48 protein-coding genes and 19 pseudogenes (2 of these 67 only partly in view) are annotated in these 54,804 nt (G+C 68.7%); 29 read left to right on the top strand and 38 right to left on the bottom strand.

Annotated elements, in window-relative coordinates; all coding sequences use genetic code 11:
* From lgt to AV541_RS08720, 9 genes and pseudogenes are all read left to right on the top strand, one after another.
* A protein-coding gene (lgt, locus tag AV541_RS08760) for a prolipoprotein diacylglyceryl transferase (protein ID WP_082709700.1) crosses the window boundary here: on the top strand, nt 1–251 show its end. 589 nt of this gene lie to the left of the window's left edge; the window shows 251 of its 840 coding nt (coding positions 590–840); its start codon lies off the left edge, out of view; the stop codon is at nt 249–251.
* 9 nt (nt 252–260) lie between these two features.
* Nucleotides 261–1,622 carry a bifunctional UDP-N-acetylglucosamine diphosphorylase/glucosamine-1-phosphate N-acetyltransferase GlmU gene (gene glmU / locus AV541_RS08755; RefSeq protein ID WP_060384718.1) on the top strand — a complete coding sequence of 454 codons (1,362 nt, stop codon included), beginning with the start codon at nt 261–263 and terminating at the stop codon, nt 1,620–1,622.
* A 44-nt stretch (nt 1,623–1,666) separates the two neighbouring features.
* A pseudogene (locus AV541_RS08750) lies at nt 1,667–1,887 on the top strand (Sec-independent protein translocase subunit TatA/TatB).
* Nucleotides 1,884–2,624 carry a twin-arginine translocase subunit TatC gene (gene tatC, locus AV541_RS08745; protein ID WP_060384717.1) on the top strand — a complete coding sequence of 247 codons (741 nt, stop codon included), beginning with the start codon at nt 1,884–1,886 and terminating at the stop codon, nt 2,622–2,624. Before AV541_RS08750 ends, tatC begins: the two are co-directional and overlap by 4 nt.
* A 33-nt stretch (nt 2,625–2,657) precedes the next feature.
* Nucleotides 2,658–3,725, top strand: a complete 1,068-nt coding sequence (locus tag AV541_RS08740; protein WP_060384716.1) for a bifunctional 3-deoxy-7-phosphoheptulonate synthase/chorismate mutase — start codon at nt 2,658–2,660, stop codon at nt 3,723–3,725.
* A 2-nt stretch (nt 3,726–3,727) separates the two neighbouring features.
* On the top strand, nt 3,728–4,675 hold the full coding sequence (locus tag AV541_RS08735; RefSeq protein ID WP_060384715.1) for a 4Fe-4S dicluster domain-containing protein: 948 nt from the start codon (nt 3,728–3,730) through the stop codon (nt 4,673–4,675).
* Between the two features lie 24 nt (nt 4,676–4,699).
* On the top strand, nt 4,700–6,337 hold the full coding sequence (locus AV541_RS08730; RefSeq protein WP_060384714.1) for an FAD-binding dehydrogenase: 1,638 nt from the start codon (nt 4,700–4,702) through the stop codon (nt 6,335–6,337).
* 4 nt (nt 6,338–6,341) lie between these two features.
* A complete protein-coding gene (gene mce, locus AV541_RS08725) occupies nt 6,342–6,734 on the top strand; it encodes a methylmalonyl-CoA epimerase (protein ID WP_060384713.1) in 393 nt (130 codons plus the stop codon).
* Nucleotides 6,734–7,072 carry a VanZ family protein gene (locus AV541_RS08720; protein WP_008631621.1) on the top strand — a complete coding sequence of 113 codons (339 nt, stop codon included), beginning with the start codon at nt 6,734–6,736 and terminating at the stop codon, nt 7,070–7,072. The genes mce and AV541_RS08720 overlap by 1 nt, the downstream gene beginning before the upstream one ends.
* Here AV541_RS08720 and AV541_RS08715 read toward each other — a convergent pair.
* The 8 genes and pseudogenes from AV541_RS08715 to AV541_RS13175 form a co-directional block, all read right to left on the bottom strand.
* Complete coding sequence (locus AV541_RS08715) at nt 7,026–7,709, bottom strand: SDR family NAD(P)-dependent oxidoreductase (RefSeq protein ID WP_060384712.1); 684 nt, start codon at nt 7,707–7,709, stop codon at nt 7,026–7,028. The two genes, AV541_RS08720 and AV541_RS08715, sit on opposite strands and share 47 nt — an antisense overlap.
* Before the next feature lie 4 nt (nt 7,710–7,713).
* Nucleotides 7,714–8,702 (bottom strand): annotated as a pseudogene (locus AV541_RS08710) (hypothetical protein).
* Complete coding sequence (locus tag AV541_RS08705; protein ID WP_060384711.1) at nt 8,699–11,173, bottom strand: hypothetical protein; 2,475 nt, start codon at nt 11,171–11,173, stop codon at nt 8,699–8,701. The pseudogene AV541_RS08710 and the gene AV541_RS08705 overlap by 4 nt, the downstream one beginning before the upstream one ends.
* Nucleotides 11,170–12,212 (bottom strand): annotated as a pseudogene (locus AV541_RS08700) (LptF/LptG family permease). The gene AV541_RS08705 and the pseudogene AV541_RS08700 overlap by 4 nt, the downstream one beginning before the upstream one ends.
* Nucleotides 12,209–13,219: an LptF/LptG family permease gene (locus tag AV541_RS08695; protein WP_060384710.1), complete on the bottom strand. Its 1,011-nt coding sequence runs from the start codon at nt 13,217–13,219 to the stop codon at nt 12,209–12,211. The pseudogene AV541_RS08700 and the gene AV541_RS08695 overlap by 4 nt, the downstream one beginning before the upstream one ends.
* Nucleotides 13,220–13,274: 55 nt before the next feature.
* Nucleotides 13,275–13,690: pseudogene (locus AV541_RS13430) on the bottom strand (hypothetical protein).
* Nucleotides 13,691–13,857: 167 nt separating this feature from the next.
* Nucleotides 13,858–14,890, bottom strand: a pseudogene (locus tag AV541_RS13425) (alcohol dehydrogenase family protein).
* Complete coding sequence (locus AV541_RS13175) at nt 14,887–15,021, bottom strand: hypothetical protein (protein ID WP_269146130.1); 135 nt, start codon at nt 15,019–15,021, stop codon at nt 14,887–14,889. The pseudogene AV541_RS13425 and the gene AV541_RS13175 overlap by 4 nt, the downstream one beginning before the upstream one ends.
* Before the next feature lie 45 nt (nt 15,022–15,066).
* On the opposite strand from AV541_RS13175, the gene AV541_RS08680 reads away from it, so the two are divergent.
* Entirely contained in the window at nt 15,067–15,495 is a 429-nt protein-coding gene (locus tag AV541_RS08680; protein ID WP_011227910.1) for a hypothetical protein, read from the top strand.
* Here AV541_RS08680 and ftsH read toward each other — a convergent pair.
* Nucleotides 15,481–17,337 (bottom strand): ATP-dependent zinc metalloprotease FtsH, encoded by a 1,857-nt coding sequence (gene ftsH, locus AV541_RS08675; protein WP_060384709.1) that lies wholly within the window; start codon nt 17,335–17,337, stop codon nt 15,481–15,483. The genes AV541_RS08680 and ftsH overlap by 15 nt on opposite strands.
* A 72-nt stretch (nt 17,338–17,409) precedes the next feature.
* On the opposite strand from ftsH, the gene AV541_RS08670 reads away from it, so the two are divergent.
* A complete protein-coding gene (locus tag AV541_RS08670; RefSeq protein ID WP_060384708.1) occupies nt 17,410–18,762 on the top strand; it encodes a tetratricopeptide repeat protein in 1,353 nt (450 codons plus the stop codon).
* Between the two features lie 41 nt (nt 18,763–18,803).
* Here the strand turns inward: AV541_RS08670 and AV541_RS11195 are convergent.
* Together AV541_RS11195 and ruvB are read right to left on the bottom strand one after the other, a co-directional pair.
* Nucleotides 18,804–19,021: pseudogene (locus AV541_RS11195) on the bottom strand (DUF4388 domain-containing protein); the annotation flags it as partial.
* Nucleotides 19,018–19,992, bottom strand: coding sequence for a Holliday junction branch migration DNA helicase RuvB (gene ruvB / locus AV541_RS08665; protein WP_060384707.1), 975 nt, complete (start codon nt 19,990–19,992; stop codon nt 19,018–19,020). The pseudogene AV541_RS11195 and the gene ruvB, both read right to left, overlap by 4 nt.
* A 25-nt stretch (nt 19,993–20,017) precedes the next feature.
* On the opposite strand from ruvB, the gene panB reads away from it, so the two are divergent.
* The 3 genes and pseudogenes from panB (at nt 20,018) to AV541_RS08650 (ending at nt 22,666) form a co-directional block, all read left to right on the top strand.
* Nucleotides 20,018–20,803, top strand: coding sequence for a 3-methyl-2-oxobutanoate hydroxymethyltransferase (gene panB / locus AV541_RS08660; protein WP_060384706.1), 786 nt, complete (start codon nt 20,018–20,020; stop codon nt 20,801–20,803).
* A 47-nt stretch (nt 20,804–20,850) separates the two neighbouring features.
* Nucleotides 20,851–21,776 (top strand): annotated as a pseudogene (locus AV541_RS08655) (RluA family pseudouridine synthase).
* The gene (locus AV541_RS08650; protein WP_060384705.1) at nt 21,773–22,666 is read left to right on the top strand and encodes a DNA-methyltransferase; all 894 of its coding nucleotides are present in this window, start codon (nt 21,773–21,775) and stop codon (nt 22,664–22,666) included. The pseudogene AV541_RS08655 and the gene AV541_RS08650 overlap by 4 nt, the downstream one beginning before the upstream one ends.
* A 205-nt stretch (nt 22,667–22,871) precedes the next feature.
* Here the strand turns inward: AV541_RS08650 and AV541_RS12640 are convergent, their stop codons facing one another.
* Entirely contained in the window at nt 22,872–23,135 is a 264-nt protein-coding gene (locus tag AV541_RS12640) for a hypothetical protein (RefSeq protein ID WP_172596922.1), read from the bottom strand.
* A 48-nt stretch (nt 23,136–23,183) separates the two neighbouring features.
* Here AV541_RS12640 and AV541_RS13170 point away from each other — a divergent pair, with 48 nt between their 5' ends.
* Nucleotides 23,184–23,318 (top strand): hypothetical protein, encoded by a 135-nt coding sequence (locus tag AV541_RS13170; protein WP_276325492.1) that lies wholly within the window; start codon nt 23,184–23,186, stop codon nt 23,316–23,318.
* Here the strand turns inward: AV541_RS13170 and lysN are convergent.
* The 13 genes and pseudogenes from lysN to AV541_RS08580 form a co-directional block, all read right to left on the bottom strand.
* On the bottom strand, nt 23,304–24,497 hold the full coding sequence (gene lysN, locus AV541_RS08640; RefSeq protein ID WP_060384703.1) for a 2-aminoadipate transaminase: 1,194 nt from the start codon (nt 24,495–24,497) through the stop codon (nt 23,304–23,306). The two genes, AV541_RS13170 and lysN, sit on opposite strands and share 15 nt — an antisense overlap.
* A gap of 95 nt (nt 24,498–24,592) precedes the next feature.
* Nucleotides 24,593–25,723, bottom strand: a complete 1,131-nt coding sequence (locus AV541_RS08635; protein ID WP_060384702.1) for a deoxyguanosinetriphosphate triphosphohydrolase — start codon at nt 25,721–25,723, stop codon at nt 24,593–24,595.
* Nucleotides 25,723–26,948 (bottom strand): annotated as a pseudogene (fabF, locus tag AV541_RS08630) (beta-ketoacyl-ACP synthase II). Before fabF ends, AV541_RS08635 begins: the two are co-directional and overlap by 1 nt.
* A 120-nt stretch (nt 26,949–27,068) precedes the next feature.
* The gene (gene acpP, locus AV541_RS08625) at nt 27,069–27,311 is read right to left on the bottom strand and encodes an acyl carrier protein (RefSeq protein ID WP_008631656.1); all 243 of its coding nucleotides are present in this window, start codon (nt 27,309–27,311) and stop codon (nt 27,069–27,071) included.
* Between the two features lie 32 nt (nt 27,312–27,343).
* On the bottom strand, nt 27,344–28,081 hold the full coding sequence (fabG, locus tag AV541_RS08620) for a 3-oxoacyl-[acyl-carrier-protein] reductase (protein ID WP_060384701.1): 738 nt from the start codon (nt 28,079–28,081) through the stop codon (nt 27,344–27,346).
* A pseudogene (gene fabD, locus AV541_RS08615) lies at nt 28,074–28,990 on the bottom strand (ACP S-malonyltransferase). Before fabD ends, fabG begins: the two are co-directional and overlap by 8 nt.
* Entirely contained in the window at nt 28,990–29,958 is a 969-nt protein-coding gene (locus AV541_RS08610; RefSeq protein ID WP_060384700.1) for a beta-ketoacyl-ACP synthase III, read from the bottom strand. Before AV541_RS08610 ends, fabD begins: the two are co-directional and overlap by 1 nt.
* A gap of 172 nt (nt 29,959–30,130) precedes the next feature.
* Entirely contained in the window at nt 30,131–30,313 is a 183-nt protein-coding gene (rpmF, locus tag AV541_RS08605) for a 50S ribosomal protein L32 (protein ID WP_008631660.1), read from the bottom strand.
* Nucleotides 30,314–30,372: 59 nt separating this feature from the next.
* Nucleotides 30,373–30,908: pseudogene (locus tag AV541_RS08600) on the bottom strand (DUF177 domain-containing protein).
* An 88-nt stretch (nt 30,909–30,996) separates the two neighbouring features.
* Nucleotides 30,997–31,476 carry a flavin reductase family protein gene (locus AV541_RS08595; RefSeq protein WP_008631664.1) on the bottom strand — a complete coding sequence of 160 codons (480 nt, stop codon included), beginning with the start codon at nt 31,474–31,476 and terminating at the stop codon, nt 30,997–30,999.
* Nucleotides 31,477–31,499: 23 nt separating this feature from the next.
* Nucleotides 31,500–33,386: a hypothetical protein gene (locus AV541_RS08590; protein ID WP_060384699.1), complete on the bottom strand. Its 1,887-nt coding sequence runs from the start codon at nt 33,384–33,386 to the stop codon at nt 31,500–31,502.
* A gap of 9 nt (nt 33,387–33,395) precedes the next feature.
* Nucleotides 33,396–34,099: pseudogene (locus AV541_RS08585) on the bottom strand (WecB/TagA/CpsF family glycosyltransferase).
* Nucleotides 34,087–34,803: a 2-phosphosulfolactate phosphatase gene (locus tag AV541_RS08580; protein ID WP_060384698.1), complete on the bottom strand. Its 717-nt coding sequence runs from the start codon at nt 34,801–34,803 to the stop codon at nt 34,087–34,089. The pseudogene AV541_RS08585 and the gene AV541_RS08580 overlap by 13 nt, the downstream one beginning before the upstream one ends.
* A gap of 27 nt (nt 34,804–34,830) precedes the next feature.
* Here AV541_RS08580 and AV541_RS08575 point away from each other — a divergent pair.
* From AV541_RS08575 to hisH, 6 genes and pseudogenes are all read left to right on the top strand, one after another.
* Nucleotides 34,831–35,765, top strand: a pseudogene (locus AV541_RS08575) (thiamine-phosphate kinase).
* A 327-nt stretch (nt 35,766–36,092) separates the two neighbouring features.
* Nucleotides 36,093–36,365, top strand: a complete 273-nt coding sequence (locus AV541_RS08570) for an SDR family NAD(P)-dependent oxidoreductase (RefSeq protein WP_244880517.1) — start codon at nt 36,093–36,095, stop codon at nt 36,363–36,365.
* Nucleotides 36,366–36,418: 53 nt separating this feature from the next.
* A complete protein-coding gene (locus AV541_RS08565; protein ID WP_038035137.1) occupies nt 36,419–37,036 on the top strand; it encodes a nitroreductase family protein in 618 nt (205 codons plus the stop codon).
* A 19-nt stretch (nt 37,037–37,055) separates the two neighbouring features.
* Nucleotides 37,056–38,099, top strand: coding sequence for a pyridoxal phosphate-dependent aminotransferase (locus AV541_RS08560; protein ID WP_060384697.1), 1,044 nt, complete (start codon nt 37,056–37,058; stop codon nt 38,097–38,099).
* Nucleotides 38,092–38,676: an imidazoleglycerol-phosphate dehydratase HisB gene (gene hisB, locus AV541_RS08555; protein WP_060384696.1), complete on the top strand. Its 585-nt coding sequence runs from the start codon at nt 38,092–38,094 to the stop codon at nt 38,674–38,676. Before AV541_RS08560 ends, hisB begins: the two co-directional genes overlap by 8 nt.
* 124 nt (nt 38,677–38,800) lie before the next feature.
* Entirely contained in the window at nt 38,801–39,397 is a 597-nt protein-coding gene (hisH, locus tag AV541_RS08550) for an imidazole glycerol phosphate synthase subunit HisH (protein ID WP_060384695.1), read from the top strand.
* Here hisH and AV541_RS08545 read toward each other — a convergent pair.
* Nucleotides 39,368–40,287, bottom strand: a pseudogene (locus AV541_RS08545) (carbohydrate kinase family protein). The gene hisH and the pseudogene AV541_RS08545 overlap by 30 nt on opposite strands.
* A gap of 144 nt (nt 40,288–40,431) precedes the next feature.
* Here AV541_RS08545 and guaB point away from each other — a divergent pair.
* Nucleotides 40,432–41,912 (top strand): annotated as a pseudogene (guaB, locus tag AV541_RS08540) (IMP dehydrogenase).
* Here guaB and AV541_RS08535 read toward each other — a convergent pair.
* A complete protein-coding gene (locus tag AV541_RS08535; RefSeq protein ID WP_008631684.1) occupies nt 41,909–42,139 on the bottom strand; it encodes a hypothetical protein in 231 nt (76 codons plus the stop codon). The pseudogene guaB and the gene AV541_RS08535 sit on opposite strands and share 4 nt — an antisense overlap.
* 39 nt (nt 42,140–42,178) lie before the next feature.
* Between AV541_RS08535 and AV541_RS08530 the strand changes: the two genes are divergently transcribed.
* Nucleotides 42,179–42,664, top strand: a complete 486-nt coding sequence (locus AV541_RS08530; protein WP_038035140.1) for a hypothetical protein — start codon at nt 42,179–42,181, stop codon at nt 42,662–42,664.
* Here AV541_RS08530 and AV541_RS08525 read toward each other — a convergent pair.
* The 4 genes and pseudogenes from AV541_RS08525 to gltX form a co-directional block, all read right to left on the bottom strand.
* Nucleotides 42,609–43,034 carry a disulfide bond formation protein B gene (locus AV541_RS08525; RefSeq protein WP_008631686.1) on the bottom strand — a complete coding sequence of 142 codons (426 nt, stop codon included), beginning with the start codon at nt 43,032–43,034 and terminating at the stop codon, nt 42,609–42,611. The two genes, AV541_RS08530 and AV541_RS08525, sit on opposite strands and share 56 nt — an antisense overlap.
* Nucleotides 43,035–43,103: 69 nt before the next feature.
* On the bottom strand, nt 43,104–44,018 hold the full coding sequence (gene ftsY, locus AV541_RS08520) for a signal recognition particle-docking protein FtsY (protein ID WP_008631687.1): 915 nt from the start codon (nt 44,016–44,018) through the stop codon (nt 43,104–43,106).
* Nucleotides 44,018–44,458, bottom strand: a complete 441-nt coding sequence (locus AV541_RS08515; protein WP_060384694.1) for a hypothetical protein — start codon at nt 44,456–44,458, stop codon at nt 44,018–44,020. The genes ftsY and AV541_RS08515 overlap by 1 nt, the downstream gene beginning before the upstream one ends.
* Nucleotides 44,459–44,474: 16 nt before the next feature.
* A pseudogene (gene gltX / locus AV541_RS08510) lies at nt 44,475–45,880 on the bottom strand (glutamate--tRNA ligase).
* Between the two features lie 54 nt (nt 45,881–45,934).
* Here gltX and lptB point away from each other — a divergent pair.
* Entirely contained in the window at nt 45,935–46,663 is a 729-nt protein-coding gene (gene lptB / locus AV541_RS08505; protein ID WP_060384693.1) for an LPS export ABC transporter ATP-binding protein, read from the top strand.
* A gap of 2 nt (nt 46,664–46,665) precedes the next feature.
* Nucleotides 46,666–48,009, top strand: coding sequence for a DUF3084 domain-containing protein (locus AV541_RS08500; protein WP_060384692.1), 1,344 nt, complete (start codon nt 46,666–46,668; stop codon nt 48,007–48,009).
* Here the strand turns inward: AV541_RS08500 and prmC are convergent.
* From prmC to AV541_RS12630, 7 genes and pseudogenes are all read right to left on the bottom strand, one after another.
* Nucleotides 47,908–48,803: pseudogene (gene prmC / locus AV541_RS08495) on the bottom strand (peptide chain release factor N(5)-glutamine methyltransferase). The gene AV541_RS08500 and the pseudogene prmC sit on opposite strands and share 102 nt — an antisense overlap.
* Nucleotides 48,804–48,815: 12 nt before the next feature.
* A pseudogene (locus AV541_RS08490) lies at nt 48,816–49,384 on the bottom strand (Jag family protein).
* 14 nt (nt 49,385–49,398) lie between these two features.
* Nucleotides 49,399–50,685 (bottom strand): annotated as a pseudogene (locus tag AV541_RS08485) (YidC/Oxa1 family membrane protein insertase); the annotation flags it as partial.
* Nucleotides 50,682–50,930, bottom strand: a complete 249-nt coding sequence (yidD, locus tag AV541_RS08480; protein ID WP_011172533.1) for a membrane protein insertion efficiency factor YidD — start codon at nt 50,928–50,930, stop codon at nt 50,682–50,684. The gene yidD and the pseudogene AV541_RS08485, both read right to left, overlap by 4 nt.
* Before the next feature lie 4 nt (nt 50,931–50,934).
* Nucleotides 50,935–51,306, bottom strand: a complete 372-nt coding sequence (rnpA, locus tag AV541_RS11190; RefSeq protein ID WP_081424933.1) for a ribonuclease P protein component — start codon at nt 51,304–51,306, stop codon at nt 50,935–50,937.
* Entirely contained in the window at nt 51,273–51,422 is a 150-nt protein-coding gene (gene rpmH, locus AV541_RS08470; protein WP_011227941.1) for a 50S ribosomal protein L34, read from the bottom strand. Before rpmH ends, rnpA begins: the two co-directional genes overlap by 34 nt.
* A 349-nt stretch (nt 51,423–51,771) precedes the next feature.
* The gene (locus AV541_RS12630) at nt 51,772–51,957 is read right to left on the bottom strand and encodes a hypothetical protein (protein ID WP_223966770.1); all 186 of its coding nucleotides are present in this window, start codon (nt 51,955–51,957) and stop codon (nt 51,772–51,774) included.
* Here AV541_RS12630 and AV541_RS08460 point away from each other — a divergent pair.
* The 4 genes and pseudogenes from AV541_RS08460 to AV541_RS08445 form a co-directional block, all read left to right on the top strand.
* Nucleotides 51,899–52,546: a transposase gene (locus AV541_RS08460; RefSeq protein WP_244880633.1), complete on the top strand. Its 648-nt coding sequence runs from the start codon at nt 51,899–51,901 to the stop codon at nt 52,544–52,546. The genes AV541_RS12630 and AV541_RS08460 overlap by 59 nt on opposite strands.
* A gap of 195 nt (nt 52,547–52,741) precedes the next feature.
* The gene (locus AV541_RS08455; protein WP_082709667.1) at nt 52,742–53,866 is read left to right on the top strand and encodes a transposase; all 1,125 of its coding nucleotides are present in this window, start codon (nt 52,742–52,744) and stop codon (nt 53,864–53,866) included.
* An 81-nt stretch (nt 53,867–53,947) separates the two neighbouring features.
* Nucleotides 53,948–54,738: pseudogene (locus tag AV541_RS08450) on the top strand (ABC transporter ATP-binding protein).
* 65 nt (nt 54,739–54,803) lie between these two features.
* Nucleotide 54,804 carries a 1-nt sliver of a metal ABC transporter ATP-binding protein gene (locus AV541_RS08445; RefSeq protein WP_060384689.1) on the top strand. Its footprint extends 740 nt past the window's final position, so only 1 of the gene's 741 nt is visible here; its start codon straddles the right edge of the window (only 1 of its three bases is visible, at nt 54,804); its stop codon lies off the right edge, out of view.

The following is a 54,804-nucleotide window of genomic DNA, read 5'->3' as shown; positions in this document are numbered from 1 at the left end:
TCTCCCTCTACTGGCTTAGGAAGCGGCCCTTCTACGGCTACGCCTTCTGGCAGTTCGTCCTCTGGTACAGCGTCCTCCGCTCCGTGCTGGAGGAGCCTTTCCGCCTGAACCCCTTGTGGCTTCCCGTCTACCGCAACGACGAGCTCGGCATCGGCCTCTTCACCGCCACCCAGGTGGTGAGCCTGCCCCTTGCCCTCCTCTCCCTCTACATGCTGCGCCGCCTGGGCAAGGGGGAGGCGGCTGGGCGCTAAGATGGGAGCATGCACGCCCACGTGATCCTGGCCGCAGGGCAGGGGACGAGGATGAAGTCCCGCTTGCCCAAGGTCTTGCATCCCCTTTTGGGTAAACCCATGCTCCACTACGCCCTCGAGGCCGCCTTGGCTTTAAAGCCCGAAAAGCTCGTGGTGGTGGTGGGCCACGGGGGGGAGGTGGTGGCGGAGGCCTTGAAAGGCTACCCCGTAGAGGTGGCGTGGCAAAAAGAGCAGCTCGGCACGGCCCACGCCCTCCTTCAGGCGGAAAGCCTCCTTAAGGGTTTCCCGGGGCCTTTTCTGGTGACCCAGGGCGACACCCCCCTGCTTACCCCGGAAACCTTAAAGGCCCTTTTGGAGCGGGTAGCGGCGGGGGCCGGCATGGCCCTCCTCACCGTGGAGCTTGCGGATCCCACGGGCTACGGCCGCATCCTTCGCGAGGGGGAGAAGGTCTTGGCCAACGTGGAGGAGAAGGACGCCGCCCCCGAGGTCAAGGCCATCCGGGAGGTGAACGCCGGGGCCTACGCCTTTGACGGCTTCCTCTTCCAGGCCCTAAGGGAGGTGAAGAACGAAAACGCCGCCCGGGAGTACTACCTCCCCGACCTCATCGCCATCTACCGCGCCCACGGCAAAAGGGTGGAAGCGGTGCGGGGCGTAGCGGAGGAGGCCTTGGGGGTGAACACCCGCGAGGAGCTCGCCCGGGTGGAGGGAGTGCTTCTCAAGCGGCTTCGCGCCGAGTGGATGGGGAAGGGGGTGCGGATGATCCTCCCCGAGACCATCTACCTGGAGCCCTCGGTGGAGCTCGCCCCCGACGTCACCCTCTGGCCCGGGGTGGTCCTCAAGGGGAAGACCCGGATCGGGGAGGGGTGCGAGGTGGGGGCTTATGCCGTCCTCGAGGACACGGTGCTGGAACCCGGGGCCAAGGTCCAAGCCCACACCGTGGCCCAGGGGGCCCACCTCCATGGGGGGGCTTCCGCCGGGCCCTTCGCCAGGCTCCGCCCGGGGGCGGTCCTCATGGAGGAGGTCCACGTGGGGAACTTCGTGGAGGTGAAGAATAGCCTCCTCCACAAGGGGGTGAAGGCGGGCCACCTCGCCTACCTTGGGGACGCCGAGGTGGGGGCGGGGACCAACATCGGCGCCGGGGTCATCACCGCGAACTACGACGGCAAGCGGAAGCACAAGACCGAGATCGGCAAGAAGGCCTTCATCGGCTCCAACAGCGTCCTTGTGGCCCCGGTGCGGGTGGGGGACCGCGCCTTGGTGGGGGCGGGGAGCGTCATCACCCAGGACGTGCCCGAGGGCGCCTTGGCCGTGGCCCGGGAGAGGCAGAAGAACCTCGAGGGGTACGCCCTGAGGAAGCTCGGGGAAGGGTAGCCCTCTTCCTCCTCCCTTCAGCCCCGGGGTGCTAGACTTAGGGCATGAACCTCGGCATGCCGGAGATCCTCGTCATCCTCCTCATCGCCCTCCTCATCTTCGGGCCCAGGAAGCTCCCCGAGCTCGGCCGCTCTTTGGGCCAGAGCATCCGCGAGTTCAAGCGGGGGCCCAGGAGATCCGGGAGGAGTTGGAGAAGAGCATTGAGGTGAAGGACGAGCCCAAGCCCGCGGCCGTTCAGGAGGCCAAGGAGGAGCCCAAGGCTTGAAGGAAGCCCCCCTGGTAGAGCACCTCGAGGAGCTCCGCGCCCGGATCCTCTGGTCCCTCCTCGCCTGGGCAGTGGGGACGGGCGTGGCCTGGACCTTCCGGGTTCCCCTTCTGGACTGGCTTAAAAGACCTTTGGACCTGGCGGCTAAGCAATACGGCATAGCGGTCAACCTCATCGTCCTGGACATCACCGAGCCTTTCCTCGTCTCCCTGAAGGTGGCGGCCTTCGGGGGCCTTGTGCTCGCCCTCCCCTTCATCGTCTACCAGGTCTGGGCCTTCATCGCCCCCGGGCTTTACGAGCACGAGAAGCGCCTGGCCGTGCCCTTCCTCCTGGGAGCGGGGTTCAGCTTCGCCCTGGGGGCGCTCTTCGCCTACTACGCCTTCCTGCCCTTCGCCGTCCCCTTCCTCCTGGGCTTCCTAGGGGACGTGGTCACCCCCCAGATCTCCATCGGCCGCTACATGGGCCAGATCCTCATGATGCTCACCGTCATGGGGGTGGTCTTTGAGATGCCGGTGGTGAGCTACCTCCTCGCCCGCCTGGGGATCCTCACCTCCGCCTTCCTCGCCCGCAACTGGCGCATCGCCGTCGTCCTCCTCCTCACCCTGGCCGCGGTCATCACCCCCACGGTGGACGTGGTCTCCCTCTTCATCGTGAGCGGGCCCCTCCTTGTCCTTTACTGGGTCTCCGTCCTGGTGGCCCGCCTCGCGGAAAGGCAGAGGCCCCAGGAGGCTGCTTGACACCCTGAGGGCGGGCGGGCCATAGAATAGGCCATGGACGAGCGCATCCAGGCCCTCCGCAAAGAGGTGGACCGGGTGAACCGGGAGATCCTGCGCCTCCTCTCCGAGCGCGGGAGGCTCGTGCAGGAGATCGGCCGCCTCCAGACGGAGCTCGGCCTTCCCCACTACGATCCCAAGCGGGAAGAGGAGATGCTTGCCTACCTCACCGCTGAAAACCCCGGCCCCTTCCCCGACGAGACCATAAGGAAGCTCTTCAAGGAGATCTTCAAGGCGAGCCTGGACCTCGAGGAGCGCCAGGACCAGAAGAAGTTCCTCTACTCCCGCAAATACAAGCCCGAGCCCACGAGGGTGCGGGTAAGGGACGTGGCCTTCGGGGAGAAGCCCCTGCTCATCGCCGGGCCCTGCTCCATTGAGTCGGAGGAGCAGATGATAAAGACGGCCCGCTTCCTGGCCCAAAGGGGGGTGCGGGTGCTTCGGGGCGGGGCCTTCAAGCCCAGGACGAGCCCCTACGGCTTCCAGGGCCTCGGGGTGGAGGGGCTAAGAATAGGCCGCAAGGCGGCGGACGCCTTCGGCATGGTCTTCGTCACCGAGGTCATGGACACGAGGGACGTGGAGGTGGTGGCGGAGTACGCCGACATCCTCCAGATCGGGGCCCGCAACATGCAAAACTTCGCCCTCCTCAAGGAGGTGGGCCGCGCGGGGAAGCCCGTCCTCCTCAAGCGGGGGCTTTCCGCCACCATGGAGGAGTGGTTCTACGCCGCCGAGTACATCCTCACCCAGGGGAACGGGCAGGTGATCCTGGCGGAGCGGGGGATCCGCACCTTTGAGCGCTGGACCCGGAACACCCTGGACCTCTCCGCCGTGGCCTTGGCCAAGCAGGAGACCCACCTTCCCGTGATCGTGGACGTGACCCACGCCGCCGGGCGCACGGACCTCCTCGCCCCCCTGGCCCGGGCCGCCTTGGCCGTGGGGGCGGACGGGGTGCACGTGGAGGTGCACCCCAACCCCAAGGTGGCCCTCTCCGACAACCAGCAGCAGATGGACTTCGTTCAGTTTGACCGCTTCCTGGAGGCCATAAGGGACCTCCTCCCGGCCTCTTAGCCATGGGCTTTCTGGACGGCCTCTTAAACGTCTTTCTCAAGGCCACGGACCCGAGGCCCCGCTACACCGAGGCCCGCTGCCTCCTCTACAAGAACAGCGTGGGGGGGTGCGACAAGTGTTACCAGGCCTGCCCCAAGGGGGCGGTGCGCCTCGAGGGGTGGCGGGTGGAGCTGGACGAGGTCTTGTGCACGGGGTGCGGCCTCTGCACCGGGGTCTGCCCCGGGATCGCCCTGGAGTACCCCCTCGGGGCCATCCAGGAGGCCCTGATCCGGGGCAAGGGGAAGCTTCGCTGCTCCAAGGCGGAGGGGAAGGGGGAGGAGGTCCTTTGCCTGGGCCGCCTCACCCCGGGGCTATTGGCCGAGGCGGGAAGCCGCTTCGGCAAGGTGGTCCTCGCCCGGGGGGACTGCGGGGCCTGCCGGATCGGGGGGCCAGAGGTCCCTGAGCGCCTCGCGCGGATGGCCGAGGAGGCCAGGCGCTACTTCCCCGTGGAGGTGGAGGTGGTGGAGGGGGAGCTTCCCGGGGAAAGGGTGGGCAGGCGGGAGCTCTTCCAGGTCCTTCTGGGAAGCGCCAAGCGCACCGCCGCCGACCTCGTCCCCGAGCTCCCCCTGCCCGCTTTGGAGGAGGAGAAGGAAGGGGAGCTTCCCGCCGAGCTCCGCCTTAGGCGCCTCGCCGCAAGCCGCGCCCCGGAGGTCCGCTGGCCCCGGATCCGGGTGGAGGAGGGGTGCACCCTCTGCCCCGTCTGCACCAACGTCTGCCCCACGGAGGCGGTGAGGCGGGTACGGGAAGGGGAGGAGTACGCCCTCTACCTCCAGGTGGCGGCCTGCACGGGGTGCGGGGCCTGCGTGGAGAGCTGCCCGCCCCAGGTGATCCGGCTGGAGGAGGCTCCTAAAGAGGAGGTGGGGAAGGAGCTTTTGCTCTTCCGGGGCAAGCCCCCCTGGTACGACCTTTGAACCCGGTATAATGGCCCCCAACCTATGGACGCCGACCTGGTGGTGGTGGGTGGGGGGCTCGCCGGCCTCGTGGTGGCCACGGAGGTGGCCGGAAGGGGCAAGCGGGTTTTCTTCTTGGAGCAGGAGCCTTACCTGGGCGGGCAGGCCTTCTGGTCCTTTGGGGGGCTTTTTCTGGTGGACTCCCCCGAGCAGCGCCGCCTGGGGATCCGGGACTCCTTGGCGCTTGCCCTCCAGGACTGGATGGGCGCGGCGGGCTACGACCGGGAGGAGGACGCCTGGGGAAGGCGCTTCGCCGAGGCCTACCTGGAGTTCGCCGCCGGGGAGAAAAGGGCCTGGCTTGCCGCCTTGGGGGTGCACTTCTTCCCGGCGGTGGGTTGGGCGGAGCGGGGCGGGGGCCTGGCCACGGGCCACGGGAACTCCGTCCCCCGCTTCCACATCGTCTGGGGGACGGGGCCTGGGATTTTAGCGCCTTTTCTCCGCAAGGTGGAGGCCCTCAAAGCGGAGGGCACCCTCCGGGTCCTCCTCCGCCACCGGGTGGAGGAGGTCCTGGTGGAGGGGGGGAAGGCGGTGGGGGTGGCCGGGGCGGTCCTGGAGGAGGACCCCAAGCCCCGGGGGGCGCCCACGAGCCGCAAGGCGGTGGGGGGCTTCCGCTTCCTTGCCCAGGCGGTGGTCCTGGCCACGGGGGGGATCGGGGCCAACCTGGACCTGGTGCGGCGCCATTGGCCAGCGCGCATGGGAAGGCCCCCGGAGAGGATGCTTTCCGGCGTGCCCGACCACGTGGATGGTTCGGGGCTTTTCCTGGCGGAGCGGGCGGGGGCACGCCTCGTGAACCTGGACCGGATGTGGCACTACCCCGAGGGGGTGGAGAACCACACCCCCGTCTGGACCCACCACGGGATCCGCATCCTCCCCGGACCCTCCCCCCTCTGGGTGGACGCCACGGGGAAGAGGCTTCCCCCGCCCCTCTTCCCCGGGTTTGACGCGTTGGAGACCCTGCGGTACCTGTGGAGCACCGGCTTTGACTGGAGCTGGTTCATCCTGGACCTTGCCACCCTGAAGAAGGAGTTCGCCCTCTCGGGCTCGGAGCAGAACCCGGACCTCACGGGGAAAAGCTGGCTCGGCGTGGTGAGAAACCGCCTCCTGGGCCCCGCGGCCCCCGTCCGGGCCTTCTTGGAGCGGGGGAAGGACTTTCTCGTGGCCCAGGACCTCTCCGAGCTCATGCGCAAGATGGAGGCCCTGGCCCCTGGGGTTTTGGACCCGGGGCGGCTTGAGCGGGAGGTGAAGGCCAGGGACCGTGAGCTCCTAAATCCCTTCGCCAAGGACGGCCAGGTCCTCATGGTCCACGCCTTCCGCCACTATGTGGGGGACCGGCTCTTCCGCGTGGCCAAGCCCCACCCCTTCCTCTCGGGGAAGGGCCCCTTGGTGGCGGTAAGGCTTTGGACCCTCACCCGCAAGACCTTAGGGGGCATCCAGACGGACCTCAAGGGGAGGGCCCTCACCCCAAAAGGGGAACCCCTTCCCGGGCTTTTCGCCGTGGGGGAGGCGGCGGGGTTTGGGGGCGGCGCCTTCCACGGGTACAAGGCCCTCGAGGGCACCTTCCTGGGGGGGTGCCTCTTCAGCGGGCGCCAGGCGGCCAAGGGGGTGCTGGAAGGGCTAGAATAGCCCCATGCGGCTCCACCACGTGGGCATCGCCGTGGAGGACCTGGAGGAGGCCAAGGCCCGCTACCAAAGCCTGGGCTTCCGGGTGGTGGCGGAAGGGGAGGTGGCCCACCAGGGGGTGCGGGTGGCCCTGCTTAGGGGGGAAGGGGAGGCCCTCCTCGAGCTCCTCTCCCCCCTTGGCCCCGAGACCCCCGTGGGGCGGTTTCTGGCCAAGAGGGGCCCCGGCCTCCACCACCTGGCCTTTGCCACGCCCCAGATTGAAGAGGACCTGGCCCGGCTCAAAGCGGAAGGGGCGAAGCTTATTGACGAAGCCCCAAGGCCCGGCTTCGGCGGCCACCGGGTGGCCTTCCTCCACCCAAGCTTTGGCCTGGGGGTCCTTTGGGAACTGGTGGAGGCGTAGTGCGTCCCCTTTTCCTCCTCTTGGCCCTGGGGGAGATGGGCCTCCTCTTCTGGCTTTCCAGCCAGCCCGCTGCGGGCGCGGGCCTTCCCCATCCCTGGGATAAGGGGGCCCACTTCCTGGCCTACGCCCTCTTGGGCCTTTTCCTCCGCCTGGGGCTTGGCCGTTTCGGACCGGCTTTCCTGGGGGCCTTCCTCTACGGCCTTTTAGACGAGTGGCACCAAAGCTTCGTCCCCGGGCGGGAGGCCTTCGGCCTGGACCTCGTGGCGGACTTCCTCGGGGCCTACGTGGGGGCTAGAGGGGCGGGTAGATGGGAAGCTCCAGAAGCCTCCCGCCCTTAGCCCCTGCCGCCTCCACCACCATCTCCGCCACGAGCTCGGGGGCGATCCAGCGGGAGAAGTCCGCCTCGGGCATGGCCTTGCGGTTGGCCTCGGTGTCCAGGGTGCCCATGGGGTAGACCACGAGGAAGCGCACCCCCTCCACCTCCCCCTGCAAGGACCTCAAGAGGCTCGCCAGGGCGGTTTTGGCCGCGGTGTAGAGGGCCCTTCCCGGGCCCGCCCCCGTCCAGGCGGGGCCGGCGGCGAAGGCGGCGAAGAAGCCCTCCTTGCGCTTAGCCATGTAAGGCAGGACGGCCTTGAGGAGGTTGAAGGTGGTGCGGAGGTTCAGGTCCAGCATCCAGTCGTAAAGCCCCGGGTCGGCGTCCAAAAACCGCCCGGCGGCGAAGCCGCCCACGGTGTGGACCACCCCGTAGAGGGGGGCCTCCTCCTCCACGAAGCGGGCCAGGGCCAGGGCTTCCTCCAGCCGGGTGAGGTCGGCGACGAAGGTCTTGGCCCCCACGGCCTTCGCCCGTTCCGCCATGCGCTCAAGGCGGGGGTCGGAGAGGAAGAGCCTGGCCCCCGCCTGGTGGAAGGCGGGGATGAGGGCCCGGCTTAGGGCCCCTCCGGCCCCGGTGATGAGAAAGGCCTTCCCTTGGAGCATGCCCCTATTCTACGGGGAGGAAGGCCAGGGCCTTGGGGGCGAGGCCCAAGGAGAGGATGGCCACCCTTTGGGGCGGGGAGGGGACGAGGTCGTAGACGTAGAGGAGGCTTCCAGAGGCCAGGTACAGGTACCCGTCCTGGCCCATGGCCCCTGCGGCGAAATCGGTGTAGGCCTCGAGGACCGGGGAGGCCTTGGGCTCCAGAACCTGGAAGCCCCGCCCGTAGACCGCAAGGCCCGCCACCGGGTCCAGGGCGAGGCGGGGGGTGCCGAAGAAGTCCCCGAGGACCCTTTGGCTTCCCAGGGCCTCGCCTTGGAGGGTGTAGAGGCGGGCCTCGAGACCCACCCTCCCCAGGCCAAGGAGCCTTCCCTTAGCGGCGTCCGCCCGGAGGTCAAAGGGGGCGGCGTCTAAGGGGGGGCTGAGGGGCCTTTCCAGGGAAGGGGTCCCCTGGGGGTCCTGGGCCGGGCGAAAGCCCATGGCCGCCGAGGTGAGGTAGGCCAGGAGGTCCAGGCTCCCCTGGGGGAGGAGGGCGAGGCGGGCGGCGGGGTCCAGGCCCGTGAGGTCGGCCTCCAGGAGGCTTCCGCTCCCGTCCAGAAGCCAGAGGAAGGCCCGGGCCGCGGCGGGGCAGTGGAGGAGGAGGGCGCCTTGCCCGAGGCGGAGGTACCCCCCCGTGCAGTCCACCCCTGCGGGCAAGCCCTGGGCCGCGGGGGTGCCCTTCGGGACGGAGGTTTCGCTGAAGCCCGTGGCATCGTAGGCCTCCACCCGGTCGGGGAAGAGGAGGTAGAGCCTCTGGAAGGTGGGGCTGTAGGCCAGGTCCTGGAGGCCCGGGGTCGCCCACGTCTCCACCGGGGTTCCGGTCCCCCTTTGGAGGTCTTGGGCCCGGTAGAAGCGCACCTCGTCCCCTCCCCCGCCGCCAGGAGGGCGGGCAGGGGGGGCTCCTGGCTTCCCGTGCAGGCGGTGAGGAAAAGGAGGAGGAGAAACCCAAGCCGCTTCACGGCAGACCTCCCAAGCGCACGCCTTCCTCGTCCATAAGTACCTCCGCCGCCTGCCCCCCGTAGAGGAAGGCGAGGCGCACCTCGTTCTTGGCCGCGTCCAGGGTGAAGCGCATGGCCCAGCAACACCGGTCCAGGGTGAGGAGGAACTTGGGCTTCAGGGGGGTTCCCGGGAGGTTCTGAGTGAGGAGGGCGGCGAGGTGGAGTTTGGTGTTCTCCCGGCCGAGGAAGGTGAGGGTGGGGCCGAAGTTCCTTAGGGCGAGGGCGTAGCCTTCGGGGCTTGTGGGCCTTCGGGTGTAGCTGAGGCTTCCCGAAAGGGAGAGACCAGGGAGGGCGTTTTCCTCCGAGGCGTCGAGGGGACGGGGTGGCCAAAGCTCCAGGCCGCCGTCGAAGGTGAGGTCCTTGAGGTAGGTGCCCCCGTCCTCCACCTCCGGCAGGTGGAGGTTGGCCGTGAGGCGGAAGGCCACCTCGGGCAGGGCCTGGGTGAGGCCAAGGCGCAGGTTGCTCTCCCGGAAGCCCTCCTGGTAGCGGCCGGAGAGGAGGAGGTCCAGAAGGGGCCCGGGGGCCACCCCGGAGCGGAAGCCCAGGGCGTAGCCCAAGGCCTTGGGGTCCAGGGTGGCCTGGAGGGAGAGGCTTTCTGGGCCCAGGATGGCCTGGCCCTGGAGGGTGAGGGTGTCTTGCTGCCAGTCCCTGCGGCCCTGGAGGGTGTAGGCGGCCGCCCCCTCCCGCAGGCTGAAGCTGAGGTCGGTGGTGAGGGGACCTTTGCCGTCCAGGCCGTGGCGGTGGCCCAGGTTCAGGCTGCCCCCGGGGAGGGCGTAGCCCGCCTGGAGGAGCAAGGGGTCGTAGAGGGCCTTGGCATGGTCGTAGCGGAGGCTGGCCCTGAGGGAGAAGGGGTAGGGGGTGAGGCCGGCCTCGAGGCGGGTCTCCAAGGGGCCTTCCTCCACTCCCCGGCGGTGGTAGAGGGTTAGGGTGTAGCCGGGGTCCTGGAGGGCGGCCTGGGCCTCGAGGGGCAGGTACCTCCCCCCCTCCAGGTCCCGCCCTCCCTTGAGGCTCAGGGCCAGGGGCCGCTCCTGGAAGCCCAGGGTGAGCGTGGCCTGGTGGCTCCTCCGCTGGGGCAAGGCGTCAAAGCGGAAGGGGCTTTCCCCTTCCTGGACGCTTCGGGTGTAGGCGGCCTCCACGCTGAAGCCCCCCAGGGCTTGCCGCAGGCTTACCGAGGTGGTCCAGTCCACCTGCCTCTCGGGCTCGCCGTCGGGGTTTTGCGTGGTGTAGTAGAAGCCCAGGAAGCGGTTTTCCGCCCGGAAGCTGGCCCCTGGCCAGGGGGCGAGGACGAGGCTTTCCGTGTGGGTAAAAAGGGCCCTTCCCGCCTCGGCGTAGGGCCCCAGGGCGCGGGCGGAGCGGTTTAGGGGGTTGGTTTCCGCCAGGTAACGGCCCACCGTGAGGCCTGCCTGGAGGCTAAAGGGGCCTTCCCGGAAGGTGGGAGACTGGACCTCCAGCTCGGGGAGGCGTTGCAGGGTGCGGGGGGGTGGGGTGCTTTCGTCGTGGTCCAGGAAGCCCTCGAGCCGCAAGGCGTAGCGCCAGTCCTGGAGGGTGGGGGTGCCGGGGAGGAGGGCCTCGAGGCGGAAGCGGGTGAGCTTCTCCAGGGTGTCGTCCCGCTCCACGAGGGCCGCGACCGAAAACCCGGCCCGCTTCAGGCCGTACTCCCCCCGGTACTGGAAGGTGTCGGGGGGCGTGTGGAGGAAGAAGTAGCGCTCCTTGGCCTCCCCGGTGCCGTAGTGGTCCAGCCCGAAGCCGTAGCCCCGGCCCTGGTAGTAGCGGAGGAGGGTGTAGCCGAGGCCGAAGGCGGCCACGTAGGGGAGGTCGGCCTTCACATAGAGGCCCCCCTCGTCCTGGCCCACCTCGAGGCGGGGCCGCCTCTCCGAGAGGTAGAGGAGGAGGACGGGCAGGGTGAGGACGGGCTTCTCCTGGACCAGGAGGGTCACGTCCCGGGCCACCACCCGGTCCCCCGGGTAGAGGACGATCTCCCGGGCGCGGAAGGCGTAGTCCGGCACCTCCTGGCCGCACGAGGCGCACGGGGTGGCGTAGCCCCGTTCCAGGAGGATCGCCCCCGCCGCCCGCTGGCAGATGGGGCCGGTGAGGAGGAGGTTCTCGGCCTCTATGCGGACCTCGAGGGCGTCAAAGCTCTCGTCGGCGAGGTCCACCTGGAGCTCCTCCGCCTCAATGAGGCGCCCCTCCCGGTCCCGGTAGCGCACCCCTCCCGAGAGGAAAAGGAGCCGCCTTTCCCGGAAGTAGACCACCCGCTTGGCCTCCAGCGCCTCCCCCTCCCGCTCCAGGCGCACGGGTTCCCCCACCAGGACGTAGACCTCCTCCCCCCCTTCCTGCCTAAGCTCCAGCCTTTCCGCCTCCAGGACCTTGATCACCCTCTCCTCTGCGAGGGCGGGAAGGAGGAGGAAGAGGAGAAGGGGAAGCCACCTCACCGCCGCCCTCCCAGGAAGAGGAAAAGGCCCAAGGCCCCGTAGAGGAGGTTGGGGCCGAAGGCGGCGAGGAAGGGGTCCAGGGCGTTCTGCTCCCCCATGATCCGCCCCACGCTCCAGGTGGCGTAGTAGAAGAAGGTGAGGACGGCCACCCCCACAAGCCCGAGGCTCCGGCTTCCCCCAAGGAGGTAGAAGGCGAGGCCCACGGCGAAGAGGGCGAAGACCGGGGCGGCCAGGGGTTCGGCGAAGCGGCGGTAGTAGGTGGTGGCCTCGAGGCCCGCCCGTACCCCCATCTGACGAAGCCGCTCTACCTCCTTCCGGAGCTCGGCCAGGGTCATCCGGTTCGCCGGGTTCTGCCAGGGGTCAAAGGTGAGGTCCTTAAGGACGAGCTCCCCCGCTGAAAGCGCGCCAGGGTCCGGGGGCGGCTTCCCTCGTAGGTGATGCGGGTCCCCTCCTCCACGTGCAGCACCCCGCCGCGGAAGCTCCCCCGTTCGGCGAGGAGGACCTCCTCCCGTGAGAGGACCCTTAGGGCCCCGATGGCCTCCCCCTCCACCTTCCCCACGTAGACCACCCGGCCTTGGGCATCCTGGAAGGTCGCTCCTGGGGTGAGGAGGGCCCGGGGGCGTTCCAAGACCTCCCGCCGCAGGAGGTCCTGTCCCTGGGCGAGGGCCCGGGGGACAAGGCCCTCCCCGAGGAGGAAGGCGGCGAGGGCGATGGCGGTCCCGAGGAGGAGGAAGGGAAGGAGCAGGCGTTCCCGCCGCACCCCCAGGGCCAGGAGGGCCTTGAGCTCCGCGTCCTCCCCAAGGCGGGAGAGGAGGACGAGGAGGGCGAAGAGGTAGGCCACAGGCGCGCCCCGGGCCAGGGCCTCGGGGGTGCGGAAGAGGAGGTAACGGAGAAGGGTGTAGGGGTCGGCCCCCTTGGCCACCAGGGGGGCCAGGACCTCGTACACCGCCCCGCCCAGGAAGAGAAGGACGATGACGAGGAGCCCGCCGCCAAATAGGGGCAGGGCTTCCCGCAGGAGGTAGCGGTCCAGGGTCTTCACCGTAGCCTCCAGGCGAGCGCCCCCGCCAAGGCCCCGTAGAAGAGGTCGGGGAGGTAGGCGAGGAGGGGGCTTACGTCGTAGCGGGCGAGCTGGGCGGCCAGGGTCCAGAGGACGTAGTAGCCGAAGATGAGGAGGACCACCCCCAAAAAGGCCCAGGCGGCCTCCCGCAAGGAGAGGCCCAAGGCGGCGGCGGCCGCCCCCAGGACCAGGCCCCCCAGGGCGTCGGCCAGGCGGCGGTGGAAGCCGAAGCGGGCCTCGGGCTCCACCTGGGCCCGGGCCCAGAGCTCCTCGAGGGGGGTGGAGTCGTAGGGGTCCCGGGAGCCCAGGCTCTCCTTGGGGCGGAACCGGGCGGGGAAGGGGAGGACGCCCTCAAAGGGCCGGACCTCCTCCCCCTCCACCACGTAGCCCTTGAGGCGCCATCCTTCCTCGTCCCAAAGGCCCTCCTCGGCGCTGTAGACCCGGCCCCTTTCGTCCACCACCCGCACCCCCCGGAGCCGGTTTCCCTCTGGCTCGGGGTAGACCTCCTCGGCGAAGTACACGCCGAGGCCCGGGGGGGCGTAGACCTGACGGCGCAGGACCCCGGAGGCCCCGCCCTCCCCGTAGAGGATCCGGCCCAGGAGCCCATCGTAGGCCTCCTGGGACCGGGGCCTGAGCTCCGCTAGGTTAAGGAGGTTGAGGAGGCTTACGGCAAGGGCCAGAAGGACGAGGGGCCTGAGGAGGGCCAAAGGGGGGACCCCCGCGGCGTAGGCCGCCTTGAGCTCCGAGCGGCGGATGAGCCCCGCAAGCCCCACCAGCACGGCGAAGACCAGCCCTAAGGGGAGGGCGAGGCTTAGGGTCCAGGGCAGGCGGTAGAGGACAAGAAGCCCCACCTCCCGGGCCCCCACCCCCCGGGAGAGGAGAACCCCCGAGAGGCTGGAGAGGAGGTCAAAGGTGAGGAGGGCGGCGAAGAGGAAGACCCCCACCAGGTAAGGGACGAGGACCTCCCGGAGGACGTAGCGCCCCAGCACGGGGGAAGTATACGCAAGGCGGATGAGAAAACGAGGAAGCCCCGCCGCGGGGGGCTTAGGCGGCCTGGGCGATCACGTGGATCACCGGGAGGCCGAAGCGCTCCGCCTGGGTGTGGACGTCCAGCCTAAGCCACCGGGAAAGCCCTGGGGGCAGGGTAGAGAGGACGATGGCCTGGTAGGCCCCGGGGTGGGCGAGGAGCTCCTCCTCTATGGCGAGGAGGGGGGAGATGTCCCCCGCCTTGGCCTCCTCCACGGGGATGCCCTGGGCCTCGAGGGCCCGCTTGGCCGCCGCCGCTTCCTCCTCGGCCCGGCGCCGCACCTCGTTCTCCTCGTAGACCCACCCGGGAGGGGGACCGCCGGGACCAGGAGGACGAAGCGGGCCTTTGGGTCTTGGGCCAAAAGCTCCTTGAGCTTGGCGGCGAGCTCTGGGCTCTTGGCCGTGCGGTGGGCCACCACCAGGTACCGGGCCATGTCGCACCTCCTTTCCGTGTTTCCAGTGTAGCGCCGGATTTCGTGTTATCGTTCCAGTAAAGACTAACGCGCCGCCGGAAAACCCCGTAAGGCCCGCGGCTTTTTGCATACCCCTTTGCAAGGGGGGAAACCGTGGTATAATGAAGGAGTCAGCGGACAAAGAAGCCTCAGGGCACGAGGGCGACCTTGGTTGCTTTCCGCTCGTGGAAGAGGCGGTAGCCTTCAGGGGCCTCCTCCAGGGGGAGGCGGTGGCTGAAGACGAAGCTCCCCTTGAGCCTGCCTGCCTTCTGCAGGGCGAGGACCTCGCCGATCCAGCGGGGGACGTTGGCGAGGGCGCTCCTTAGGGTGATCCCCCGGCTGAAGGCGGGAAGCCAGGGGTAGTCCAGCCGTTCCGCCGTGGGCACCCCCAGGCTGGAGACCACGCCCCCGGGCCCGCGAGGCGCAGGGCGAGTTTCAGGGCCTCCCCGTCCCCGCCCACCGCCTCCACCACCAAATCCGCCCCCAGGCCCTCGGTTTCCCGGCGCACCCGGGCCACAGGGTCCTCCGCCTTGGGGTGGATGGGGAGGCTTCCCAGGGCCTTGGCCTTCTCCAGGCGGGCCTCCTCCGGGTCTATGGCATAGACCTGCCCTGCCCCCAGGGCGTGGGCCACCATCTGGGCCATGAGGCCCACGGGCCCCGAGCCCACCACGGCCACGCTCATGCCGGGGGTGAGGAAGGGCCTCACCCCCCGTAGGCCGTGGTGAGGATGTCCCCGGCGAGGATGGCCTCCTCGGCGGGAAGGTCTCCGATGGGGAAGAGGGTGTGCCGGGCGAAGGGCACCCGCACCCTCTCCGCCTGGGCCCCCGGGAGGTTGCCCAGGGCGAGGCCGAAGCCGAAGACCCCGCCCCTTGAGCAGGCGAAGAACTGGCCTTTGCGGCAGGCAGGGCACTCCCCGCAGGCCACCTGGAAGCTCCCCACCACCCGTTCCCCCACGGGGAAGGGCACCAGGGGGCCCTTCTCCACGATGCGCCCCACGAACTCGTGCCCGAGGACCGTCCCCGGCAGGACCCCGGCGATCTTGCCGTGGTAGATGTGGAGGTCCGAGCCGCAGATGGCGGAAAGCTCCACCTCGAGGAGGGCGTCCGTGTCCGCTTCCAACCTGGGTTCCGGGACCTCCTCCACCGCCACCTGGAAGGGCCCCTTGTAGACCACGGCCTTCATAGGACCTCCCGGGCCACTTTGACGAGCTCCTGGGCCGCCTGGGCGTAGGGGGCGAGGGCGGCGATGGTGCCCTTGCTCTCGTTCAGCTTCCGGCAGTACGCCTGGGCCCAGGCCTCGGTGAAAAGCTCCATCCCTTTCCCCTCCTTTGAACCTAGTATAAGCCGTAGACTCGAGGGGTGGTCTACCTCCTGGACCTTTCCGGGGTGTACTGCGAGCCCGTGGAGCCGAGGCTCCTCCGCCTCCTCGCCGAGGAGAGCGGGGAGCCCGTCTTCTACCTCTCGGAGGCCTTCTACGCCCTCCTCCCCCGGCTCAAGGCGGAGGGGGCCCAGGCGCTGGAGGCCCTTTTCCCCGGGGCCTCGAGGCTCTACCCCAAGGCCTTCCGCCCCCGGGGCCTCGCCTTCCCCGAGCCCTTCCACCTCGTCTCCGACCTGCCGCCCCCCGAAGGGGTCCTGGCCTACCACGCTCCGGACAAGCTCGAGGCCCTTGCCCTGGCCCTAGAGGCCCTGGGCCTCGCCCCGGGGGAGGCGGTCTACTGGGACGACAACCCCCTTTGGGTGGAGCGGGCCCGGGGATTAGGCGTGCGGGCGGAGCTATTCCTGCCCTAGGTCCTCGGCCCGCTCCACCGCCTGGGTCTCCCGGAGGATCGCCCTCACCCGGTCCCCGGGGATGGTCTCCTCCCGGAGGAGCTCCTCGGCGATCTTGTGCACCGCCTCCCGGTGGGTAGAGAGCACCTTCCTGGCCCGCTCGTAGGCCTCGTCCAGGATTTTCATGATGTCCTGGTCAATGAGGCGGGCCGTCTCCTCGGAGTGGTCCTTTTTCTTGGCGATCTCCTCCCCCAGGAAAATGGGCCCGGAGTCCGAGCCCCAGGCAACGTTTTTGAAGTGCTCCCCCATGCCCCAGTCCAGGACCATCCGCTTGGCGATCCCTGTGGCCCGCTTGAAGTCGTCCTGGGCCCCCGTGGTTACGGTACCCGTGAAAAGCTCCTCCGCCACCCGGCCCGCCATGAGGACGGAAAGCTCGTCCATGAGGTGCTCCCGGGAGACTAGGACCCGTTCTTCCGGCTTGCTCCAGCGGGCCCCCAAGGCCATGCCCCGGGGGACGATGGAGACTTTCTCCGTCTTGTTGGCGTGGGGCAGGACTTCTCCCACCACGGCGTGCCCCGCCTCGTGGTAGGCCACGGCCCGCCTTTCCTCCTCGGAGAGCTTCAGGGCGGGCCGCTCCAGGCCGAGGACGATCTTGTCCAGGGCCTTGAGGAAGTGCTCCTTGCGGATCCTCTTCTCTCCGTTTCGGGCGGCGAGGAGGGCGGCCTCGTTCACCAGGTTCCTGAGGTCCGCCCCGGAGAAGCCGGGGGTGAGGTGGGCGAGCTCCAGGGCGTCCACGTCCTCGGCGATGGGTTTGCCTCGCATGTGGACGAGGAGGATCTCCTTGCGCTCCTCCAGGGAGGGAAGGCCCACCACCACCTGCCGGTCAAAGCGCCCGGGCCGAAGGAGGGCGGGGTCCAGGATGTCGGGGCGGTTGGTGGCGGCGAGGACGATGACGGAGGTGTCCTTCTCAAACCCGTCCATCTCCGAAAGGATCTGGTTTAGGGTCTGCTCCCGTTCGTCGTGGCCGCCCCCAATCCCCGCACCCCGCTTTCGGCCAATGGAGTCCAGCTCGTCAATGAAGATGATGCTCGGAGCGTTCCTGCGGGCATCCTCAAAGAGGCTTCGCACCCGGCTCGCCCCCACGCCCACGAACATCTCCATGAACTCGCTGGCGGAGACGGAGAAGAAGGGCACCCCTGCCTCCCCCGCCACCGCCCGGGCGAGGAGGGTTTTGCCCGTGCCGGGTGGGCCCACGAGGAGCACCCCCTTGGGGATCTCGGCCCCGATTTCCAGGTACTTCTTCGGGTTCTTGAGGAAGTCCACCACCTCCATGAGCTCCCGCTTGGCCTCTTCGTGGCCGGCCACGTCCTTGAAGGTGGTGTTCACCTTCTTTTCCTTGCCGTAAAGCTTGGCCCGGCTCTGGCCGAACTGCATCACCTGCCCCGCGCCCCCCTGGGCCCGCATGAAGAAGAACCAGAAGAAGGCGATGAGGAGGAGCGTGGGGCCCACGTAGAGGAGGACTTGGGGCCAGATGGAGGGGGCTTTGGTCACGATCGTCACCCCGTTTTCCTCCAGGAAGCGGAGGAGTTCGGGGTCCTGGACCTGGGCGGGGGGCAGGGGAACCTGGAAGCGCCGGGAGACCTGGACGGTCCCCTGGGGCGTGGGGAAGCGCTCTGGGGCCTTGAGGAGCCCGGTGATGCGGGTCTCCTCCAGGGTCACCTCCGCCACCTTCCCCTGGCGCACCAGCTCCCGGAACTCCGTGTAGGAGAGGGTAGGGGCCGGTGGTCCGCTTAGGGCCGTGTAGACGAGATACCCCAACAGGACGAGAAGGAGCAGGTTGAACGGATTAAACCGCTGCGGCAAGGTCTACCTCCCTTGCCCTATGGTAGCGCCTTGCCGGTGGGAAGACAGGGTATGTGGTATCCTCTAGCCGCGATGAAGGGGGTCCTCGAGGCCCTGCACCAGGGGGACTACGACACCGCCATTGACCTCCTCACCCGGAAGGCCCTCTTCGGCCGGGAGAGGGAGGCCAAGGAGGCCTGGCTCCTCCTCGCCGAGGTCTACGCCCTCTACGGGGAGGAGGGGCTGGAGAAGGCCCACCACGCCCTGGAGGAGGCCTACGCCCTGGGAGGGCTGGAGTACGACCCCCTGTACCGGAGCCTCCTCGCCGAGCTCCTCGCCCTGGAGGGGCGGCCCGAGCGGGAGGTCCTTCCCCTCTTCCTCCCGAGCCGGGACCCCCGGGTCCGGTACCACCAGGCCCAGGCCCTCTTCTACCTGGGGAGGCTGGAGGAGGCCTTGGAGGCCCTCGAGGCGGGGCTCCCCCCCCATTTGGCCTGGCGGGCCGAGGGGCTTAAGGGGCGGATCCTGGAGCGGCTTGGCCGCCACGGGGAGGCCGCCATGGCCTACGAGCGGGGGGCGGAGCTCGCCCTGGGGCTTGAGCGGTACTGGCTCCTCCTGGACGCCGCCGCCATGTGGCTGGAGGCCGGGGAGGGGGAGCGGGCCCTTCTCGCCCTGAAGGAGGCGGAGGCGGCGGTGGGGGAGGAGGACCCGGAGGACGCCGCCACCCGGCACTACCTCCTCGCCCGGGCCCACCTCCTTTTGGGCAACCCGGGCCTCGCCCTGGAGGAGATCCGCAAGGCCTTGGCCTTGGAGGAGGAGAGCGGCCACAAGGCCTACGGTACCCCCTTGGTGGAGGGGCAGGCCCTCCTCCAGCTCGGGCGCTACGAGGAGGCCATGGCGAGCTTCCGGGAGGCCATGGCCCGGGCGGACGCCGGGGAGCGCCCCCACGTCCTCCACGAGATGGGGGTGGCGGCCCTGGATCACGGGGCCTACCCCGAGGCCGAGGAGCACCTCCGGGCCCTGGTGCGGGAGGAGGGCTACCCCTACTTGGCCCAGGCCTACGCCGATCTGGCCGAGGCCCTCTACCGCCAGGGGCGTTACCAGGAGGCGGAGGCCGCCGCCCAGGAGGCCGTGGCCCGGGGGGCGGTGGCCGCGGGGGAGTTGGTCCTGGGCCACGTGGCCTACGACCTCCTCCACCTGGAGGAGGCCTTGGAACACTACCGCAAGGCGGCGGAAAGCGCCGAGGAGGGGAGCCGGGAGTGGGTGGGGGCCCAGGAGATGGTGGTGGACACCCTGGCCCAGCTCGGCTACCGCTTTCCCGAGGAGATGGTGCGCCGGGGCCAGGCGGTGCTGCCCTACCTCCACCCGGCGGACGAGTGGCACGCCGCCCTCACCGCCTACGTGGAGCGGGCCCAGGCCCTCTTGCGGGAGGGGAAGCGCTTGAACTGAGCGCTTCGCAGGGGGCGGGATTAGCCCCTCCGCAGGGGCTCCAGGGCCTTTAGAACCTCTAGGGTGAGGTGGCCTAGGCGGACCAGGTACTCCCCGAGGTGGGGGCCGGGCTCGGTGCGGGCGTAGAGGATCCGCCCCCCGAGGAGGTGGACGCGTCCGTAGATCCGGCCCTGGAAGCTCACCACGGCGCTCTTCCGCGCGCTTCCAGGGCCCTAAGGAGCTCCCCCAGATCCAGCTCGGGAAGCGTGGCCCGGATCACGGCTCCAAGAGGGGGCCCACCGGGGGCGGGTAGCCCAGGTGGCGGTAGGCCAGCTCCGTGGCCATCCGGCCCCGGGGGGTGCGCTTCAAAAGCCCCTGGCGGATGAGGTAGGGCTCGTGCACCTCTTCCAAGGTGCCCGGGTCCTCGGAGAGGGCGGTGGCCAAGGTGGCGAGGCCCACTGGGCCACCGCCGAAGCGGAGGATGAGGACCTCCAGGATCTCCCGGTCCCGCTTCTCCAAGCCCAGCTCGTCCAAGCCCAGGGCCGCAAGGGCCTCCAGGGCCCTTTCCCGGGTGATGACTTCCTCCCCCGCCACCTGGGCGAAGTCCCGCACCCTCCGAAAGAGGCGCTTGGCGACGCGCATGGTGCCCCGGCTCCGCCTACCGATTTCCAGGGCGGCCTCCTCCGTGATCCTTGCCCCGAGGAGGCGGGCGTCCCGCATCACCCCCTGGGCCAGCTCCTCGGGGGTGTAGTACTCCAGGTGCTCCACGATGCCGAAGCGGCTCAAGAGGGGCGCGGTGATGAGGCCGGGCCGGGTGGTGGCCCCGATCAGGGTGAAGCGGGGAAGCTCCAGCCGGATGGTCCTCGCCGCCGGGCCTTGGCCGATGACGATGTCCATGACGAAGTCCTCCATGGCGGGGTAGAGGTGCTCCTCGGCCTGGCGGCTCAGGCGGTGGATCTCGTCGATGAAAAGGATGTCCCCTTCCTCCAGGGAGTTGGCCAGGATGGCGGCGAGGTCCCCAGGCTTCTCTATGGCGGGCCCGGAGGTGACCCGGAGGTTGACCCCAAGCTCGTGGGCGATGACGTGGGCCAGGGTGGTCTTGCCCAGGCCCGGGGGGCCGAAGAGGAGGAGGTGCTCTAAGGGTTCTTTTCGGGCCTTGGCCGCCTCGAGGTAGACCCGGAGCTTTTGCTTCAGGCGCTCCTGGCCGATGTACTCGTCCAGGGTCTTGGGCCTAAGGGTGAGGTCTTCCACGCTCTTCCATGATAGCCTTATTCCCGTGCGGCGCACGGTGAAGGACTTCCGCAACGCCAAGGGCCAGCGGCTTGTCTACCTCACCGCCTACGACTACCCCACGGCTCGCCTGGCCGAGGCGGCCGGGGTGGACGCCATTTTGGTGGGGGACTCCTTGGGGATGGTGGTCCTAGGCTACCCCTCCACGGTACCCGTGACCCTGGAGGAGATGCTCCACCACACCAAGGCTGCCCGCAGGGGAGCCCCGGAGACCTTTCTCGTGGCCGACCTCCCCTACCTCGCTTACGCCACCTTGGACCGGGCCCTTTTTGCCGCGGAGCGCCTCCTCAAGGAGGGGGGGGCGGACGCGGTGAAGCTGGAGGGGGGCGAGGAGGTGGCGGAGATCGTCCGGGGCCTGGTGCGGGCGGGGGTTCCGGTCCTGGGCCACGTGGGCCTCACCCCCCAGACGGCGAGCCAGCTTGGCGGCTACAAGCTCCAAGGCCGGCGCCCGGAGGAGGCGGAGCGTATCCTCAAGGGGGCCTTGGCCTTGGAGGAGGCCGGGGCCTACGGCGTGGTCTTGGAGATGGTGCCCGCCCGCTTGGCCAAGGAGATCACCGAGAGGCTTTCCGTCCACACCGTGGGGATTGGGGCCGGGCCCCACACAGACGCTCAGGTCCTTGTCTTCCACGACGTGGTGGGTCTCTACGGCGACTTCAAGCCCCGCTTCGTGAAGCGCTATCTGGAGGCAGGCAGGCTCATCCAAGAGGCCTTGAGCCGGTACGCGCAGGAGGTTCGGGAAGGGGTCTTCCCCGCGGAGGAGCATAGTTTTTAAAAAACTCCGCTGAAAACCCGGCTCCTTAAGGGGTAGAATGGGCTTTCGTGGTGCGCTTTCGTAGGGAAGGGGTGCGTCTGGACCAGGCGGTGGCGGAGGCCCTTTCCGTGAGCCGGGCCAAGGCCCAGGCCTGGATCCAGGCCGGGCGGGTCCGGGTGGGGGACCGGGTGGTCCTCAAGCCCGCCTACCGGCTCAAAGGGGAGGAGGTGGCGGTGGAGCCCGTGGAGGAGGTCCCCATGGTCCTCCCCGAAGACCTGCCCATTCCCATCCTCTACGAGGACGAGGACGTCCTGGCCCTGAACAAGCCCCCGGGCCTCCTTACCCACCCCGCCCCCGGGGTCTACTCGGGCACGGTGGTGAACCTCCTCCTCGCCCGCTACTACGGGCCCGTGGAGAAGGGGCCTCCCGAGCTCGTCCGCCCCGGGATCGTCCACCGCCTGGACAAGGACACGAGCGGCGTCCTGGTGGTGGCGAAGCACGGCGGGGTCCTCGAAGGCCTGGCCCGGGCCTTCCGCGACCGCCTGGTGATGAAGCGCTACCTGGCCATTACCGAGGGCCACCCCCGGGAGGGGGTCCTTATCGCCCCCATCGGGAGGCATCCCCGGGAGCGGCACAAGATGCACGTGGGCGGCGTCGCTGCCCGTTACGCCGAGACCGAGTTCCAGGTCCTGGCCACCGCAGGCCCCTACGCCCTGGTGGAGGCGAGGCCCCATACGGGCCGCACCCACCAGATCCGGGTCCACCTTAAGTACCTCGGGGCCCCCATTCTGGGGACGAGCTCTACGGGAGAAGGAGCCCCCATATCGGGCGCCAGGCCCTCCACGCCTACGAGCTCCGCATCCCCCATCCCCGCACGGGCCGGATTTTGGAGTTTCTCGCCCCCGTGCCCCAGGACATGGCGGCGGCCTGGGAGGCCCTGGGGGGGAGGTGGCCGGAAGAGGTGGTGCGGGAAGGGTATACTGGGGCGCAATGAGGTCCTTTCCAAAGGCTAAAGAGGCCTTCTCAGAGGGGGAAGAGGTCTCCTTTGGAGTTCACCGCCTCCACGTGGGGGACGCCCGGGAGGTGCTGGCCTCTCTCCCCGAGGCCTCGGTCCACCTGGTGGTGACTTCCCCGCCCTACTGGACCCTGAAGCGCTACGAGGACACCCCGGGCCAGCTCGGCCACATAGAGGACTACGAGGCCTTTCTGGATGAGCTGGACCGGGTGTGGCGGGAGGTCTTCCGCCTCCTGGTCCCGGGCGGAAGGCTCGTCATCGTGGTGGGGGACGTGGCCGTGGCGAGGCGCCGCTTTGGGCGCCACCTCGTCTTCCCCCTCCACGCCGACATCCAGGTGCGCTGCCGCAAGCTCGGGTTTGACAACCTCAACCCCATCATCTGGCACAAGCACACCAACGCCAGCCTCGAGGTGGAGGGGCGGGGCGTCTTCCTGGGCAAGCCCTACGAGCCCGGGGCCATCATCAAGACGGAGATTGAGTACATCCTCATGCAAAGGAAGCCCGGGGGGTACCGCAAGCCCACCCAAGAGCAGCGGGAGAAGAGCCGCCTTCCCAAGGAGGACTTTCACCGCTTCTTCCGGCAGATCTGGGACGACATCCCCGGGGAGAGCACCAAGGACCACCCCGCCCCCTTCCCCCTGGAGCTCGCCGAGCGCCTGGTGCGCATGTTCAGCTTCGTGGGGGACGTGGTCTTAGACCCCTTCGCCGGGACCGGGACCACCCTCATCGCCGCGGCGAGGTGGGGGAGGAGGGCTTTGGGCGTGGAGCTCGTGCCGCGGTACGCTCAGCTGGCCAAAGAGCGCTTTGCCAGGGAAGTCCCTGGGTTTTCCCTGGAGGTCTTGGATGGAGCCGTCCATCCTCGCCGTTAGGTTGAAAAGACTTTTAGAAAACATGATACGGACCTCTTCCCAGGATAGCGGGCGCCAGGGGGTTTTGGCGGGGTATTTGGAGGAACGTTTACGGGAGCGCTTACCGCCACATCTTTGGCCCCACTTGGAGCGGGAGGTTTCCGTACCCGGTTTGGCCCGGGAGAAAAAGTGGGACCTGGGGTTGGTGTACCCCGCGGGTTCATCCTTATCCAAGAAACCGCGGCTTCTCATTTCCCTGAAGTCCATCCTGAAAAATCCCTCGGGGTCCTGGCCTAACCGCCTGGACGATCTGGTTGGGGAGGTTTCCTCCGTCCAGCTCCTTTTTCCCGAGGTGGTCGTAGGGTATGTGGTGGTTCTGGACTACGGGGCGCCTACCAAGCGAAGGGGAGGCGTTTACCGACCTCCCCAGGGGAATGAGCTTGACCCTATCTACGCCCGCTTCAAGCAGGGGCTCGCCGCCCTTGCTCAAAGACGCCCTCCCCTCTGGGCTCAAGGCCTCGTAGAGGGTTGCTGGGTTTTGGAGATAGACACCCGCCGGGCACCCCTTTTGCTGAGGCCCGAGGAGGCGGTGGCGGAGGGTGAAGCCTTTTTAGACGCCCTGGTGGGGGAGCTGAGAAGGAGAGAGCCCCTCCTCTTCCTAGACCAAAGCTAAAAGCCCCTTTAGCGCCCGCCCCAGCCGCCGCACGCCCTCCGCGATCCCCTCCCGGTCCAAGGTGGCGTAGGAGAGCCTCAGGGTGTTCTCCCCGCCCCCCTCGGCGAAGAAGGGACTGCCGGGCACGAAGGCCACGTTCTCCTCTATGGCCCTTTGGAAAAGGGCCTCGGCGGAAAGGCCCTTGGGGAGCTCCATCCAGACGAACATCCCGCCCTTGGGCCTGGTGTAGCGCACCTCCTTGGGCACCTCCCGATCCAGGGCATGGAGCATGGCCTGGGCCTTTTCCCGGTAGACCCTGCGGACCCCTTCCAAGCGCTCGGAGAAGCCCTCCTTTAAGAGCTCGTGGACCAGCATCTGGTTGAGCATGGGGGTGTGGAGGTCGGCCCCCTGTTTGGCCTGGACGAGCTTCTGCAGGGCCTCCGGATGAGCCACGGCGAAGGCCACGCGAAGCCCGGGGGAGAGGACCTTGGAGAAGCTTCCCAGGTAGATGACCCCGGGGTAGTCCGCCTCCCGGGCGAGCTCAAAGAGGCTGGGGAGGCGCCTTTCCCCGAAGTAGAGCTCCCGGTAGGCGTCGTCCTCCACCACCACGAGGCCCCGCTCCATGACCATCTCTAAAAGCCGCTTCCGGGCGGGAAGGGGCGTGAGGCCCCCCGTGGGGTTCTGGAAGGAGGGGATGAGGTAGAGGAAACGGGGGCGCTCCTTCTTGAGGACTTCTTCCAGGGCGTCTAGGTCCGGCCCCTCCTCCCCGGTGGGTACCGTGAGGAAGCGAGGACCGTGGAGGCGGAAGGCCTGGATGGCCCCCATGTAGCTTGGGGCTTCTAGCAGCACGGGGCCCCCCTCGTCCAGGAAGACCTTGCCCACGAGGTCCAAGGCCTGTTGGCTCCCGGTGGTGATGAGGACCTCCTCGGGGCGCACGCCGATCCACTCCGCCACGAAGGCCCTGAGGGGGGCGTAGCCCTCGGTGGGGCTGTATTGGAGGGCGGCCTCGCCCTTCTCCCGCAGGATCCGCGCCGCGGCCTCCGCCGCCTCCTCCTTGGGGAAGAGCTCGGGGGCCGGGAGCCCCCCGGCGAAGCTCAGGATGCCGGGGCGCTGGGTGAGCTTGAGAAGCTCCCGGATGGTGGAGGCCTGGATCCTTCCCGCGCCTTTACCGAACGCCTCGGACCAGCTTAGCGGTTTCACCCCTATAGTCTACCCCGCTTCCCTTCCTCCCGCCGGAACGCGCTCCCGGAGCCCCGAAAGCGCCTGCCCACGGCCTTGGCGGGGGGTGCGGGCCCTTAGGGGGAGAGCCTGCGGTAGGCCTCGAGGGCGAAGCGGTCCGTCATCCCGGCGATGTAGTCGCACACCGCCCGCTCCAGCCCCTCCTCGGGGATTTTGGCCTGCACCTCCCGGGGAAGGAGCTCGGGGTAGCGGGTGTAGGCGGCGAAGAGACCTTCCAGCACCGCCTCCGCCTTGCGCCTTTCCCTGAGGACCTCGGGGTGGCGGTAGAAGCGCTCCATGAGGAAGGCCTTGAGCGCCTTGAGGGCCTTTTCCGCCTCCTCCCCCAAGGCGGCGAGGCGGCTTGGGTGGCGGCGCACGGCCTCGGCGCTTTGCACGCCCGCCTCCTCCACCCGCCGGTGGGTGGCCTCTATGGCGGCGGTGATGAAGTAGCCGAGGAGTTGCCGCACCAAGACGCGGCGGTCCAGCTCGGGAAGCCTCAGGAGGTCCAGCCCCTCCTCCAGGGCCAGGGCCTGGAAGAGCTCCACTTCCTTGAGCTCCTCGGGGTGGAGGAGGCCCGCCCTAAGCCCGTCGTCCAGGTCGTGGGCGGCGTAGGCGATGGCGTCGGAGAGGTCCACCACCTGGGCCTCGAGGGTCCCCTGCCCCTCGTAGAGGGGCTTGAAGCCCGGGCTGTAGGCGGCCTCGTGGGTGGCGATCCCCTCCAGGACCTCGTAGGTGAGGTTGAGGCCGCGGAAGCCGGGGTAGCGCACCTCCAGGTGGGTGAGGATCCTTAAGGCCTGGGCGTTGTGCTCAAACCCCCCGTGGCCCTCCATGAGGGCGTTCAGGACGTGCTCCCCCGTGTGGCCGAAGGGGGGGTGGCCCAGGTCGTGGGAGAGGGCGATGGCCTCGGTGAGGTCCTCGTTGAGGCCGAGGGCGCGGGCGATGGAGCGGGAAACCTGGGCCACTTCCAGGGTGTGGGTGAGGCGGGTGCGGTAGTAGTCCCCGGCCCAGCCGGGGAGGACCTGGGTCTTGTACTCGAGGCGGCGGAAGGCGGTGGTGTGGAGGATCCGGTCCCGGTCCTTCTGGTAGGGGGTTCGGTAGAGGGACTCGGGCTCTGGGTGCTTGCGCCCCCGGGTGTCCTTGGCCTTCTGAGCGTAGGGGGCGAGGCGGCTGGCCTCCAGCTCCAGAAGGGCTTCCCGGGAAAACCGCATCAGACCCTCTTGAAGACCAGGACGGCGTTGTGGCCCCGAAGGCGAAGGAGTTGGAGAGGGCGTAGTCCACCTTGGCCTCCCGGGGCTCGGGGACGAAGTCCAGGTCCAGCTCGGGGTCGGGGTCCTCGAGGTTGATCGTGGGAGGGATGACCCCGTGGTAGAGGGCCTGGACCGTGGCGATGGCCTCCACCGCCCCCGCCGCTCCCAGGAGGTGGCCGATCATGCTCTTGGTGCTGGAGACCATGAGCCGCTTGGCGTGGTCCCCGAAGACCCGCTTGATGGCCAGGACCTCCGCCCGGTCCCCCACGGGGGTGGAGGTGCCGTGGGCGTTGATGTAGCCCACCTGCTCGGGGGCGAGGCCCGCGTCCTTCAGGGCCCGGGTCATGGCCAAGGCGGCGCCCTTCCCCTCGGGGTGGGGCTCGGTGATGTGGTGGGCGTCGGCGCTGCGGCCGAAGCCCACGAGCTCGGCGTAGATGCGGGCGCCCCGTTTCTTCGCGTGCTCGTACGCCTCGAGGACCAAGACCCCGGCCCCCTCCCCCATGACGAACCCGTCCCGGGAGCGGGTGAAGGGGCGGCTCGCCTTCTCGGGCTCCTCGTTCCTTGTGGAAAGGGCCCGCATCACGGCGAAGGCCCCGATGGCCATGGGGGTGATGGCGGCCTCCGTCCCTCCCGCCAGGACGAGGTCGGCCTCGCCGAGCTGGATCATGCGCAGGGCGCTTCCCAGGGCGTCCGCCCCCGTGGCGCAGGCGGTGACCACCGTGGAGGAAGGCCCGGTAAAGCCGTAGCGCATGGCGATGTGGGCCGAGGCCATGTTGGCGATCATCATGGGGATGAAGAAGGGGCTTATACGGTTCGGGCCCCTTTCCAGGAAAACCCGGCTTTGGGCCTCCCAGGTCTCCATGCCCCCGATCCCCGTGCCCACCAGGGTCCCTACCCGTTCGGGATCCAGCGCCTCGGGCTTTAGCCCCGCGTCCTCCAGGGCCAGGTGGGCGGCGATGAGGGCGTACTGGACGAAGCGGTCCAGGCGCCTGAGTTCCTTCCGGTCCAGGTAGGCCCCGGGGTCCACGTCCACCTCGGCGGCGATGCGCACGGGGAGGGCCGAGGCGTCAAAGCGGGTGATGGGCCTGACCCCGCTTTGGCCTGCAAGCTGGGCCTTGTGGAAGGCCTCCTGCCCCACGCCGATGGGCGTGAGGGCGCCTAGGCCGGTGACCACCACGCGTCGCATGGGCGTAGTATACCCGGGAACGCCCCGGGAAAAAGGAAAGGCGGGGCGCCCTTCGCGCCCCACCCGCGTTGCCAGCCCTTGCCGGGGCCCCATGCCGGCTTGGGCCAGCGTGGGGTGGCGTTAGCCCAGCTTGGCCTTGATGTACTCCACGGCGTCCTTGACGGTGCGGATCTTCTCGGCCTCCTCGTCGGAGATCTCCAGGCCGAACTCGTCCTCCAGGCCCATGATGAGCTCCACCGTGTCCAGGGAATCGGCCCCCAGGTCCTCAATGAAGCGGGCCTCGAGGGTCACCTTCTCCGGCTCCACCTGGAGCTTGTCCGCGATCACCGCCTTCACCTTCTCAAAGATCTCCTGCTCCGTCATGAAAAACCTCCCGGGGGGATTTTAGCACGACCTCAGTGGGGGGTAAGCCCCCCGTCCACGCACAGGGTCTGGCCGTTGATGTAGCCCGCCTTCTCCGAGACGAGGAAGGCCACGGCCTCGGCCACCTCCTCAGGTTTGCCGAAGCGCCCGGCGGGGATCTCTCTCAGGTAGGCCTCCTTCACCGCCTGGGGGAGCCTTTCCGTCATCTCCGTCTCAATGAAGCCCGGGGCTACGGCGTTAACCGTGATACCCCTTTGGGCGTACTCCTTGGCCACCGCCCGGGTGAAGCCGATGAGCCCCGCCTTGGAGGCCACGTAGTTGGCTTGGCCCGGGTTGCCCAGGATCCCCACCACGCTGGTGATGTTGACGATGCGGCCGAAGCGGGCCTTCATCATGAGCTTCACCGCCTCCCGGGTGGTGCGGAAGACGGCGGAGAGGTTGGCCTCGAGGACCGCCTCCCAATCCTCGTCCTTCATGCGCACGAGGAGGGTGTCCCGGGTGATGCCGGCGTTGTTCACCAGGGTGTCCAAGCCCCCTAGTATCTCCGCCGCCTGGTGGACGAGGGCGGTGGCCGCCTCGGCCTCCAGGAGGTTCGCCCCGAGGACCGCCACCAGGGGGCTTCCCCGGCGCCTTGCCTCCTCCGCCACCTCCTCGGCCTTTTCCCGGTTGTGGCCGTAGTGGATGGCCAGGGCGAAGCCGTCCTCCGCGAGCCTCAGGGCGATGGCCCGCCCGATGCCGCGGCTTGCTCCGGTGATCAGGGCCTTACGCACGCTCCACCTCCAGCGCCTTTTTTAAGCTATCCGGGTCCTGGACGCTTAGGGCCTGGGCCTCCTTTAGGGTGCGGCTCACCAGGCCTTTCAGCACCTCCCCGCTTCCGAACTCCAAAAAGCGCTTGACGCCCCTCGCCTCCATGTCCCGTAGGATCTCCACCCAGCGCACCGGGGCGGTGATCTGCTCCAGGAGGAGCGCCCGGATCCTCTCCGGGTCCTCCTCGGGCCTCGCGGTGACGTTGGAGTAGACGGGGAAGCGGGGCCTTTTCAGGGGAACCCGGGCCAGGTCCTCGGCCAGCCGCTTTCGCGCGGGGGCCATGAGGGAGGAGTGGAAGGGGGCGGAGACGGGGAGGAAGACCACGCGGGCCCGCCGCTCCTTGAGCCTCTCCGCGGCCTCCTCCACCGCTTGCCTTCTCCCGGAGATCACCGTCTGCTCCGGGGCGTTGAGGTTGGCGATCTCCACTCCCTCGAGGCCCTCCAAGACCTTTTGGATCTCCTCCAGGGGGAGTTTTAGCACGGCGGCCATGGCCCCTTCCCCCACGGGGACGGCCTCCTGCATGTACCTGCCCCTAAGGCGCACGAGCCTTAGGGCGTCTTCCAGCTCCAGGGTGCCCGCGGCCACGTGGGCCGTCCACTCCCCAAGGAATGGCCTGCGGCCAGGGCAGGGGGATTCCCGCCTGCCTCCAAAAAGGCCCGGTAGGCGGCGTAGCCTGCGGCGAGGAGGGCGGGCTGCTGGTTCTCCGTTAGGGTCAGGGCCTCCTCGGGGCCCTCCCACATGAGCTTGAGGAGGCCGGGTAGGGCGGCCTCGGCCCGGTCCAGGACCTCCTTGGCGGCGGGGGAGGCCTCGTAGAGGGCCCTGCCCATCCCCACCCGGTGGGAGCCCTGCCCGGGGAAGAGGGCGGCGTACATCAGGCACCCCCCCAGGTGAGGACGGCGGCGGCCCAGGTGAGCCCCGCCCCGAAGGAGACCAAAAGGACGTGGTCCCCCTCGCGGATCCGGCCCGCGTCCACCGCCTCCTTGAGGGCCAAGGGGATGGAGGCCGTGGAGGTGTTGCCGTAGCGGTCCACGTTCACCGCCACCCTTTCCCAGGGAAGCCCCAGGCGCTCCCGGGCGGCGTCAATGATCCTGAGGTTCGCCTGGTGGGGGACGAAGAGGCGGATGTCCTCGGGGGTGAGGCCCGCCTTCTCTATGGCCTCGAGGGTGGCGGTGTTCATCACCCGCACGGCGAACTTGAAGACCTCCCGCCCGTTCATGTAGAGGCGGTTTTTCATGGAGGTGCCGTCGGGAAGCCTCGGGGCCACGCAGGCGTGGTAGAGTTCCTTGGCCCCGGTGCCGTCCGCCCCTAGGACGAAGGAGCGGAAGCCGTACCCCTCCCGCACCTTGCCCACCACCGCGGCCCCGCCTCCGTCGCCGAAGAGGACGGCGGTGGCGCGGTCGTTCCAGTCAATGATCTTGGAAAGGGCCTCCGCCCCCACCGCCAGGACCTTCTGCGCCAGGCCCGCCTCTACCAGGGCGTGGGCCTGGGCCAGGGCGTAGATCCATCCGGGGCAGCCCGCAAGGAGGTCGTAGGCGAAGGCCTTGAGGCCGAAGCGGGCCTGCACCAGGGCGGCGGTGTCGGGGAAGAGGGCGTCCGGGGTGTTGGTGGCCACGATCACGGCGTCCACCCCCTCGAGGGCCCCGGGGTGCCTCCTTAGGAGGTCCTCCACCGCCTTGAAGGCCAGGTCGGAGGTGTATTCGTCCTCGGCGGCGATGCGCCGTTCCTTGATCCCGGTGCGGGTGACGATCCACTCGTCCGAGGTGTCCAGGTAGGCCTCAAAGTCGGCGTTGGTCATGACCCTTTGGGGCACGTAGGCCCCTAGGGCCAGGATCCCGCTCATGCCCGACCTCCCGTCATGGGCCTTACTATACCCAAAAAGACCGGAGGCCCCGGGCGCGCCCGGGACCTCCTAATCCGCTTTTCTCCGACAGTCTTGCACACCTGAGGCCAGGAACTCGCACCCAAGGGCTTTCCGGGGCCCCCATCCAGGCGTCAGCCCGGATGGGGTGGTGTTAGACCTCCAGCACCTTCCGCCCGGCGTAGTAGCCGCACTCGGGGCAGACGGTGTGGGGGGGCTTCATGGCCTTGCACTCGGGGCAGGGGACCAGGGTGGGCGGGGTAAGGGCGTGGTGGCTCCGCCGGGCGTCCCGGCGCGCCTTGGAGGTCTTCTTTTTGGGCACAGGGTGTTTCGCCATCTTCTCCTCCAGATTCGGGGGCCTAGCCCCGCAAAACCCTAGGTAGTATAGCAGAAGGCCTAGAGTTCCGGAAGGAGGTCCTTGAGGCCGAGGAAGGGGTGGAAGGCCTCCGGTTCGTGGCCGCAGTCCTCCACGTTGCGGTCTGCCCCGCACACGGGGCAGAGGCCCTTGCACCCCTCCTCGCAGAGGACGGTGTAGGGCATCTCGGTGACGAAGGCCTCGGTGAGGAAGGGGAGGAGGTCCAGGTCGGGGAGGCCGAAGGCGTAGAACTCCTCCTCGCCCTCCTCGTGAAAGACGACCTCCTCGAGGCCCGGCTCGTAGTGGAGGAGGTGCTGGAAGTGGGCGTGGATCCGGGTCGGGGTGGGCCTGAGGCAGCGGCGGCACTCCATGAGCACCACCCCCTCCACCTCCCCGGAGAGCCAGTACTCGTTCCCCCCACGGAGGCAATGGCGACCCGCCAAGAGGCCTCCCCTTGCAGGGGGAAGCGCTCCTCCCCGACCACGAAGGCCTCCTGGACCACCCCTTGGGCGCGGGCCGTCCCCCCTTCCTTCAGGAGGCGGGCCAGGTTGATGCTGGTGGTGGTCGTGTAGTCCATATCCTTAAAAGTATAGCGCCGAAGGGGCGTTTTTTCCAGGGCGGGGACGCCTTAGGTCCCCGCCGCGGCAAGGGGGGTTGCCCTGGCCTCAGCCCCCGTAGAACCAGCCCGTGTCCCACATGACCAGGGGCTTCTCCTCCCTGCGTACCCCCGCCTCCACCACCTCGGCCACCACCAGGCTGTGGTCCCCGCCCGGGTAAAGGTGGCGCACCTCGGCCTCCAGCCAGTAGGGAAGCTCCGTAAGGAGGGGGAGGCCGAAGGTGGGGGAAGGCTCAAAGGGGTGGCCGTTCAGCCGGTCCCCTTCCCGCACCGTGGGCTTAAAGAAGTCCTGGGCGATGGACTTCTGGTCGTGGGCTAAGGTCATGAGGGCGAGCTTCCCCGTGCGCTCCACCAGGGCGTGGAGGTGGCTGTCCCGCTTGAGCCCCACCGCCACCAGGGGGGGCTGGAAGGAGGCCTGGGTCACCCAGTTCACGGTCCCCGCGGCCACCTCGTCCCCGTCCTGGGCGGTAAGAACGTAAAGCCCGTAGGTGAAGCTCCTCAGCACCTTCTTCTTGGCCTCCAGGTTCACGCTTCCACCTCCCTTTCCTTAGGTTAGGGCTCCAGGAGCCAGTTGACGAAGGCGTTGACCACGTCGGTCTCCGCAAGCTTTTCTGGGTTTTCCAGCACGGCTTGGTAGAAGGCCTGAAGGATCCCGGGGTCAGGGTCGCGCAGCACCTCCTGGACAGTCTTCCCGGCCACGGGGCCCTTCTCCAAGGGCTGGGTGAGGCGCTCGGTGGTGGCCAGGGGGGCGGCCTTCATCAGGGCCTCTCGGGTCCGCTCCAGGAGGAGCCGCTCCCCGTCCTCCCCCAGGGCCTCTTTGGGGGTGAGGAGGGGCCTACCCGAGAGGTCCCGCACCTCGAGGCCCAAGGCGAAGAGCCTGCGGGCGAGGCTTGGCGCCCCCACCTCCAGATCCAGGACCGCCCGGGCCTCGGCGTAGCGAACCTCGAGGCGGTACCGCCCCGGGGCTTCCGGCACCACCGGGGGGGCCACCTCGAGGAGGGCCACGGTGAGGGGCGGGAAGCCCAAGGGTTTTTCCTCCTCGGCCACCTTTTCCCCGTCCCGGTAGAGGGCGGTGAACAGGGAGGCTTGCCTGAGGTAGGGCCGTCCCTCCAGCCGCACCTCGGGGAAGATGGCCTCCCCGGCGCGGAAGGGCCGCGCGTCCGGGCCGCCTGGGACCAGGGTGAGGCGCTCCACCTCCAGGGAAAGCCCCCCTGCCTTTAGGGCGGCGAGGGCCCTTTGCGCGGCGAAGGCGGCGGGGTGCTTGGGGTAGGCCTCGAGGAAGGCCTGGTAGAGGGGCTCGGCCTCCAGGCCTGTCCGCTCCGCAAGGTAAGCCCGGAAGAAGAGGGCAAGGGGCTCTTCCCGTTCCTCCAGGTCCTTCAGGGCCTCGGGGTAATCCTCCCCTTGGTCCAGCCTCAGGGCCCGGTCGTAGGTGGCCTTGGCCCCGAGGAAGTCCCCGTAAATGGCCTTGAAAAGGCCCAGGTTGTAGTAGGCGGTGGCGTTGGGGGAAAGGGCCACCGCCCTCTCCGAGGCCCAGATGGCCCGGGGGAGGTCCCCGGTGAGGTAGTAGGCCCAGCCCAGGTTGGTCCAGTAGAGCCAGTAGTCCGGGCGGAGGGCAAGGGCCTTGAGGAGGGCCTCCTTGGCCTCCTCCCCCTTGCCTTCCTGGAAGGCGGCGAAGCTCACCTCCTCCCAGGCCAGGGGAAGCTCGGGGAAGGCCTCCGAAAGCCTTCTCGCCGAGACCTTCCAGCGCTCGTCCTCGAGGGCCCTATAGACCAGGTGGGCCGCGGTCCTTTCCAGGACGTCCCCCTCCCCCATGGCCTCCGCCAAGGCCAAGGCCTCTTCCCGCCTCCCCTCGGCGAGGAGCCGGAAGGCCTCGTAGGCCCTAGGAAGCCTCCCTTGCCAGAGGAGAAGAAGCTTCTGGGGAAGAAGCCCCTCAAGGAGGCCGCTACCCCGGCTTTCCTTCAAGTCCAGGGCCGAACGGTGAAGGGGGTCCGGGTCCTCCCCTTGGGCCAGGGCCCGAAGCCTTTCCTCCGGGAGGGAGGGCGTGGGGAGGGGGCTAAAGCGGGGGGCGAGGCCTTCCCCCTGGAGCCACAGCCACCCGAGCTCCGGGGTGGGGAAGAGGGCCTCCTTGACCCCCGCTTCACGGGCCAGGAAGAGCCGAAGCCCTCCCGCCTCTTCCCGCCCCAGAAGGACCCAGTCCGCCCCCGTGGCCGCCTGGGCGAGCCGGGCCCCCGCCTTGGTGTAAAGCCCCCCGGCAAGCTCATAGCTTCCCCGCCAGGGGAGGTCGGGGAGGAGGAGGGCAAGGAGGGTGGGGGGCGGGGCCTTCAGGCCTTGGGCGAAGGCCTGGGCCAGGGTGTACCCTTTGGGTCCCTCAAAGGGGAGGACGAGGCCCTGCCCCAGGGCGAGGCCGAGGAGGAGAAGGCTTACCAAAAGCCGCTTCATGGGGACATTCTACCGCCCCTCCTTAAGGACCAGGTAAGCGAAGCGGAAAAGCCTGGGGGCCCTCCGCCAGCGCTTTGGGTCTAGCCCCACCCTTAAAAGCCACTCCAGGCCGAGCCTCTGGGCCCAAAGGGGGGGGCGCCTGGCCTCCCCGGCCAGCACGTCCAGGGTGCCCCCCACCCCTATGGCCACCCGGGCCTCGAGGTGGGGCTTGTGGCGGTGGATGAAGGCTTCCTGCCTTTCCCCCATCCCTACCAGGAGGAGGTCGGGGGCGGCCTTTTGGATGGCCGCCACCACCGGGGCCTCCTCCTGGAAGTAGCCGTGGTGGAAGCCCACCACCACGCCTCCCAGGCGTTCCACCTCCCGGGCGGCTCCCTCGGCCACCCCCGGCTTCCCCCGAGGAGGTAGACCCGGATCCCGGGAAAGCGGCGGAGGAGGGCCAGGGTGAGGTCAATCCCCGTGACCCGCTCTTTAAGGGCAAGGCCGTGGAGGCGCCGCACCGCCCAGAGGATCCCCACCCCGTCCGGGGTGATGAGGTCGGCCTCGAGGACGGCCCGCCTCAAGGCCTCGTCCTCCTGGGCCCTTACGGCGATCTCGGGGTTTAAGGTCACCACCTGGTGGGTCCTTTCCTCTTGGAGGAAGCCCCCGATGCGCTTTAGGGCCTCCTCCATGTCCACGGGGTCTAGGGGGAGGCCGAGGAGGGTCAGCCTTTCCATGGGACGAACCTTTGGGCGTACCGGTCCCGGCTAAGCCCGTGGGCCTCCTTGGGGAAGAAGCGGACCTCGGCGAGTTTGGGCACCACGGGGTCCACTCCGATGAGGCTTGCCCAGGCCAGCTCCTCGGTGCGGCCCTGGCGGTGGAGGGCCTGGCCCTCGGGGCTTTGGAAGAGGGCCTCCTGGGGGTCGGGGAAGGCCTTGAGGAGGAGGGTAGGAAGGCTCGGCGGGGCCTCGGGGGCGAGCTTGCGCTTAAGAAACCCCAGGGCCACCACCGCCGAAAGCAGGGGCTCGGGCGCCCCCGAGGGGCGGAGGGTGGGTTCCTCGAGCTCCCGGGCGGCCTCGAGGACCGCCTTGGCGTTCCTCAGGCTAGCGAGGTATACCTCTTCCTCCTCTGGGAGGAGGCTCGCGTTTAGGGTAGGGGCCGAGAGCACGGCCCGCCTGCCCCGGACCTCGGCGGCCTCCAGGTCCAGGAGGGAAAGCCTCCCGTGAAAGCCTTCCGGGGGAAACCCCTCCACTTCCCCGAGGAGAAGGGCTTCCTCCGGGAAGGCCTCCGCCAGGAGGCGGGCCACCTTCGGCCCCGGGGCCACCCAGACCTCCCGCGCTCCCAAGGCAAGAAGGCGGGTGAGGACGCTTCCCGCGGGCAGGACTTCCACCAGGATCAGGGGACCCCGGGCCGGCCTTCGGCACAGGTCAACCCGGCACACCCCGCCATGATACCCTAGCCTGGATGTATGCGGCTTAAAGACCTGGGCGAGCGTGCGCTTCTCCGGAAGCTAGCCCCCCTGGGCTACCCTGAGGCCGCCCCCCTGCCCCCAGGGGACGACGCCGGGGGGGTGTGGGCGGAGGGGAGGGCCTGGCTCCTCAAGACCGACGGCTTCCTCTACCGGGAGGTGGCCCTAAGGGGCATGGGGCCCTTTGAGGTGGGGTTTCGGGGGGTGGCGGCCACGGCCTCGGACCTCCTTGTCAAGATGGGGCGGCCCTTGGGCTTCACCTTGGGCCTTTTCCTGCCCGAGGACCTGGAGGAGGGCTTCGTCTTGGAGCTCGTGCGCGGGGCGGCGGAGGCGGCAAAGCGGCTTGGGGCCTTCCTCCTCGGGGGGACACGAACCGGGGGGTGGAGGTGGCCCTCACCGTCTCCGGCTACGCCCTGGCGGAGGCCCCCCTGCCCCGGAAGGCCCTCCCCGGGGACCTCCTCTACCTCGCCGGGGACCGGTGGGGGAGGACGGGGGCGGCCATCCGGGCCCACTACGAGGGGCGCTCCTTGGAAGGCTTTCCCGAAATTCGGGAGGCGGCTTTCTACCCCCTGCCTCGCCTGGAGCTTCTCGCCCTCTCCGGCCTCCTCCGGGGAAGCCTGGACTCCTCCGACGGCCTGGCGGAAACCCTTTGGCAGCTTTCCGAGCTCGGCGTACGGGTGGAGCTGGAGGTTCTTCCCCTCTACCCGGACGTGCTGGCCTTTGCGGGAGGAGAGGAGGCGGCCTTGGAGCTCGTCCTCTACGGGGGCGAGGAGTTTGAGGCGGTCCTGGTGGTGCCACAGGAAGGGGCGGCCGCGGTGGAAGCGAGGGCCAAGGCCAAAGGGCTTCCCCTCTTCCGGGCAGGGAGGGTGGTGGCGGGGGAAGGGGTTTATCTCCGGGGGGCGCCCCTTCCCCGGAAGGGGTATACCCACTTCTAAGTGCCCTGCTCTGGCTTTCGCTAGAGCGAGTCTTCCTATTCGTGACGACTCCCCGTTCTGAAGAACGGGGCTTCTCGGTTCTCACGGAACGGCCCTTGCCGTATCCATCCCCGAAGGCTCCGTCCAAGCCCAGAAAAACCTTGACTCCGTATCTGGGAGGTGGCGTTTCAGCACAGACTCTCCCACGGAGAATTATACCACAGAATTTGTGCTCCTTCGGAGCAAGTGGGGGAGTCTATGTATCCCCGGAATGAATTCGCGGGGGATTATAGCTCCCCCACACCCCCTCTTTTCTCTAAGGCGGGGGTGGTGGCTTTGACTCGGGCTTTGGCCCGGGAGTACGGGAAGCGGATCCGGGCCAACGTGGTGGTGCCCGGGGGGATCCGCACCGAAGGGGTAAGGGAGGCCGTGCGCCGCACCCTTCTTAAGGTGAACTGGGACAAGATGGCCACCGGCTTCTTCTTCCAGGCCCGGCTCCCCATGGGCCGCTTTGGGGACCCGGACGAGGTGGCTCGGGTGATTCTTTTCCTGGTCAGCGACTTAGCAAGTTACGTGAACGGGGCGGTGGTGCCGGTGGACGGCGGGTTCCTCTCCGCTTGAAAGCGCTTTGGTTCACAAAAAGGGTCCATCCCCCAGGTTAAGCTTCCCCAGGTATGGAGGCGACCCTTCCCGTTTTGGACGCGAAGACGGCGGCCCTAAAGAGGCGCTCCATCCGGCGTTACCGGAAGGACCCCGTGCCCGAAGGGCTTCTTCGGGAAATCCTCGAGGCCGCCCTCCGGGCGCCCTCCGCCTGGAACCTCCAGCCCTGGCGGGTCGTGGTGGTGCGGGACCCTGCCCTGAAGAAGGCCCTTAGGGAGGCCGCCTTCGGCCAGGCGCAGGTGGAGGAGGCCCCCGTGGTCCTGGTCCTTTACGCCGACCTCGAGGACGCCCTAGCCCATCTGGACGAGGTCATCCATCCTGGGGTCCAGGGGGAGAAAAGGGAGGCCCAGAAAGCAGCTATCCAAAGGGCCTTCGCCGCCATGACCCCTGAGGAAAGGGCCCGGTGGGCGGCCGGCCAAAGCTACATCCTCCTGGGCTACCTTCTTTTGCTTCTGGAGGCCCACGGTCTGGGGAGCGTCCCCATGCTGGGCTTTGACCCGGAGCGGGTGAAGGAGCTCCTGGGGTTTCCCAAGCACGTGGCCATCCCCGCCCTTCTGCCCTTGGGTTACCCCGCCGAGGAGGGCTACCCCTCCCACCGCCTGCCCATGGACAGGGTGGTCTCCTGGCGCTAAGGCCCCCTATACTCGGGGCATGCGGGCCTTCAAGGCGCACCTTCGGGGCCTCGCCCCTTACCCCTACAAAAGGGAAGAGGCCCCGGTAAAGCTGGACCAGAACGAAAGCCCCTTTGACCTTCCCGAGGTCCTTAAGGAGGAGGCTTTAAAGCGGCTTCGGGCGCTTCCTTGGAACCGCTACCCCGAGATCCACGCCGAAACGCTACGGAAAAGGCTTGCCGCCCTTTTGAACTGGCCCGAGGAGGGGATCGTTTTCGCTCCCGGCTCCAACCTCCTCATCCTGGCCTTGGCCCTGGCGGCGGAGGAGGTTCTGGACCTTTCCCCCTCCTTCCCCCACTATGCCCACGCCGCCAAGGTGGCGGGGACGCCCTACCGGGCGGTGCCCTTGGGGGAGGGTTTCGCCCTGCCCCTGGAGGAGCTCCTTCGGGCCTTCCGGGGCGGGCTCCTCTTCCTCCCTAACCCCCACGCCCCCACGGGGACCCTCTTCCCGGAGGAGGCCTTGAGGGCCCTGGCGGAGCGGGCCAGGGAGGTGGGGGGTCTTCTGGTGGTGGACGAGGCCTACCGGGAGTTCGCCGGGACGGACTTTAGCCACCTCGCCCGGGAAAACCCCCACGTGGCCCTGCTTCGCACCTTCTCCAAGGCCTTCTCCTTGGGGGGGGTCCGCGCCGGGTACCTCCTGGGAAGCCCGGAGGTGGCGGCGGTGGTGCGGGAGGTGCTTCCCCCCTTCGTGCTCCCCGCCCACACCGGGGCCATCCTGGAGGTGATCTTGGAAAATCCGGGCTACGTGGAGAAGGTGGTGGGGGAGGTGGTGGCCCAGAGGGAGCGGGTCTACCGGGAGCTCCTCGCCCACCCCACCTGGCGTCCCTACCCGAGCCACACCAACTTCCTCCTGGTCAGGACCCCGGATGCAGAGGAGGCCTTCCGCCACCTCCTTTCCCAGGGCGTCCTGGTGCGCCGGCAGGACCGCTACCCGGGGCTCGAAGGGTGCCTCCGGGTGACCGTGGGCCTAAAGGAGGAGATGGACGCTTTTTTAAGGGCGGCTTTCGGGGTGGCCTATGCGTGAGGCATTGGTGGAACGGGCCACGGCGGAGACCTGGGTGCGGCTCCGCCTAGGCCTGGACGGGCCCACCGGGGGGAAGGTGGACACGGGCCTCCCCTTCCTGGACCACATGCTCCTCCAGCTCCAGCGCCACGGCCGCTTTCTTTTAGAGGTGGAGGCCAGGGGGGACCTCGAGGTGGACGTGCACCACCTCGTGGAGGACGTGGGCATCGCTCTGGGGATGGCCTTGAAGGAGGCCCTGGGGGAGGGGGTGGGCCTGGAGCGCTACGCCGAGGCCTTCGCTCCCATGGACGAGACGTTGGTGCTTTGCGTCTTGGACCTTTCGGGAAGGCCCCACCTGGAGTACCGCCCCGAGGAATGGCCCGTGGTGGGGGAGGCGGGGGGGGTGAACCACTACCACCTGCGGGAGTTCCTGCGGGGCCTGGTGAACCATGGCCGGCTCACCCTCCACCTTAGGCTCCTTTCGGGGAGGGAGGCCCACCACGTGGTGGAGGCCAGCTTCAAGGCTTTGGCCCGGGCCCTCCACCGGGCCACCCGGCGCACGGGGGAGGGGGTGCCCAGCACCAAGGGAGTGTTATGACACCGCCCCATCCTGACGTATCTCAGGATGGGAGCCCCGGGGAAAATGTCCGATACGGAAGGTTTCGCCGTCAAAGTGGGGAAAAAGGCCCTGGAACCCCATGCGGTCCCCAAGCGGAGGGAAGATGAAGGCGCTCGTTATTGACTACGGCTCGGGAAACCTTAGAAGCGCCGCCAAGGCCCTCGAGGCCACCGGCTTCACCGTCTGGGTGGCCTCCCATCCCCAGGCCTACCCCGAGGCCGACCTCCTGGTGCTGCCCGGGCAGGGGCACTTCGGCCAGGTCATGCGGGCCTTCCAGGGGAGCGGCTTTGTGGAGCGGGTTCTCCACCACCTGGAGAGGGGCCTTCCCTTCCTCGGTATCTGCGTGGGGATGCAGGTCCTCTATGAGGGAAGCGAAGAGGCCCCAGGGGTGAGGGGGCTTGGCCTCGTGCCCGGGGAGGTGCGGCGCTTCTCTGGAGGCCGGGTCCCCCAGATGGGCTGGAACGCCCTAGAGTTCGGCGGGCCCTTTGCCCCCCTTACGGGGCGCCACTTTTACTTCGCCAACTCCTACTACGGCCCCCTCACCCCCTACTCCCTAGGGAAGGGGGAGTACGAGGGCACCCCCTTCACCGCCCTCCTCGCCAAGGAAAACCTTCTTGCGCCCCAGTTCCACCCCGAGAAGAGCGGGAAGGCGGGGCTGGCCTTCCTCGCCCTAGCCCGCCGCTACTTTGAGGTCCTCTAGGGTGACGAGCCGTCCCTGGGCTCCGATGGCGGTGGCGGCTAAAGCGCCCGCCAGGTTGGCAAGCCGGCCCGCCTCCACGGGGCTTTTGCCCTCCAGGATGGCGTGGGCGAAGGCGGCGGTGTAGGCGTCCCCCGCCCCGGTGGAGTCCACGATGTCCTCTATGGGGAAGGGCTCTAGAAGCTCCTCCCCTTCCGGGGTGACCACGATGGAGCCCATGGCCCCCACCTTGACGGCGAGGCGTTGGAACCCCTCCTGGCGGAGCCTTGCCACCCCCTGGGAGATGGAGGAGGCACCGGTGAGGGTTTTGAGCTCCCCCTCGTTCATGAGGAGCCAGCTCACCCCCCGAAGGTGCTTGAGAAGTTCCTTTCCTGCGGCCCGCACCGCCCCGGCCCCGAGGTCGGCGAAAACGGGAAGCTCCCGCCTTCGCGCCGCCTCCAGGACCTCGGCGGCGTAGCTCCGGGAAGGCCCGCCCACCAGGGCGTAGGCGGAGAGGACCACGGCGTCCACCTGGTCCAGGAAGCGGGGCTTGAAGAGGGCGGGATCCAGGTAGCGGCTCGCCCCCTCGGCGCTCACCATGGCCCTCTCCCCCCGGGCACCACCAGGATGAGGACGGAGCTTGTGGTGTGCTCCAGATCCTCCTGGAGGTACCGGAGGTCCACCCCCGCCTCCCGCACCCGGCTTAGGGCGAGCTCGGCGAAGGGGTCCTTCCCCACCCGGCCCGCCAGGAAGACCCGGTGGCCTAGGCTTGCGAGCTGGGCCGCCAAGGTTCCCCCGGCCCCGCCTGGCTTCATCAAGGCCCGCCTCGAGGGCACCTCCTCCCCTGGCTCGGGGATGCGCTCCAGGAAGAAAAGCAGGTCCACGGAAACGTCTCCCAGCACGAAGAACCGCATCTTGCCTCCTTAACCCGTACGCGCAAGGGTCTGCCCTTAGTCTAGCCCACGGGCGCCCCTGTCTTTGCCCGGAGGATACCCGGCCAACATGAGAAATGCGTAACAAGGTGGACCGCCGCCCGGGAAAGGCGTACACTAGAGAGTATGGACGAGGGGAAGATCCTCTACGAGGGGCTCACCTTTGACGACGTACTTCTCCTTCCCGACTACTCTGAGGTCCTGCCCAAGGAGGTTTCTGTAAGGACGCGGCTCACCAAGCGCCTTTTCCTCAACATCCCCATCCTTTCCGCCGCCATGGACACGGTGACCGAGGCGGAGATGGCCATCGCCATGGCCCGGGAGGGGGGGCTTGGGGTGATCCACAAGAACCTCTCCATTGAGGCCCAGGCGGCCATGGTGCGCAAGGTGAAGCGCTCCGAGGCGGGGATGATCCAGGACCCTGTAACCCTTCCTCCCACGGCCACCCTGGAGGACGCCGAGCGCCTCATGCGGGAGTACCGCATCGGGGGGCTGCCCGTGGTGGACGTGTACGGGAGGCTTCTGGGCCTGGTGACGAACCGGGACCTCCGCTTTGAGCGGGACCTCAAGCGGCCCGTGACCGAGGTGATGACCCCGGTGGAGCGCCTCGTCACCGCCCGCCCCGGCACCACCTTGGAGGAGGCGGAGGAGATCCTCAGGCGGCACAAGGTGGAGAAACTTCCCCTGGTGGACGAGTCGGGGCGGCTCAAGGGGCTCATCACCTTGAAGGACATCGTCAAGCGGCGCCAGTACCCGAACGCCGTCAAGGACGCCCAGGGAAGGCTCCTCGTGGGGGCGGCGGTGGGGGCTTCCAAGGACCTTCCCGAAAGGGCCCAGGCTCTGGTGGAGGCGGGGGTGGACGTCCTCGTCCTGGACTCCGCCCACGGCCACTCCAAGGGGATCCTGGAGGCCCTCGTTTACCTCAAGGAGACCTTCGGCGAGAGGGTGGAGGTCATCGCCGGGAACGTGGCCACCCGGGAAGGGGCAAGGGCCCTGGCCGAGCGGGGGGCGGATGCGGTGAAGGTGGGGATCGGCCCGGGGTCCATCTGCACCACCCGGGTGGTGACCGGGGTGGGGGTGCCCCAGATCACCGCCATCCTCCAGGCGGTGGCCGGGGTTAAGGACCTGGACGTGCCCGTGATCGCCGACGGGGGGATCAAGTACACGGGGATGTGGCCAAGGCCATCGCCGCCGGGGCCCACGCGGTGATGCTCGGCAGCATGCTGGCGGGCACGGACGAGGCCCCGGGGGAGGAGGTCTTAAAGGACGGGCGCCGCTACAAGCTCTACCGGGGCATGGGCTCCCTGGGGGCCATGCGGCAGGGCTCTGCTGACCGCTACTTCCAAGACCCCGATAAAGGGGAGACCGAGGCCAAGAAGCTCGTTCCCGAGGGGATTGAGGGAATGGTGCCCTACAAGGGCCCCGTGGCCGACGTCCTCTACCAGATCGTGGGGGGCTTGCGGAGCGCCATGGGGTACGTGGGGGCGCCGGACATCGAGACCTTCCGCAAGAAGGCCCGCTTCGTGCGCATGACCATGGCGGGGCTCATTGAGAGCCACCCCCACGACGTGGTCGTGGTCAAGGAGGCCCCCAACTACTCCCGCTAATTCCTGAAGAGCCGGTCAAAGGCCTCCTTGCTCCCCTTTCTTCGGGCGGGGCGGTAGGTGCCCTCCTTCTCCTCCAAAAGCCCCTCCGCCACCAGGGCCTTTAGGGTGTCCTCAAGCTCCTTACGGGAGAAGGGCTCCCCTTCCTCGTCCAGGTAGCGCTGGATCTCTTTGAAGGTGGCGTGGCGCAAGGCCTCCACCGCCCGCATCACCCAGCCCTTGCGGTCCATGGCACCATCCTACCCCTTGGGTCGTGGCATCCTCATCCCATGGATCCCTACCGGGAGTACCAGGACTACGTCATGGCCTCGAGGCTCCTCGTGGCCTCGGGGCTTTCCCGGGAGATCCTCACCCTCGCCCAGTACGCCCGCCTCCGCCTAAAGCGCCTGGAGCTCGCCCGGACCCGCCGCTTCCGGGAGCTCGAGGCCTTGGACCGGAGGCTCCGCTACGGCTTTTGGACGGACCCCCTCCGCCTCCGGGAGCACCTCCACCCCCTCCGGGACAGCCCTTACCTGGCGGACCCCGAGGCCTTTGAGCGCCTCCTCTTCCCCGAGGAGCGGGCCCGCCTCCTTTGCCCGGGCCAGGCGGGGGAGTATTACCTGGGCTGGCTCCGTCTCCCTCCCTTCCTCATGGAGCCCTGGGCTTTTGAGGAGGCCTTGCGGGCCCAGGAGGAGAAGGGGCGGGCGCTTCCCCTCTTCCTCAACGCCTTTCACCTCGGGCCTGGCGGGCGAGAAGACCCATGGCGAGGGCGATGAGGGCGAAAGCGATGAAGGCCTGGAGGGGAATGGGGAACTGGGGGATGTACTCCACGCTGCAGGGCACGGGGGGCTTGCAGGCCAGGGGGAAGAGGCCCGGGAACCAAAGCTGGGTGAGGTGAAGGGCGCTGATGCTCCCTCCGATCAGGGAGAGGGCGAGGCTGTAGGGCCAGACGCCGAAGTCCTGCCGCCAGAGGGCGAGGCCCAGGATCACCGCCTGGGGGTACATGAAGATCCGCTGGTACCAGCAGAGCTCGCAGGGCAGGAAGAGGCGCACCTCGGAGTAGTAGAGGCTGCCCAGGGTGGCCACCAGGGCCACCACCCAGGCGAAGGCCAGGTAGAGGGTCTTTCGCTCCACGGCCTCCAGCATACCGGGCTTGACGGGGTTTAGGTGGGAGGCCTTCGGGCGTCCCCTGTGGCGAAACCCACGCGCGGGCGCTCAGGCCTCGAGAAGGGCCTCCACGAAGGCCTCGGCGTCAAAGGGCTGGAGGTCGTCCGGGCCTTCCCCCACGCCGATGAAGCGGATGGGCACCTTTAGGGTGCGGACGATGGGGACCAGGACCCCGCCCTTGGCCGTCCCGTCCAGCTTGGTGACGATGACCCCGGTGAGGCCCACGGCCTCGTGGAAGCGCTTGGCCTGCTCCAGGCCGTTCTGCCCGGTGACGGCGTCCAGCACGAGCCACACCTCCCCCGGCTCCCCGGGGTCCGCTTTGGCGATGGCCCGCTTCACCTTCTTGAGCTCCTCCATGAGGCCCTGCTTGGTGTGGAGGCGGCCCGCGGTGTCCACGAAGAGGAGGTCCAGGCCCCGGGCTTTGCGGGCCTGGGCGGCGTCAAAGGCGAGGGCGGCGGGGTCCGCCCCCTCGGGGCCCTGGATCACCGGGATCCCGAGGCGCTTCCCCCACTCCGCGAGCTGGGCTCCCCCTGCGGCGCGGAAGGTGTCCCCGGCGCAGAAGAGGACCTTCTTGCCGAGGCCCTGGTAGAGGCGGCCCAGCTTGGCGATGGTGGTGGTCTTGCCCACCCCGTTCACCCCCACCACCATCACCACGTGCCCCTTAGGCTCCACGGGGCGGAGCTTCTGGGGACGGAAGCCGAGCTTCCTCAGTGTGGCCCGCCGCTCGTCCGGCTCCAGCATCTGGACGAGCTTCTCCTTCACCACCTCTTTCAGGTCCCGCCGCCCCGAGGCCCGCACCTCCTTGAGGAGCTCCTCCGTGGCCGCCACCCCCACGTCGGCGGCGAGGAGGGCCATCTCCAGCTCCTCCAGGACCTCCTCGGGGTCGCCGCCCCAGGGGATGGCCTTGAGGAGCCTTTCCCGGGTCTTGGCGAGGCCCGCCCTGAGCCGGTCAAAGAGGCCCATTACCGGAAGTTCACCCCGAAGGCAAAGCGCCCCACCTTGGGGAAGCCGGCGAAGCCGTAGACGTAGGCCGCCTCGGCGAAGAGGCCGGTGGTGGGGTCCAGGAGGCCCTCGAGGCCCGCCACCAGCCCCACGCCCAAGGTGGGGTTAGGCCCCACCACCCCGCTAAGCCCCCCGCCCAGGTAGGGAAGGAGGCCTTTGAGGGTGGGGTCGTACTGCCCCAGGTCAGGCTTGAAGAGGAGGAGGGCCTCCAGGGCCACCCCTGGGGCGGCGGGGGCGAGTTCGGCGGCGAGGCGGCCCGAGAGGTTCTGCCGTAGGCGGTTCTCCATCCCGGCCCCGAAGGTGAGGCCGAGGCCTTCCCCGTAGCCGAAGCGCATCCCGATGGCGCCTTGGGCCGAGGCGAGGCCAAAAAGGGCGAGAAGGACAACGAGAAGCCGTCTCATGGCGTCCAGTATACCCCTAGGCGAGGGCCCGCTCCAAGCGCCTGAGCGCCCGCTCCTTCCCGAGGAGGGTCAGGATCTCAAAAAGCCCCGGGGTCTCCAGGCTCCCCGTGAGGGCGGCCCGGAGGGGCTGGGCCACCTGGCCGAGCTTGACCCCCTTCTCCGCGGCGAAGCCCCGGAGGAGGGCCTCGAGGGCGGCCTCGGTCCACTCCTCCTGGGCCCTTAGGCGGGGGTAGAGCTCCTTGAGGAGGGGAAGCCCCTCTTCCAGCTTCCTCTGGGCCTTCTCCGCCATGGGGTAGTCCTCGGTGAAGAGGTAGCGGGCCTTCTCCGGGAACTCCTTCAGGGTGTCAAACCGGGGGCGCATGAGCTCCACCGCCCGCCTCAGGTAGGCCTCGCTTTCCCAGGAAAGCCCCGCCTCCCGGAGGAAGGGCTTGACCCTCTCCGCCACCTCCTCCAGGGAGAGCACCTCCCGGATGTACTTCCCGTTCATCCAGCGGAGCTTTTCCAGGTCAAAGACGGGCCCCCCAGGGAGACCCTTTCCCAGGTGAAGGCCTGGATGAACTCCTCGAGGGTGAAGATCTCCCGCCCGTCGGGCATGGAGAACCCCATGAGGCAGAGGTAGTTGCGCAAAGCCTCAGGCAAAAACCCCTCGGCCTTGTACCACTCCAGGGAGGTGTGGCTTTTCCGCTTGGAGATCTTGGTCTTGTCGGGGTTGCGCAGGAGGGGCATGTGGTAAAACCGGGGCGCCTCCCAGCCGAAGGCCCGGTAGAGGAGGACGTGGATGGGGGTGGAGACGAGCCACTCCTCCGCCCGGATCACGTCCGTGACCCCCATGAGGTGGTCGTCCACCACGTTGGCCAGGTGGTAGGTGGGGTAGCCGTCGGACTTGAGGAGGACCACGTCGGGGATCTCCTGGTTGTCGTAGACCACCACCCCCCTGAGCTCGTCCTTGACCTCCGTGGTCCCGGGGCGGGGCACCTTGAGGCGGATCACGTGGGGCTCGCCCCGCCTCGCCCGCGCCTCCGCCTCCTCAGGGGGGATGTTCCGGGCCCTCCCGTCGTAGCCTCCCTTCTCCTTGCGGATCCTTTCCAACTCCTCCGGGGTCTCAAAGGCCCGGTAGGCCCACCCCCGCTTGAGGAGCTCCTCGGCGTACTTTTGGTAGAGGGGAAGCCGTTCCGACTGGCGGTAGGGCCCGTGGGGGCCGCCCACGTCGGGGCCCTCGTCGTAGGAGAGGCCGAGCCACTTTAAGGCGGCGAGGATCCTTTCCTCGGCCCCGGGGACGTAGCGGGCCCGGTCCGTGTCCTCGATGCGCACGATGAAGCGCCCCCCGTTCTTCCGGGCCCAGGCGTAGTTGAAAAGGGCGATGTAGGCCGTGCCCACGTGGGGGTCGCCCGTGGGGCTTGGCGCGATGCGGGTCACCACCATACCTCGCCCATTATCTCACCCGGGGCTAAAGGTTGCCCCGTAGCCTAAGGGGCAATGGACGGGGAGCTTCGCGCCCAGGGTTTGCGCAAGCGCTACGGCCCCAAGGAGGTGGTCCGGGGCGTGGACCTCGCCCTCAGGCGGGGCGAGATCGTGGCCCTCTTCGGCCCCAACGGGGCGGGGAAGACCACCACCTTCTATATGGTGGTGGGCTTTATTAGGCCCACGGGGGGGCAGATCTACCTCAAGGGCCAGGAGATCACCGCCCTCCCCATGTACAAAAGGGCCCGGCTCGGCCTGGGGTATTTGCCCCAGGAGCCCAGCGCCTTCCGGCGGATGACCGCCTTGGAGAACCTCCTCGCCGTCTTGGAGTTCCAGCCCCTTTCCAAAAAGGAGCGCCTGGAGAAGGCCAAGGCCCTTTTGGAGGAGCTTTCCATCTACCACCTGCGGGACCGGATGGCCTACAGCCTCTCCGGGGGGGAAAGGCGCAGGCTGGAGATCGCCCGGGCCCTCGCCACCGACCCCGACTTCCTCCTTTTGGACGAGCCCTTCACCGGGGTGGATCCCAAGAACGTCCGGGAGATCCAGAAGGTGATCGCTGAGCTTCGGGAAAGGCGCGGCGTGGGGGTCTTCATCACCGACCACGCCGTGAGGGAGACCCTGGCCATCACCGACCGGGTTTACCTGATGTACGACGGCCAGGTCCTCTTCCATGGGGACCCGGAGACCTTCGCCAAGGACCAGGGGGTGAGGCGCCACTACCTGGGCGAGGACTACGAGCTCTAGCCATGACCTTCTGGGCCCTCCTCTTCCTCGTCCTCTTCCTCTCGGCCTTGGTGGCCTACCTGGGGGACAAGGTGGCCAAGTGGGCGGGGAAGCGGCACTACCGCCTCTTCGGCCTGAGGCCCCGCCAGACGGCCACCCTGGTCGCCGTCTTCACCGGGGTGGGCATCGCCCTCTTGAGCTACCTAGGCTTCCTCCTGGTCTTCCGGGACGCCCGGGAGGTGATCCTCCAGGCGGAGGCCATCCGGGCCGAGCGGGACCGGCTCAAGGAGCAAAGGGCGGCCCTGGAGGCGGAGGCCGCCCGGGCCCTCGCCGAGGTCAACGCCCTGCGCGGGGAGCGGGGCGCCCTCCTTCAGGCCCTGGAGCGGGTGGAGGGGCTAAGGGAGGCGGCCTCCCGGGAGCTTGCCGCCCTCCGGGAGGAGGTGGCCCGCCTCGAGGCCCGGGGGAAGGCCTTGGAGGAGGCCTTGCGCGCCCGCGAGGCGGAGGTGAAGGCCAAGGAGGAGGCCCTCCTGGCCCTTGAGGCCAGGCTGCGGGAGGCCGAGGCGGAGCTGGCGCAGGCCCGAAAGGAGCGGGAAGCCCTCCTGGGGGAGAGGGAGCGGCTCGAGGCCGACCTCGTGGCCCTCCAGGGACGGGTGTTGGACTTAAGGCGCTCCCGGGAGGTTCTGGAGGAGGAAGCCTCCCGGCTCCGGGAGGCCCTGGCCCGGGTACGCCAGGAGCTCGCCGAGGAGGAGAGGCGGGTCCAGGGCCTCCTCGTCCAGGCCCGGGTGCTGGAGGGGCAGAAGGGCCAGCTTGCGGAAGGCCTCGCCCGCCTGAGCCAGGGGCTCTACCTGGGGGAGGTGCGCCTGGGCCCGGAGGAGGGCCCCGTGGCGCTGGAGGAAATGGCCCGGAGACGGGCCCTCCTCCTGGGCTTCAAGGGCGCGCGGCTTCTCGGCGGGGCCAAGGGCCCGGGGCTTGCCGTCCTGGAAGGGGCGGGGTACGAGGACGGCGTCCTCCTCGTCCGGGCCCGCTTTTACCCGGAAAAGCGCCTGTGGCCCGCGGGGGAGGTTCTCGCCAGCGCCACCTTCCTCAACACGGGGGAGCCCCGGGCCCGGGCCGTCCTCCTGGAGGTGGGGGAACGGGTCCGGAAGCGCCTTCTGGAGGAGGGCGTGCCCCCGGAGTACGCCCGCTTCCCCACGGAGACGGACCTGGCCCAGGGCCTCCTCCTCCTCCGGGGGCGGTCCGGGGTGGTCCGGGTGGGGGTGGTGGCCCTAGGGGAGGTGTGGACGGTGGAGCCGCCCCTCCTCGCCTTCCGCCTCCTCGGTGGGCCTCCGGGCCCGGAGGTACCGGTCCCGACCCGCGAGGTCCGGTAGGACCGCCACCTCCTTCCAGCCTTTTTCCCGGAGCTCCCGGGCGAGGAGGTGGACGTTTTCCGGGGCGAGTTCCAGGAGGAGGTACCCCCCGGGCTTCAGGGATCGGCGGGCCTCCTCCGCCAGGGGGCGGGCCACCGAGAGGCCTTCCGGCCCGGCGTAGAGGGCCAGGGGGCTTTCGTAGCCGAGCTCCCTCGGGGCCTTTTCCCGGTAGGCCTCGGGGAGGTAGGGGGGGTTGGAGACCACCAGGTCCAGGTCCTTAAGGCCCCCGGTGAATGGCGCCGGAAGGAAGGCCACGGCGAGGCCCAGCCGCTCGGCGTTCTCCCGGGCGAGGGCGAGGGCCTTGGGGTCCACCTCCGTGGCGTAGACCTCCGCCTCGGGCAGGGCCCGCTTCAGGGCCAGGGCGATGGCCCCCGTCCCCGTGCCCACGTCCAGGATCCGGGGGGCGGGGGGCAGGGGGAGGCCTAGGGCGAGCTCCACCAGCCCTTCCGTCTCGGGGCGGGGGATGAGGACCCCTTCCTCCACCCGCAGGGGCAGGCCGAAGAACTCCACCTCCCCCACCAGGTACTGGAGGGGGTAGCCCTGGAGGCGTCGCTTGAGGAGCGCCTCGGCCCGGTCAAGGGCCTCTTGGGGCAGGGGGAGGTGAGGCGGCCATATAGGGCCTTTCGGGGCCAGCCCGTGGCCGCAGCGAGGAGGTCCCAGGCCTCGAGCTCGGGAAGCCCGGCGGCGCCGAGGGCCCGCCTCAGGCGGCGGAGCAGGTCCAGGGCGAGCGGCGTATCCCCCGGGGCCTCCGGCATGGCCTCGGGCCCTCAGCCTTGGGCCTCGCGCCTGGGGTAGACCACCACGTGCCGCTCCTCCCCTTCCCCTTGGCTTTCCGTGGTGACCCGGGGGTGGTTTTTGAGGAGCATGTGCACGATCCGCCGCTCCCCGGGGGGCATGGGGGGAGGTGGAGGGGTTCCCCGGTCATGGCCACGGTGAGGGCCGCCTCCTCGGCGAGGCGGCGGATCCGGGCCTCTGCCCGGCTTCTGTACCCCGCCGCGTCCAGAACGAGGCGGTAGCCGGTGCCAAAGCGCCGGGCCAGGACCACCCGGGCCAGGTGCTCCACGGCCCTTAGGGTCCGTCCCTCCTTTCCGATGAAGCGGCCCAGATCCCCTCCCTTGACCTCGGCCTTGAGGGTCTCCCCTTCCACCCGCACCTCCAGACGGTGGCCGGGGTCCAGAAGGAGGAGGAGGCCCCCGAGGAACTCCTCCAGGAAGGCCCTGGGATCCCCTTGGGCCTCGGGGGTTCCCGATTCCTTGAGCCCCACCTCCACCGGGGCCTCCTCGAGGACCCCGAGGTCGGAGAGGAGCTCGTCAATGCTCTTCTTGCGCTCGTCCATGCCCCCAGTTTACGCCTTAAGGGGGCCAGGCTTTTGTTGATGAGCCACTGCTGTACGAGGCCGATGAGGGTGGAGAAAACCCAGTAGAGGGTGACCCCCGAGGGGAACTGGAGGACCAGGAAGACGAAGATGAGGTTCATGAAAAGGCTTTGCCGGATGAGGTCCCGGTTCCCGTGGGCGGAGAGCCAAGTGGAGAGGAAGGTGCTGGCCACGTAGAGAATGGGGAGGATGTAGTAGGGGTCAGGGAGGGCGAGGTCGGGGATCCAGAGGAAGCCCTGGCCGAACTCGTAGTTGGCGATCACTTTCCAGAGGATGAAGAGGATGGGCATCTGGATGAGGAGGGGGAGGCAGCCGGCGGCGGGGTTGACCTTGTGCTCCTGGTAGAGCTTCATGGTGGCCTCCGCCCGCTTGTTGGGGTCGTCCTTGTATTTCTCGTTGATCTTCTGGATGAGGGGCTGGAGGCGCTGGATTTCCGCCATGCTCTTGAACTGCTGGTGCATGAGGGGCCAAAGGAGGAGGCGCACCACCAGGGTCAGGAAGAGGATGGCGAGGCCCCAGTTTCCGGTGAAGCGGTAGGCCGCCTCCATGATCCAGAGGAGGCCTAAGGAAAGCTGGCCCCAGAGGTTGGGGCTGAAGAGGCCGGGAAGGGAAAGGAGCCCTTCCACGTGCAGGCGCACCAGCTCGTTCTGGCCGCCGTAGAGCCGGAGGGTTTGCCCGGGGGCAAGGGCCACCTCCCCCTCCTTGCCCACCAGCTTGCCCGGAAGGGGCTGGTCGGCGAAGGCCACCAGGGCGTAGCCCGCCTTGGGCTTAGTCTGCCAGGCCAGGTAGCGGATGGGGCCTTCCCCGCTGGGCAAGGGTTCCCCTTGGCCCTCGAGGAGCACCTTGGGGGTTCCCTGGGCGGAGAGCTTCAGGGTTAGGGGGAAGTCCGCCGCCACCTCCACCGTGTAGCGCCCCTTGGCGATGCGGTAGGTGAGGGTCCCCTGGGGGCCTTGGAAGCGGGCCAGGAGGCGGCCGTTTTCCACCAGGAACTCGGCCCTTTGGGGGGTGAAGCCCTGGGGGGCCACCACGGGACCATTGCCGGACAGGTTGGGCGCCCGGGTGTAGTCCCCGATGGCGGTGCCCTTGTAGGTCTTCACGTACCAACCCACCACCTCGCCCTTTGCGTTAAAGGCCAGGTCCATAAGGTTGGTGACAGCAACCTTTTCCGGGGTGCCGTCCCCGTTGACGTCCGCGTCCTTAAACCCCACCTCCAGGGCGAGGGCGGGGAGAAGGAGGAGGAAGGCCGCAAGGAGCCTTTTCATTCCGCACCTCCCCGGACCTTCCCCGGGGGGAAGAGGACGGGCACCGGGTCCAGCCCGCCCGGGTTCCAGGGGTGGCAGCGGAGGACCCGCCGCACGGCGAGATAGCTTCCCCAGAAGGCCCCGTGGCGCTCCAGGGCCTCGAGGGCGTAGGCGGAACAGGTGGGGTGGAAGCGGCAGGTCCTGGGCTTCAGGGGAGAGAGAAAACGGCGGTAGAAGCGGATGAGGAGGATCAGCACCTCGCGCACGCCGCTATTGTACCAACCCGCTCTTGCGCAAGGCCCTCACCACGTCCCGGAAGAGCTCGGCGAAGTCCGCCTCCCGGGCCTCAGGGCTCGCCACCACCAAGAGGTGGGCTTGGGGCAGGTGGAGGCGGCGGAGGATCTCCCGGAGGCGGCGCTTGACCTTGTTGCGCACCACCGCCTTGCCCACCTTCTTGGAGACCACGATGCCCACGCGGAGCTCGGCGGCGGGAAGCCACTTCACCGAGACGTACCGCCCCCGCCCCGCCCTGCCCTTGCGGAGCCTCTGGAAGGCCCGGTCGCCTTTGAGGGAAAGAAGCTTGCCCCCCGGGGCGGGGGGCTTGGGGCCTACCGCTTCCGAACGGCGGGCGTGAGGCGCCAGCGCCCCTTCTGACGGCGGCGCTTCAGCACCTTCCGGCCGCCCGGGGTCCTCATCCTGGCCCGAAAGCCGTGGGTTTTGGCCCGTTTCCTGCGGTTGGGTTGCCACGTCCTTTTCATCCATCTCCCTCCCTGGGGCCATGGCCCCCCATGCCTCTAAGAGTGTAGCATAGAGCAGGGGAAACAAAAGCTGACGGTTTTTTACACCCATGCGTAATCCCGTGGGCTTGCCTTGCAAAGGTCAGGAGGACGGGTGTATATCTCTCTCCTGATGGGCAAGCGAGGCTTCCTTCGCAGGGAGGCAAGCCCCAAGGAGGTCCTGGAACACTGCCTGCGCCTGGCCCGGGAGGTGGCCCCTCCCACCCCCAAAGGCAAGCGGGGCCGCCCCTGGCGCTACAGCCACGCCCTTTACCTGGCCCTCCTTCTCTTCCGCGCCTTCTTCCACCTCACCTACCGCGAGACGGAGGCCTCACTCCAGGACCTGATGGAAGGCCCCTTCCCTTCCCACCAGTCCCTGGCCCGCTACGCCCTCAAGCACCTGGACCCCAAACTCCTTGAGGCCCTCCTGGAGAGGCTTTCCCGGGAACTGGAGGCCCATCTCGCCCCGGAGTCCTCGCCGGAAGGCGAAGCGGCTTCGGACGAGGCGCCGGCACACCTGGCGGCGCTTTCCCCCCCTCTACCTCATGGACACCACGGGGCTGGCCTACCGGAGCAAGGACCGGCTTCTCCGCTTTCGTCGGGGGAAGGAGGTGCGGCGGGTGCGGGGGCACGCGCGGCTTCTGGCCCTGATGCGGTGGGATAGGGAGAGGCGGCTCTTGTGGCCCTGGGGTGGAGTGGTGGGGGAGGGCTACGCCCCGGACCCCCGGCTTGGGGGGGAGGTGCTAAAGCGGTTTCCTCCTTCCCGGGGGTGGCTTTTGGCGGACGCGGGGTTTGACGGGAAGGAGGTGTGGGGGGTTTTGGGGGAGGCGGGGGTGCGGCCGGTGATCCGGCTTCGGGGCGGGGGCGAGGCCAGGGAGGAGGCGCGGGTGCGGGCGCGGGAGGGGTGGGACCCCGAGGTGTACCGGTTTCGCGGGGTGGTGGAGGGGGTGTTTGGGGGGATGAAGACGCGGCTGGGTGGGGGGTACCTTTGGGAGCGGAAGCCTTGGACGGCCATGGCGCGGGCGCTTTTGGAGCTCATCGCCTACGGCCTTAGGGTTCTTCTCTCCCTTCTCCCGCCCCCTCCGGGGTACAAGGCAATTTACTAGGCAAGCCCTAATCCAGGACTTTACCCACATCTCCGTTTCGTGGTAAATCTCCCCTTGCGGGCGCAGCCCGTATCTGGTACCGGGGGTGATCCATGGACATGCTCAAGGTGGCCGAGGCCAGGCTCCAGGAGTTCACGGGCCGTTTTGCGAGCGTTTTCCCCCGATAAGCGCCTCCACCGACGGTTTGAAGAGGTGGTGCGGGGCGCCTTGGCCGCAGGCTCAGCCCGGGTGAGCGAGATGGTGGCCTCGCTCCCTTCTCCCCTCCAGAACCGCTTCCACCAGGCCAAAGCCCTTTACCGCTTCCTGTCCAACCCACGGGTGGAGGCAGAAGCCCTCCTTGACCGGGTCTATCAGGAGAGCGCGACTGCCCTGGAGGGTGAGGAGGTTCTGGTCCTCCTGGACCTGAGCCCGGTGGTCAAGCCCTATGCCCGGGCCCTGGAGGGGATAGCCCGGGTGGGGAAGGATAGGCGGCCCGGGTACGAGCTCCTCACCGCCCTGGGGTTGGACCCCGCGGGGCGGCTGGCCCTGGGGTACGCCCACCTGGTGGCCTACGGGGAGAGGGGGTTTGCCAGCCTGCCCAAGGAGGTGGAGGGAGCCATTGAGGCGGCCCGGGAGCGATTGGGGGGCGTGGGCAGGAGGCTGGTGTATGTGGCGGACCGGGGGTTTGACGACCGGAAGGTGTTTGGGCAGGTGCTGGCCCTGGGGGAGGAGTTCGTGGTGCGGGTCTACCGGGACCGGAAGCTTGGGGAGGGGGGTTCTCTGGCGAAGGCGGCTTCTTCCCTGGCCCTTCCCTGTGGGGAGGAGGTGGAGCTGAGGGTAGGGGGCAGGTACCAGCGGGTGCGGCTCCACTTCGGATGGAGGGAGGTGGAGGTGGAGGGGAGGCGGCTCCACCTGGTGGTCTGCCGGGTGCCAGCCCTGGGGCGGCGTGGGGAGTGGTGGCTACTGACCAGCTTGCCGGTGAGGGGGAGGGAGGAGGCGGCGCGGGTGGTGGAGGCGTACCGCAGGCGGTGGGAGGTGGAGCGGTTCTTCCGGCTTTTGAAGACGGGGCTGGGGCTTGAGACCTTCCAGGTGCGGGGGCTTGCCCGGATCCGGAAGGTGGTGGCGGTTTTGCTGGGGCTGGCGGTGTTCCTTTGGGAAGTTGAGCGGTTGGGGGATCCGTTCAAGGGGTTTCTTTTGCAGCTCGGGGGCAAGCTGGGGCTGCCCAGCGAGAGGGATGGTCCGTACCTGCTCCTGAGGGGCCTGGTTCGCCTGCTCAACTATGAAGTCACCCAAGAACTCTTGAAGCAGGCTAAGGGAGGGCGAGGAAGGAGTTTTGGGTAAAGCCCTGCTGCTAATCCCGTTGACAATTTGCCGCCCCGCCCGGTATACTTCACGCTAAATCGCATCCCTGAGGAGGCGTAGGTGGCGCAGCTTGACGTGGAAGGCGTGACCCTTACCTTCGGCGGCGTGGCCGCCCTTTCCGGGGTGTCCATGCGGGTGGAGGCCGGGGAGCTCGTCTCCATCATCGGTCCCAACGGGGCGGGGAAGACCACCACCCTTCGGGCCATCTCCGGCCTCCTCATCCCGAGGACGGGGAGGTGGTCCGGGGGGAGATCCTTTACCGGGGGGAGCCCATCCACGGCCGCCCCCCTGAGGAGATCGTGCGCTTGGGCATCGTGCAGGTCCTGGAGGGTCGCCGCGTCTTCAAGCACCTCACGGTGGAGGAGAACCTCAAGGTGGGCACCCTGACCCGGAGGGGCGTGAACCTCAAGGAGGAGCTGGACCGGATCTACCACTACTTCCCCCGCCTGGCCGAGCTCAGGCACCGGCTCGCGGGGTACTGCTCGGGCGGGGAGCAGCAGATGATCGCCATCGGGCGGGCCCTCCTCGCCAAGCCCCGTCTCCTCCTTTTGGACGAGCCCTCCCTGGGCCTCGCCCCCCTGCTCGTGCGGGAGATCTTTGACATCGTGGCCCGGGTGAATGCCGAGGAGGGGGTTACCGTGCTCGTGGTGGAGCAAAACGCCCGGGTGGCCCTCTCCATCGCCCACTACGGCTACATCATGGAGTCGGGCCGGATCGTCCTCGAGGGGGACCGGGCGTACCTCTTGGAAAACCCCGACGTCCAGGAGTTCTACCTGGGCGTGGCCAAGGAAGGGGGGAGGAAGAGCTTCAAGGAGGTCAAGGCCTACAAGCGGCGCAAGCGCTTCATGTGAGCCCAAAAGGCCCCTGCGCAAGCGGGGCCTGGCGGCGCAAATGAAAATGCGCTATCGTTATTGCTA

This window comes from Thermus parvatiensis, from assembly GCF_001535545.1.
Classification (GTDB): Bacteria; Deinococcota; Deinococci; order Deinococcales; family Thermaceae; genus Thermus; species Thermus parvatiensis.
Note: the sequence above shows the minus strand (reverse complement) of the source record. Positions and strands in the feature narration are given on the sequence as shown.

Excerpts from the sequence above, each read along its gene's own strand:
- AV541_RS08735 (WP_060384715.1), top strand. The coding sequence starts at position 3,728 with ATGGGCTTTCTGGACGGCCTCTTAAACGTCTTTCTCAAGGCCACGGAC.
- AV541_RS08670 (WP_060384708.1), top strand. The coding sequence starts at position 17,410 with ATGAAGGGGGTCCTCGAGGCCCTGCACCAGGGGGACTACGACACCGCC.
- AV541_RS13175 (WP_269146130.1), bottom strand. The coding sequence starts at position 15,021 with ATGGAGCTTTTCACCGAGGCCTGGGCCCAGGCGTACTGCCGGAAGCTG.
- glmU (WP_060384718.1), top strand. The coding sequence starts at position 261 with ATGCACGCCCACGTGATCCTGGCCGCAGGGCAGGGGACGAGGATGAAG.
- acpP (WP_008631656.1), bottom strand. The coding sequence starts at position 27,311 with ATGACGGAGCAGGAGATCTTTGAGAAGGTGAAGGCGGTGATCGCGGAC.
- AV541_RS08635 (WP_060384702.1), bottom strand. The coding sequence starts at position 25,723 with ATGCGGTTTTCCCGGGAAGCCCTTCTGGAGCTGGAGGCCAGCCGCCTC.
- AV541_RS08740 (WP_060384716.1), top strand. The coding sequence starts at position 2,658 with ATGGACGAGCGCATCCAGGCCCTCCGCAAAGAGGTGGACCGGGTGAAC.
- AV541_RS08500 (WP_060384692.1), top strand. The coding sequence starts at position 46,666 with ATGACCTTCTGGGCCCTCCTCTTCCTCGTCCTCTTCCTCTCGGCCTTG.
- AV541_RS08590 (WP_060384699.1), bottom strand. The coding sequence starts at position 33,386 with ATGAAGCGGCTTTTGGTAAGCCTTCTCCTCCTCGGCCTCGCCCTGGGG.
- AV541_RS08530 (WP_038035140.1), top strand. The coding sequence starts at position 42,179 with ATGGATCCCTACCGGGAGTACCAGGACTACGTCATGGCCTCGAGGCTC.
- lptB (WP_060384693.1), top strand. The coding sequence starts at position 45,935 with ATGGACGGGGAGCTTCGCGCCCAGGGTTTGCGCAAGCGCTACGGCCCC.
- mce (WP_060384713.1), top strand. The coding sequence starts at position 6,342 with ATGCGGCTCCACCACGTGGGCATCGCCGTGGAGGACCTGGAGGAGGCC.
- AV541_RS08565 (WP_038035137.1), top strand. The coding sequence starts at position 36,419 with ATGGAGGCGACCCTTCCCGTTTTGGACGCGAAGACGGCGGCCCTAAAG.
- rpmF (WP_008631660.1), bottom strand. The coding sequence starts at position 30,313 with ATGGCGAAACACCCTGTGCCCAAAAAGAAGACCTCCAAGGCGCGCCGG.
- AV541_RS08610 (WP_060384700.1), bottom strand. The coding sequence starts at position 29,958 with ATGAGCGGGATCCTGGCCCTAGGGGCCTACGTGCCCCAAAGGGTCATG.
- AV541_RS08715 (WP_060384712.1), bottom strand. The coding sequence starts at position 7,709 with ATGCTCCAAGGGAAGGCCTTTCTCATCACCGGGGCCGGAGGGGCCCTA.
- rpmH (WP_011227941.1), bottom strand. The coding sequence starts at position 51,422 with ATGAAAAGGACGTGGCAACCCAACCGCAGGAAACGGGCCAAAACCCAC.
- hisB (WP_060384696.1), top strand. The coding sequence starts at position 38,092 with ATGCGTGAGGCATTGGTGGAACGGGCCACGGCGGAGACCTGGGTGCGG.
- AV541_RS08560 (WP_060384697.1), top strand. The coding sequence starts at position 37,056 with ATGCGGGCCTTCAAGGCGCACCTTCGGGGCCTCGCCCCTTACCCCTAC.
- ftsY (WP_008631687.1), bottom strand. The coding sequence starts at position 44,018 with ATGGGCCTCTTTGACCGGCTCAGGGCGGGCCTCGCCAAGACCCGGGAA.
- AV541_RS08730 (WP_060384714.1), top strand. The coding sequence starts at position 4,700 with ATGGACGCCGACCTGGTGGTGGTGGGTGGGGGGCTCGCCGGCCTCGTG.
- AV541_RS08525 (WP_008631686.1), bottom strand. The coding sequence starts at position 43,034 with ATGCTGGAGGCCGTGGAGCGAAAGACCCTCTACCTGGCCTTCGCCTGG.
- hisH (WP_060384695.1), top strand. The coding sequence starts at position 38,801 with ATGAAGGCGCTCGTTATTGACTACGGCTCGGGAAACCTTAGAAGCGCC.
- AV541_RS08535 (WP_008631684.1), bottom strand. The coding sequence starts at position 42,139 with ATGGACCGCAAGGGCTGGGTGATGCGGGCGGTGGAGGCCTTGCGCCAC.
- AV541_RS08650 (WP_060384705.1), top strand. The coding sequence starts at position 21,773 with ATGAGGTCCTTTCCAAAGGCTAAAGAGGCCTTCTCAGAGGGGGAAGAG.
- AV541_RS08515 (WP_060384694.1), bottom strand. The coding sequence starts at position 44,458 with ATGAGACGGCTTCTCGTTGTCCTTCTCGCCCTTTTTGGCCTCGCCTCG.